We start from the raw sequence: 50,145 nt of genomic DNA, 5'->3' as shown, positions 1-50,145 counted from the left end.
CGAAGAGGCCGGGCCTGCTGACCAGTATCTTCCGGCATTCCCCGTTACAGCCACCACCGCATTCGCGGGTAAACCCGCTCCTACACTGGGCGCGCAGCCATTCAAGCCTGCGCAATAGCCCGTTCCGCCTACGGCCTCAGAAGTCCACCTTGCCCCGCCCCGCCTTGACCGTACTGCGTCTGGCCTTCCCTTCGAGCCGGCGGGTCTTCGAGCCGAGGGTGGGCTTGGTGGGGCGGCGTTTCTTTTCGGTCTTGCCGGCAGCGATGATCAACTCGGCAAGGCGTGCCAAGGCATCCGCGCGGTTCTGCTCCTGGGTACGGAACTGCTGGGCCTTGATGATCAACACGCCATCGCCGGTAATGCGGCTGTCCCGTAGCGCCAGCAGCCGCTCCTTGTAAAACGCGGGCAGCGATGAGGCGCGTATGTCGAAGCGCAGGTGCACCGCGCTGGACACTTTGTTGACGTTCTGCCCACCCGCGCCTTGGGCACGGATGTAGCTCAGCTCGATGTCCGTATCCGGCAGTTGCACACCGTTGGAGAGGGTCAGCATGTCAGGCCTTGCCAGACAGCGGCGCTCGCCCACGGCCACCCAGGCGGCTCAGCCATACCGAGGCGATGATGATCGCACCGCCAATGAACAGCCGCCCCAGCGGCTCGTGCTGGTTCCAGATCAGCAGGTTGAGCAGCAGCCCCACAGGCACATGCAGGTTGTTCATCACCGCCAGGGTACCGCCAGATACCAGGCACGCGCCCTTGTTCCACCAGTACAAGCCCAGCGCCGTCGGGCACAACCCGAGGAACAGCAACACCAGCCATTGCACATCGGTACTCGGCAGGTGCTGGGCATTGCCGAACAGCAGGAAGGCCGGCAGCACCACCAGGAGGGCGCCGAGGTAGAAGTAGCCAAAACGGGTGTAGTGCGGCAGGTCGCTGGGGTTGCGTGCGACCAGGTGGCGGTACAGCACCTGGCCGGCGGCGTAGGTGAAGTTGGCCAACTGCAGCAGCAGGAAACCGGTGAAGAACTCACCGCTGATGCTGTCGAAGCGGATCACCGCCGCGCCAGCCACGGCCACCAGCGCGGCCAGCAATGCCCACGGGTTGAAACGCCGGTTCATGGCGTCTTCGATCAGGGTTACATGCAATGGCGTGAGGATGGTGAACAGCAGCACTTCCGGCACCGTGAGCACGCGAAAGCTCAGGTACAGGCAGACGTAGGTGATGCCGTACTGCAACGCACCGATCAGCAGCATCGAGCGCATGAAGCGCGGCTCGACCTGGCGCCAGCGGGTCAGCGGCAAAAACACCAGGCCGGCCAGCAGCACCCGCGCGAGCACGGCGAAGTAGCTGTCGACGTGCCCGGCCAGATACTCGCCGATCAGGCTGAAGGAAAACGCCTGGATCAGCGCGACGATTATCAGGTAGCCCATGGTTGTCTCTCGTGAATCAAGGCGGCGACCTTAGCGGGTTGCAGGCTTTGTGATCAACCATGAGGAATGTGGGGGCTGTGCCGGCCTGTTCGCGGGCTTGCCCGCTCCAACAGGTAAATCACAGGACTCAAGTGCGGGGATATCCCTGTGGGAGCGGGCAAGCCCGCGAACAGGCCGGCACAGCCATCCACAAAACACCAGGCATAAAAAAGCCCGGCCACCGAGGCCGGGCAGGTACACCCAAAGGAGCAAAAACAGGTGTCAGGGTTGGGAATTCGATAACGTTCAGGCCACCGCCGCCAGTTTGGCCTTGGCCTGGTTGAGGCCCTTTTCGTGGAACTCGCCGCTCATGTTCAGGCCCTCGGCATGGATGAAGTCGACATCGTGAATGCCGATGAAGGCCATCACCTGCCGCAGATACGGTTCCTGGTGGTCGCTGCTGGCACCGGCATGGATGCCGCCACGGGCGGTCAGGACGATGGCGCGCTTGCCGGTCAGCAGGCCCTGCGGGCCAGTCGGGGTGTACTTGAAGGTGATGCCGGCACGCAGCACATGGTCCAGCCAGGCTTTCAGGGTGCTGGGGATGGTGAAGTTGTACATGGGAGCAGCCATTACCAGCACATCGGCCGCCAGCAATTCGTCGGTCAGTTCGTTGGAGCGGGCCAGGGCCTCCAGCTCGGCAGCGCTGCGCTGCGCTTCGGGTTTCATCCAGCCGCCCAGCAGGTTGGCATCCAGGTGCGGCACCGGGTTCAGCGCCAGGTCGCGCAGCGTGATCTGATCGGCCGGGTGGGCAGCTTGCCATTGCGCAATGAAGTCCTGGGTCAGCTGGCGGGAAACGGAATCCTGCTGGCGGGCGCTGCTTTCGATGATCAGTACGTGGGCCATTGGGCGGTGCCTCCATCGGCAAAAGGGTTGCGATTCGATGGAGGAGAGATTAAGGCTTGACCTATCGATAAAAAAGCGTAAAAAGTGGGTTCAACCTATCGATTAATCAGTTTATTCCGCACTGCATTGCAAGGTGATGCGCAGCTTGATGATCTGCCGGTTGAATTTGGCCGTGACGTCGGCGCTTTTCCCGGCTGCTACGGTCACCCGGCGAACCCGTGGTGCCTCCGGGCCATTACGGAAGGTCACCTTGCAGGCCGCCGCGACCTGCCCATAGTTGTTCAGGGTAATGGCGCCAATGTCGTAGGCGGTGTCGTACGCGGTGTAGTCGAGCTTGACCCCGTCCAGGTGCTTGTCCACATCGATGGGATAAGCCATGGCCCCGAGGGGCAGGCACATCAATATTGCCGCACAACATTTCTTCATGGCCGCTCTCCTTGCAAAGAGCGCAGCTTAGGACAACAGGAGCGAAAGATGAAAGCGCCGCGCGTAACCCTTGACCAGTGGCGGACCCTGCAAGCAGTGGTCGACCATGGCGGGTTTGCCCAGGCTGCGGAGGCCCTGCACCGCTCGCAATCTTCGGTCAGCTACACCGTGGCCCGCATGCAGGAACAACTGGGCGTGCCCTTGTTGCGCATCGACGGCCGCAAGGCGGTGCTGACCGAAGCCGGCAGTGTGCTGCTGCGCCGCTCGCGCCACCTGGTCAAGCAGGCCAGCCAGCTCGAGGACCTGGCCCACCACATGGAGCAGGGCTGGGAAGCCGAAGTACGCCTGGTGGTCGACGCCGCCTACCCCAGCGCCCGGCTGGTGCGCGCGCTGGCCGCCTTCATGCCGCAAAGCCGTGGCTGCCGCGTGCGCCTGCGTGAAGAAGTGCTGTCGGGCGTGGAAGAAGTGATGCACGAAGGCATCGCCGACCTGGCCATCAGCAGCTACAGCATCGGCGGCTACCTGGGCGCCGAGCTGAGTGCCGTGGAATTCGTTGCCGTTGCCCACCCCGAACACAGCTTGCACCGCCTGGGCCGTGAACTGACCTTCCAGGACTTGGAAAGCCAGCTGCAAGTGGTGATCCGCGACTCTGGCCGGGCCCAGCCACGCGACGTTGGCTGGCTGGGTGCCGAACAGCGCTGGACCGTCGGTAGCCTGGGCACCGCCGCCACCTTCGTCAGCAGCGGCCTGGGCTTTGCCTGGCTGCCCCGGCACATGATCGAGCGCGAGCTGCGCGAAGGCGTACTCAAGCCTTTGCCGCTGGATCAGGGTGGCAGCCGCCACCCACTGTTCTACCTTTATTCGAGCAAGGAAAAGACCCTGGGCCCGGCCACGCAGATTCTCATCGATTTGCTGCGCAACTTCGACACTGCGCCGCTGGACGTGCCCTTCGCAGCCCCCCCGCAAGCTTGAAAGGACCGCGCCCATGGCCTACTTCGAACACGAAGGATGCACGCTGCATTACCAGGAATATGGCCAAGGCCAACCCCTGGTGTTGTTGCATGGGCTGGGCTCCAGCAGCCAGGACTGGGAGCTTCAGGTGCCCGTGCTCAGCCAGCACTACCGGGTGATCCTCATGGACATCCGTGGCCACGGCCGCTCCGACAAGCCACAGGACGGCTACCACATTGCAACCTTCAGTGCCGACCTGCTGGCCCTGCTCGAACACCTGCACACCGGCCCGGTGCACTTCGTTGGCCTGTCGATGGGCGGCATGGTCGGCTTCCAGTTTGCCGTCGACCACCCTCAGTGGCTGCGCAGCCTGTGCATCGTCAACAGTGCCCCCGAGGTCAAGCGCCGCAGCCGCAGCGACTGGTTGTGGTGGCTCAAGCGCTGGGGCCTGGCACGCGTCCTGAGTGTCGAAACCGTGGGCAAAGGCCTGGCCGAACGGCTGTTCCCCAAACCCGAGCAGGCCGCGCTGCGGCAGAAAATGGCCCAGCGCTGGGCGCGCAACGACAAGCGCGCCTACCTCAAAAGCTTCGATGCCATCGTCGACTGGGGCGTGCAGGAACGCATCGGCCAGATCCAGTGTCCTACCCTGGTGATTGCCGCCGACCACGATTACACGCCGATACAACTGAAACAACGCTATGTCGCCCTGATCCCCAACGCCAGGCTGGTCGTCGTCGACGATTCCCGGCACGCTACCCCCCTCGATCAACCCGAGGTCTTCAACCAGACCCTGCTGCAGTTCCTCGCAGCCGCTTCCACCCCTCAAGGATCTTTGAGCCCATGCTGAAAAAACTCCTGCTCACCGCCTGCTCACTCGCCTTCGCCACCAGCGTCATGGCCTCCGACAAGACCCCGCACGTGCTGCTGGACACCAGCTTCGGCCAGGTCGAAATCGAGCTGAACGCCGAGAAGGCACCGGTCAGCACGAAGAACTTCCTGCAGTACGTCGACAGCGGCTTCTACAACAACACCATTTTCCACCGGGTAATCCCCGGCTTCATGGTCCAGGGTGGCGGCTTTACCGAGCAGATGGTGCAGAAAGACACCAAGGACCCGATCAAGAACGAAGCCAGCAATGGCTTGCAGAACACCCGCGGCACCCTGTCGATGGCACGCACCTCCAACCCCAACTCGGCTACCAGCCAGTTCTTCATCAATGTCGCCGACAACGATTTCCTCAACCCGGGCCGCGATGCCGGTTACGCCGTGTTCGGCAAGGTGACCAAAGGCATGGAGGTGGTCGACCAGATCGTCAACTCGCCCACTACCGTGAAGAAAGGCATGCGCGATGTGCCGGCTGACCCGGTGTTCATCAAGTCGGCCAAACGTATCGACTGACCGCAGGCTGCACAGGGACGTGCAACCGCCTGAAGGCAGGCTGGAACAGGAGTGTCGCTACCCATGCTGTACCGTCGTTTCGAGCAACTGATCGACATCTTCCGCGAAGCACCCAGCGAATCGCCGCCGAGCACCGTGTGGGCGTTCTACCTGTATTACCTGCGCCAGGTCTGGCCCAGCTTCCTGGCGCTGTTGGTAGTCGGCCTGTTCGCCTCGCTGATCGAGGTAGCGATGTTCAGCTACCTCAGCCGCATCATCGACCTGGCCCAGGGCACACCCAACGTCAACTTCTTCAGTGAGCACAAAGGCGAGCTGGCCTGGATGCTGGTTGTGATCCTGCTGTTGCGGCCGCTGTTCTTCGGCCTGCACGACCTGCTGGTGCACCAGACCATCAACCCCGGCATGACCAGCCTGATCCGCTGGCAAAACCACAGCTACGTGCTCAAGCAGAGCCTGAACTTCTTCCAGAGCGACTTTGCCGGGCGCATTGCCCAACGCATCATGCAAACCGGCAACTCGCTGCGTGACTCCGCCGTGCAGGCGGTGGACGCGCTGTGGCATGTGCTGATCTACGCCGTTACCTCGCTGGTGCTGTTCGCCGAGGCCGACTGGCGCCTGATGCTGCCACTGCTGCTGTGGATCGTCGGCTACATCGGCGCGCTGTGCTACTTCGTACCCCGGGTGAAAGAGCGGTCGGTGATCTCATCCGACGCCCGCTCCAAACTGATGGGGCGTATCGTGGACGGCTATACCAACATCGCTACGTTGAAGCTGTTCGCCCACACCGATCACGAGCAGCAGTACGCGCGCGAAGCGATCCGCGAACAGACCGAGAAAACCCAACTGGCCTCGCGCGTGGTTACCAGCATGGACGTGGTCATCACCACCCTCAACGGCCTGCTGGTGGTCAGCACCACCGGCCTGGCGCTGTGGCTGTGGAGCCAATCGCTGATCACCGTCGGCGCCATTGCCCTGGCCACGGGCCTGGTGATCCGCATCGTCAACATGTCCGGCTGGATCATGTGGGTGGTCAACGGCATCTTCGAAAACATCGGCATGGTGCAGGATGGCCTGCAGACCATCGCCCAGCCTGTCACCGTCACCGACCGGCCCAACGCCCCGGCCCTGAAAGTCAGCCGTGGCGCGGTACGTTTCGACAATGTCGACTTTCATTACGGCAAGGCCGGCAACGTGATCGAAGGCCTGAACCTGGACATCCGCCCAGGCGAGAAAATCGGCTTGATCGGCCCATCCGGGGCCGGCAAGTCGACCCTGGTCAACCTGCTGCTACGGCTGTACGACGTGCAGGGCGGGCGCATCCTGATCGACGGCCAGGACATTGCCGAAGTCAGCCAGGCCAGCCTGCGCGCGCAGATCGGCATGATCACCCAGGACACCTCGTTGCTGCACCGTTCCATCCGCGACAACCTGCTTTACGGCCGCCCCGGCGCCAGCGACGCCGAACTTCAGGAAGCCGTGCACCGGGCCAGGGCCGACGAGTTCATCCCACAGCTCTCGGATGCCCAGGGCCGCAGCGGTTTCGATGCCCATGTGGGCGAACGCGGGGTCAAGTTGTCGGGCGGCCAGCGCCAGCGTATTGCGATTGCCCGGGTACTGCTGAAGAATGCGCCGATCCTGATCATGGACGAAGCTACGTCGGCGCTGGACTCAGAGGTAGAGGCAGCAATCCAGGAAAGCCTGGAGACGCTGATGCAGGGCAAGACGGTGATCGCCATTGCCCACCGGCTTTCCACCATTGCCCGGATGGACCGGCTGGTGGTGCTGGACAAAGGGCGCATTGTCGAGAGTGGCAGTCATAGCGAACTGCTGGAACAGCAAGGGCTTTATGCCAGGTTGTGGCATCACCAGACAGGGGGGTTTGTCGGGGTTGACTGACGCCTGTAATGGCCCTATCGCTGGCAAGCCAGCTCCCACAGGTACCCACAGATATCAAGGTGTGGGGTGATCCTGTGGGAGATTCTATGGTTTCTGGCAAGGGCACCAGGGTTGCCAGGTGCTCGCCACAGTATCTGTTAGCCCTGAGGCGATCTCTGTGGGAGCTGGCTTGCCAGCGATAGGGCCATTACAAGCAATACAAGTCTCTCAGTCCCGGCGGTAAGGCAACATCCCCCGCGCCTCCTCGGCATAACCCTTCACCCCTTCCCGCTCCTGCACCAGAAAATCTTCCACCGCCCGCCGCAACCCAGGGTGCAGCAGGTAATGCCACGACCGCGTCAGCACCGGCTCAAACCCGCGAATCAGCTTGTGCTCACCTTGCGCACCAGCATCGAAGCGCTGCAAACCTTCAGCAATGGCGAAGTCCATGCCCTGGTAGAAACAGGTTTCGAAATGCAGCCGGTCGAATTCGTCCAGGCAACCCCAATAGCGGCCAAACAAGCTGCCCCCCCCCACCAGGCTCAAGGCCATGGCCACATCCCGCCCGCCCTGGCGGGCCATCACCACCCGTAGCGCCTCGGGCATGCGCTCGGCAAGCAGGCTGAAGAACGCACGGGTCAGGTAGGGCGCACGGCGCCGCACGGCATAGGTGTTGGCGTAGCAGCGGAACACGAAGTCCCACTGCGCCTCGTCCAGTTCATTGCCCCGGTACCAACGAAAATCGATGCCCTGCCCCGCCACCTGCTCGCGCTCCTTGCGCATCTGCTTACGCTTGCGCGAGCTGAGGCTGTCGAGAAAGTCCTGGAAGTCGCGATAGCCGCGGTTTTGCCAGTGAAACTGGCACCCCAGGCGCTCCAGCCAGCCCGGCAGGCGGGCCAACTGCTGGTCCAGTGCCGCATCGGTGAAATTGACGTGGGCACCCGACAGCCCGCCCTTGCCCAGGTATTCAGGTAACGCCTGCAGCAACAGCAGCCCATCGGCCGGGTCGCCGGCCAGCAAACGCGGGCCGCTGACCGGGCTGAACGGGACCGCCCCCAGCAACTTGGGGTAATAGGCAATGCCGGCCCGCTCACAGGCCTCGGCCCAACCGTGGTCGAACACGTACTCGCCAAACGAATGCCACTTGCGGTAGGCCGGCAACAGCGCCCGCACCTGCCCGTCACGCTCCAGCACCAGGTGCTCGGCAGCCCAGCCCGTCTGGGGAGCAACGCTGGCGCTGTCCTCCATGGCGCTGAGAAAGCCATGGCGCAGGAAGGGTTGGCCGGCAGGCACCAAGGCATCCCAGGTGGTCGCCGGAAGATCACGCAAATGGGCAAGGCTGTACAGGCTGGTCACGGTTTTGGCTCGCAGTCGGGAGGCGTTCAGTATCACCAACCCAGGCGCGTCACTCAAATGATGAACGCCAGGCTGACCCGCTTATTCTCAATTACTTAACAACAGTGCCACTAATCAGACATTAATCTGTCACCGCCCCTCGCAATACTTGCGCCTGTTTTCCGGAACACCAGAACCTGTCTATTCAGGCCCTTTCCGAAGACATGCCAACACAGGGGCAGGCGCTTGAGCCTCCCCCATTTTTTTCAGTAGGGAGAACCTTATGCGTCTTGTTTCTACACTTACCGGAATGAGCCTCACCGGCATGATGCTGGCCCTGAGCGCCCCGGCCAGTGCTGCTGTCGACGCCAAGCTGCTCGAAATGCTGCGCGCCAACGGCTCGATCAACCAGGCGCAGTACAATGAACTGCAAGGCGATCTGGCAAAAGAAACCAAGGAAAAGGCCGATCAGAAAGCTCAGTCCGAACGTATGAGCTCCTTCGAACAGAAAGTGGCATGGGCCGCCAAGACCCAGATCAAGGGCGATGTGCGCCTGCGTTACGAAGACGTCAACGTCGACAACCCGATCTCCCGCAGTGGCAACCAGGACCGTGAGCGAGTACGTGCCCGTGTCGGCTTCTACAGCGAGATCAACCCGCAAGTCGACGCCGGCGTGCGTGTAGCCACCGGCAGCAGCGCCGATGCCCGCTCGACCAACCAGAGCCTGGACAACTACTTCGAGAAGAAATCGCTGTGGGTCGACCTGGCCTACCTCGACTGGCACCCGACTGCCGTGCCCAACCTGCACCTGATCGGCGGCAAGATGAACCAGCCGTGGGTCAGCATGGGCGACATCATCTGGGACAGCGACATCAACCCGGAAGGTGTGGCAGCTACCTACAAGATGAACGTTGGCGCGGCTGAAGTCTTCGGCAGCCTTGGTCACTACAACCTGAAAGACAACGTCGATGGCGACGGCGTGCAGTTCAAGCATGACGCGCAGCTGTACGCTGGCCAGCTGGGCACCAAGTTCAACGCAGCCGACACCGTCAAGGTGACCGTGGGCGGCAGCATCTACGGCTACGACAACGACAAGGCTTCGGCCGCCCTGGCCTCGCTGGGCAACACTACCAACGAGTTCAACCTGGTGGAAGGCTTCGGACAGGTCGACTTCACCGGCTTTGCCATACCGCTGTCTGCCTACGGCCAGTTCGTCAAGAATACCGAAAGCACCGACGGCAAGGACAAAGCCTGGCTGGCCGGCCTGAAGAGCAAGATCGGCGCCTGGAGCCTGGACTACAACTACCGCGACGTGCAGCGTAATGGTGTGGTCAGCCTGTTCACCGACTCTGACTTCGGCGCCGGCTTCACAGGTTCGCGTGGCCACAAATTCAAGGTCGGTTATGAAATCGACAAGAACTTCGGCGTAGGTGCAACCTACCTGATGGCCAAGACCGACTACTCCAACCTGCCCAACAGCAATGCGGACGTGGATACCCTGCAGCTAGACCTGGAAGCCAAGTTCTAAACACGCAACAGCGGGAAATGCCGACCCCATCCGGCGTTTCCCGCTCTTTTTTGCCTGTGAAAGAAATAGCTGGGGCTGCTTTGCAGCCCATCGCGACACAAGGCCGCTCCTACAGGGGAATGCGCCCTTTGCAGGTACGCGATTTGCTGTAGGAGCGGCCTTGTGTCGCGATGGGCCGCAAAGCGGCCCCGGCTATCTCGGATCAGACCAGGTAATCAGCGCTTGCGCAGGATCACACTGCCAATCGAATACCCCGCACCGAACGAGCTCAACACCCCCAGCGCGCCCTTGGCCAGGTCATCCTGGTACAGGTGGAAGGCAATGACCGAGCCTGCCGAGCTGGTATTGGCGTAACGGTCCAGAATCACCGGGGCGTCTTCCTCGGCCACTTCTCGCCCCAGCAGCTTCTTGACGATCAGGTGGTTCATGCTGAGGTTGGCCTGGTGCAACCAGAAGCGCTTCACATCGCTTGGGTTCAGGCCGTTTTCCTGCAGGTGCTCACCGATCAGTTCGGCCACTTTCGGGCACACCTCGCGGAACACCTTGCGGCCTTCCTGGATGAACAGCTTGTCCGCAGCGCCCTGCCCCTCTTCCGCGGCACGGTTGAGGAAGCCGAAATTGTTGCGGATATTGTTGGAGAATTCGGTCCACAGCTTGCTGCTGACAATATCGAACTGGTGCGCCGAGCTGGCCTTGTCGGCGCGCTCAAGCACCACGGCGGTGGCCGCATCACCGAAGATGAAGTGGCTGTCGCGGTCACGGAAGTTCAAGTGCCCGGTGCACACCTCGGGGTTGACCATCAGTACTGCACGCGCCTGGCCCAGGGCCACGCTATTGGCTGCGGTCTGGATGCCGAACGTGGCCGAGGAACAGGCTACGTTCATGTCGAAGGCAAAGCCCTGAATGCCCAGCGCCTGCTGCACTTCGATGGCGATGGCCGGGTACGGGCGCTGCAGGTTGGAGCAGGCGACGATCACGCCGTCGATGTCAGCAGCCGTGCGGCCCGCACGCTGCAAGGCCTGGCGGGCAGCGGCCACGGCCATTTCGCAAAGCACCGAGGGTTCGTCATTGGAACGCTCCGGCAGGCGTGGCTTCATGCGCTGGGGGTCGAGGATGCCGGCCTTGTCCATCACGAAGCGGCTCTTGATGCCCGAGGCCTTTTCGATGAACGCAGCATCCGACAAGGGCGCCGCTTCGACTTCGCCACGCTCGATGGCGGCGGCGTTGTCCTGGTTGAACTGCTGGGACCAGGCGTTGAAGGAGGCCACCAGTTCTTCGTTGGAAATACTCTGGGCCGGGGTGTACAGGCCGGTGCCGCTGATCACGACGTTATGCACGGTCGTTCCTCTGTTCGAAGGCCATCGCCACGGGGGCGCTGGCGGGAATAGGACAGCCTAGTGGCACTTTAGTGCCAAGTTAGGGGCGAGGGGCTCACCCGCGAAGGGCCGCCAGGCGGCCCCAAATTGCATCAATACTGCCACAACTGTGAAAGTTTAGCCTTCCACCTGGCCCCACTGCTTGCTCAATCTTTTGTCAGAAATCGGCACTTTGGTGCCCAGTTGCTGAGCGAACAGTGACACCCGGTATTCCTCCAGCCACCAACGGTACAGGGTCAGTTGCTCATCGCGCTTGCCCTCCTGGGCATGCTTGTCGGCGCGAGCCTTGTACTGCGCCCACAGGTTGGCCAGCTCGCCGCTCCATACCCGGTCCTTCTGCACCTGCGCGCCGAGTTTCTCCAGGCGCAGTTCCACTGCCTTGAGGTAACGCGGCAGTTCCTTGAACCAGGTGGCCGGGGTTTCGCGCACGAACCCTGGGTATACCAGGTTGCCCAACTGCTGCTTGATGTCATTTAGCGCCACGGCCTGGCTGAGGTCGATCTTGCCTTTGAAGCGCTTCTGCAGGCCGTGCCACAGCTTCAACACTTCCAGCGTCTGCCGGGCCAGGCGCTCGGCGTGCTCGGCCCAACTGCCGCGCTTGCGTTCGGCCAGCCCGGCCAAGGCCGCCCCCTCGCGTGGCAAGGGCTGTTCACCCTCGAGGATGCAGCTGTCCAGGCTGGCCAGCAGAATGTCCTCGACCAGCGCGTCGACACGCCCCAGCTCGCGGTACAGCAGGCCCAGTTCGGTCAGCCCCGGCAGCTTGCCCCGCAGGAACTTGGCCGGCTCGGCCAGTTGCTGCAGCAGCAGCCGCTGCAAGGCACGGCGGTGCTGGAACTCGGCTTCGGCCTGGGTCGAGAAGCGGCCTTCGCGCACCGTACCGTTTTCGTCCACCAATGCCGGGTAGACCGTCATCGACAGGCCGGCGATCTTTTGCTGAGTGGTCTGCGCCACGGGGCTGAAGGCCTTGGCCTGCACCGGCTTTTCGGCGTCAGCCGTGCGCGGTACGGCCAACGCGGCCTGGCTGGCGGCGGCAAAGCGGGCAGTCAGCTCGGCCAGGTCGCGGCCCTCGCCCAGGAATTTGCCCTGGCCGTCGACCACCTCGATATTCATCCGCAGGTGGCCCTCGACCAGGCTCACCGACTCGGCCCAGGCTTCGTCGGGTACACGCACACCGGTCATGCGCAACAATTCCTGGCCCAGGGCCTGGGGCAAGGCCCCTTGGGCGAACGGCATGCGTGCCAGCGATGCCTTGACGAAGTCAGGCACCGGCACGAAGTTCTTGCGCAGGGCCTTGGGCAGGTTGCGTACCAGCGCCACGCATTTGGCTTCGAGCAGGCCCGGCACCAGCCACTCGAGGCGTTCACCCGGCAGGTTCGGCAACAACGGCGCAGGCACGCGCACGGTCACGCCATCGCGCGGGTGCCCCGGTTCAAAGTGATAGGCCAGCGGCAGGCGCAGTTCGCCCACCTGCAGGCTGTCGGGGTACTGGGCCGCCGTGACCTCGCTGGCCTCACGCGCCAGCACGTCCTCTTCGCGCATGATCAGCAGGTTGGCATCCTTCTGGCTGCCCATGCGGTACCAGGCATCGAAGGTCGCAGTCTGGTGAATTTCTTCGGGCAGGCGCGCTTCGTAGAACGCATACAGCGTTTCTTCATCGGCGAGAATATCGCGCCGACGCGCTTTGGCCTCCAGTTCATCAAGCTGCTCCAGCAGGCGCTTGTTGGCCGCCAGGCATTTGGCCCGCGACTGGATCTCGCCGCCTACCAGGCCCTCGCGGATGAACAGCTCACGCGAGGTGGCCGGGTCGATCGGGCCAAAATGCACCGGGCGCCGCCCGACCAGAATCAGGCCATACAAGGTGATCTGCTCATAGGCCACGACCTGCCCGCGCTTTTTCTCCCAGTGCGGCTCGAAGTGGTTCTTCTTGACCAGGTGGCCGGCCAGCGGCTCGATCCAATCCGGTTCGATCCGGGCCACCACGCGTGCATACAACTTGGTGGTTTCGACCAACTCGGCGGCCATCACCCACTGCGGACGCTTACGCCCCAGGCCCGACGACGGGTGTACCCAGAAGCGCCGCTGGCGAGCCCCCTGGTAGTCGCCCTCTTCGGTTTTGTGGCCGATCTGGCTGAGCAGGCCGCTGAGGATGGCCTTGTGAAACTTCTGGTAGTCGGACGGTTCCTTGTTCACCGTCAGTTGCAGGTCACGGCAAATCAATGCCAGCTGGCGATGGGCATCGCGCCATTCGCGCAGGCGCAGGTAATTGAGAAAGTGCTTGCGGCACCAGTTGCGCAACGGGTTGGCGGTCAGCGCCTGGCGCTGTTCTTCAAAGCCGCGCCACAAATTCACCAACGCAGCGAAGTCGGAGTCCACATCCTTCCATTGCGCGTGCGCCTGGTCCGCCGCCTGCTGGCGCTCGGGCGGGCGTTCGCGCGGGTCCTGCACCGACAACGCGCTGGTGACGATCAACACTTCCTGCAAACTACCCTGGCGTGCGCCCTCCAGCAGCATGCGGCCCAGCCGCGGGTCGATGGGCAGGCGCGCCAACTGGCGGCCGATTGGCGTCAGCTGGTTCTCGCGGTTGACCGCTGACAGTTCCTGCAACAGGTTGAAGCCGTCGCTGATGGCCTTGCCATCTGGCGGCTCGATGAACGGGAAAGCGTCAATGGCACCCAGGCGCAGGTGCAGCATTTGCAGAATCACCGCCGCCAGGTTGGTACGCAGGATTTCCGGGTCGGTGAACGCCGGCCGGCTGTTGAAATCCTCTTCGCTGTACAAGCGCACGCAAATGCCCGGCTCAACCCGGCCGCAACGGCCTTTACGCTGGTTGGCACTGGCCTGCGACACCGCCTCGATGGGCAGGCGCTGAACCTTGGCGCGGTAGCTGTAGCGGCTGATGCGCGCAGTACCGGTGTCGATCACATAGCGAATGCCCGGTACGGTCAGCGAGGTTTCGGCGACGTTGGTGGCCAGCACCACGCGGCGCCCGGTGTGCGGCTGGAAGATGCGCTGCTGCTCGGCCGGCGACAGGCGCGCGTAAAGCGGCAGAATCTCGGTATGGCGCAGTTGCGCCTTGCGCAGGATCTCGGCGGCATCGCGGATTTCCCGCTCGCCCGGCAAGAAGATCAACACGTCGCCAGGGCCTTTGCCTTGGCTGCGCTCATGCTGGGCCAGCTCCTCGAGGGTGGCGAGAATCGCCTGGTCGACCGTCAGGTCGTCCTCGATCTGGTTGCCCTCCTCGTCCTGCTCGCTGGTCAGCGGGCGGTACCAGGTTTCCACAGGGAAGGTGCGGCCAGACACCTCGATGATCGGCGCATTGTCGAAGTGTTTGGAGAAGCGCTCCAGGTCGATGGTCGCCGAGGTGATGATCAGCTTCAGTTCGGGCCGGCGGTGCAGCAAGGTCTTCAGGTAGCCGAGCAGGAAGTCGATGTTCAGGCTGCGCTCGTGGGCTTCGTCGACGATGATCGTGTCGTAGCGTTCGAGAAAGCGGTCATGCTGGGTTTCGGCCAGCAGGATGCCGTCGGTCATCAGCTTGACCAGGGTGTTGGCGTCGCTCTGGTCTTCGAAACGGACTTGGTAGCCGACCAACCCACCCAGCGGCGTACCCAGCTCTTCGGCCACCCGCGCCGCCACGCTGCGCGCGGCAATGCGCCGTGGCTGGGTGTGGGCAATCAGGCCATGGCTGCCACGGCCCAGTTCCAGGCAGATCTTCGGCAACTGCGTGGTCTTGCCCGAACCGGTTTCACCGGCGATCACCAGCACCTGGTGTTCGGCGAGGGCCTTCTTGATTTCGTCGCGTTTGGCAGCGATCGGCAGGTTGTCGTCGTAACGCACGACCGGCACGCTCTGCTGGCGCGCGGTAACCTGGGCGCAGGAGGCCTGAACCTTCTCCACCCACTGCGCCAGCTTGGCCTCGTCTGGGCGCTTGCGCAGCTCATGCAATTGCCGCCGCAAGCGGTGGCGGTCGGCAATCATGGCGTGGTCGAGGTTGTGCAGCAATTTGTCGATGGCGTGGTCAGTCATGGGGCTTTTTAATGATGCAGGTGAGCCTGCTTTTTCATGATCGGCATTCTGAGGATGCGCGATTGTCGCAGATTTGCGCCTGTTTTGCTGTCCAGGCTGGCGCGCACCGTGTAGGAGCGGCCTTGCGTCGCGATGGGCTGCGCAGCAGCCCCGTGGTTTTGTGCCGGGGCGCAGATTTGGGGGCTGCTACCGCAGCCCATCGCGACGCAAGGCCGCTCCTACAAGGGATCGCACAGTGGCTGAAAGTTTAGCAAGTCCTTATGTAAAGGTTGCCATTCACTGCTTTAATCACCCTTACGCCGCATGTGAGTATCAAAACCATGACGCCCGCCCAGCCCATCGCCCCACCGTTGCCGCGCCCTTCGCTACCGAAGGCCCGCAGCCGTGCCGGGGAAAACCCGCTGGTGCACATCATCCTCGCCTTCTGGGCCTTGTGGCACTGCCGCCACGCCCGCCCACCGGATACCGCCCTCACGCCGTTGTAACCAAACCCGGCCAGCCTCTGGCCGTTTGCCCCAGCCGGGCCGCCCGCCAGTGCGGTGGCCCTGCGCAGCCGTGAGCGAACCCAACATGCATTTTGCCCCCGTAGAGCACGCCGCCCGTTTTCTGGCCGACAACCCTGATATCGAGTTGTTCGAACTGTTCATTCTCGACGCCAACGGCGTACCCCGCGGCAAGCTGCTGCACCGCGACGAGTTGCTGGCCGTGTACCAGAGCGGCCGGCCGCTACCCAGTACCATTCTCGGCCTGACCCTGAACGGCGACGATGTGGAAAGCTCTGGGCTGGTCTGGGATGTGGGTGATATCGACTGCCGCGCCTACCCGCTCGAGGGCAGCCTGGCAAGGTTGCCCTGGCGCCGGGTGCCGACCGCCGCGGTGCAGGTGAGCATGCACCCGAGCGAGGGTTTGCCTGCCAGCATCGCCGACCCGCGCCACGTGCTGCTGCGCACCATCGAGGCGCTGCAGGCCGACGGCTACCACCCGGTGATGGCCTGCGAACTGGAGTTCTACCTGCTTGACCAGCAGCGCGACGCCCAAGGCCGCCCGCAACCGGCACTGGACAACGATGGCGGGCGCCCGCGCAGCACCCAGGTGTACGGCCTGCGCGAACTGGAACAGATCGAGCCGTTTCTCGCCGATCTGTATGCCGCCTGCAAAGCCCAGGGCATCCCGGCCCGTACGGCCATTTCCGAATACGCCCCCGGCCAAGTGGAAATCACCCTGGAGCACGGTGACGCACTGCAGGCCATGGACCAGGCGGTACGCTACAAGCGCCTGGTCAAGGGCGTGGCCCATGCCCACGGCATGCAGGCCTGCTTCATGGCCAAGCCATTCGCGCACCTGGCGGGTACTGGCATGCACATGCACCTGAGCCTGGCTGACCACGTTGGCACCAATCTGTTCGCCAGCGACGACAAGGCTGGCACGCCGCTGCTGCGCCAGGCGGTCGCCGGCATGCTGCGCCACCTGCGCGAGTCACTGCTGCTGTTCTGCCCCAACGCCAATTCGTTCCGCCGCTTCCAGGCCAACAGTTATGCACCACTGGCACCCACCTGGGGCGTGGACAACCGCACTGTGAGCCTGCGCGTACCCGGTGGCCCGGCCAACAGCCGGCATGTGGAGCACCGCATCTGCGGCGCCGATGCCAACCCCTACCTGGCGGCGGCAGCGATCCTGGCAGCCAGCCACCGTGGCATTCGCGAACAGCTGGACCCAGGGGCACCGGTGCAAGGCAACGGTTATGCCCAGGCCACCGAACACCTGCCCACCGACTGGCTGACGGCGCTCGACGCCCTGCAGCAGTCGGCTTGGGCCCGCGAAGCATTGGGCGAGGACTTCCTCGGCGTGTACCTGAAGGTCAAGCGCGCAGAGTACCGCCAGTTCATGGCCGAAGTCAGCGAACAGGACTGGCGCTGGTACCTGCACCAGGCCTGAGCCCCTCAACATTCAAGGAACACCCATGAACGCAGCATTGCACAAAGGCCCGGCGCAGCGCGCGCCGTCCTACTACAGCGCCACCCTCAACGACCCTACCGAGTACCCGCAACTCAAGGGCACGGTGCAGGTGGATGTGGCAATCATCGGCGGCGGCTTCACCGGCGTGGCTACGGCGGTCGAGCTGGCCGAGCGCGGCCTCAAGGTGGCCATCGTCGAAACCAACCGTATAGGCTGGGGTGCCAGCGGCCGTAACGGTGGCCAAGTCACTGGCAGCCTGTCAGGCGACGAAGCCATGCGCTCACAGATGCGCAACCACCTGGGCGCCGAGGTCGATGACTTCATCTGGCACCTGCGCTGGCGTGGCCACCAGGTAATCGAGCAGCGCGTAGCGCGCTACGGCATCGATTGTGACCTCAAGCGCGGTCACCTGCATGCCGCCATGAAACCCTCGCACATGAACGAGCTACGCGCGTTCGAGGCCGAAGCGCAACGCCGGGGCATGGGCGAGCAGGTTCAAATGCTCGACCGCGCGGCAGTGGCTGAGCACCTGCAGAGCCCACTGTACATGGGCGCCTTGAAGAACCTGCGTAACCTGCACCTGCACCCGCTCAACCTGTGCCTGGGTGAGGCCCGCGCCGCACACGGCCTGGGCGCGCTGGTGTTCGAAAACTCCGAAGTGCTGGACATCGTGCATGGCCCGCGCCCGGCGGTGGTTACCGCCCACGGCCGGGTCGAGGCACGCCAGGTGATGCTGGCCGGCGATGTGTACCACAAGCTGGAAAAGCGCCAACTCAAGGGCAAGATATTCCCGGCCATGGGCGGGATCGTCACCACCGCGCCACTGGGCGAACTGGCCGAGCAGATCAACCCCCACGACCTGGCGGTGTACGACTGCCGCTTCGTGCTCGACTATTACCGCCTGACAGCCGACAAGCGCCTGCTGTTCGGTGGCGGCGCCAACTACTCCGGCCGTGACTCGCGGGACATCGAAGGCGAACTGCGGCCATGCATCGAGCGCACGTTCCCGGCATTGAAGGGCGTGCCGATCGAGTTCCAGTGGAGCTGCGCCATGGGCATCGTGGTCAACCGCATTCCACAGCTGGGCAAGCTGTCGGACAACGTGTGGTATTGCCAGGGGTATTCCGGGCACGGCATTGCCACCAGCCACATCATGGGCGAGATCATGGCCGAGGCGTTGACCGGTACGCTCGAGCAGTTCGACACCTTCGCCCAGTGCAAGCATGTGCGGGTGCCGATGGGTGACTTGCTGGGCAACCCGCTGCTGGCGGCCGGCATGTGGTATTACCAGATGCTGGAAAAACTGCGCTGAGCCCAGAACCCATGCCCTCGCTGTAGGAGCGGCCTTGTGTCGCGATGGGCCGCAAAGCGGCCCCTGGATCCTGGCATGGGTGCTGAAATGGACGGGGCCGCTTCGCGGCCCATCGCGACACAAGGCCGCTCCTACAGGGGCCGCGCAGGGTCAGGCGATCTTCTTCAGGCCCTGCTTCTTCAGCTCTTCATCACGCAGCTCGCGGCGCAGGATCTTGCCCACGTTGGTGGTCGGCAGCGCATCGCGGAACTCGATATAGCGCGGCACCTTGTAGCCGGTCACGTTGGCACGCATGTGCTCCATCACCTGCTCCTTGGTCACGGTCATGCCCGGCTTGACCACGATGAACACCTTGATCACTTCGCCCGACTTCTCGTCCGGCACCCCGATGGCCGCGCACTGCAACACGCCAGGCAAGCCGGCAAGCACATCTTCCAGCTCGTTGGGGTACACATTGAAGCCGGAGACCAGGATCATGTCCTTCTTGCGGTCGACGATACGCATGTAGCCGTCTGGCTGGATCAAGGCGATGTCGCCGGTCTTCAGCCAACCCTGGTTGTCGAGGATCTCGGCAGTGGCCTCTTCACGCTGCCAATAGCCCTTCATGACCTGCGGGCCCTTGATGCACAGTTCGCCGACTTCGCCCAACGGCAACTCGTTGCCAGCCTCGTCGATCACCTTGCACAGGGTCGACGGCACCGGAATACCAATGGTGCCGACCTGGTTCGCTTCGCAAGGGTTGACCGTGGCCACCGGGCTGGTTTCCGTCATGCCGTAGCCTTCGCAGATGGCGCAACCGGTCACCGCCTTCCAGCGCTCGGCCACGCTCAACTGCAGGGCCATGCCGCCCGACAAGGTGATTTTCAACGCCGAGAAGTCCAGGGCACGGAACCCATCGTTGTTGCACAGGGCAACGAACAGGGTGTTCAGGCCGACAAAGCCGGTGAACTTCCACTTGCCCAGTTCCTTCACCATCGCCGGCAGGTCACGCGGGTTGCTGATCAACACGTTGTGGTTGCCGATCAGCATCATCGCCATGCAATGGAAGGTGAACGCGTAGATGTGGTACAGCGGCAGCGGGGTGATGAGAATTTCACAGCCTTCGTGCAGGTTCGAGCCCATCAGCGCCCGGCACTGCAGCATGTTGGCCACCAGGTTGCGGTGGGTCAGCATGGCACCCTTGGCCACGCCAGTGGTGCCGCCGGTGTACTGCAGCACCGCCACATCGTTGGCCTGCGGGTTGGCCTCGGTTACCGGCTGGCCCTTGCCCAGTGCCAGCGCAGCGTTGAAACGCACGGCCTGCGGCAGGTGGTAGGCCGGCACCATCTTTTTCACGTACTTGATCACGCTGTTGATCAGCAAGCGCTTGACCGGCGGCAACAGGTCGGCCACCTCGGTGACGATGACGTGCCGGACCTGGGTCTTGGGCACCACTTTCTCAGCCAGGTGGGCCATGTTGGCCAGGCACACCAAGGCTTTGGCGCCAGAGTCGTTGAACTGATGTTCCATTTCCCGCGCGGTGTACAGCGGGTTGGTGTTGACCACGATCAGCCCGGCGCGTATGGCACCGAACACCGCGACCGGGTACTGCAGGACATTGGGCAGTTGCACGGCAATGCGATCACCCGGCTTGAGGTCGGTATGCTGCTGCAACCAGGCGGCAAATGCCCCCGACAGCGCATACAACTCGCCATAAGTGATAGTCTTGCCCAGGTTGCTAAAGGCCGGTTTGTCGGCAAAGCGTTGGCAGGATTGCTTGAGTACTGCCTGGATATTGGGGAATTCGTCAGGATTGATTTCCGCCGTAATCCCGGCTGGGTACTTATCCTTCCAAAAATGTTCGATCATGGAAGCCCACTCCTTCAGCAACAGCGAAGTTCGATTCACGCGTCGATGCGCTTATTATTGATATGAGATGACGGTTCGTTGCAAACCGGATCATCTGAAAGCGGGCCGAGAGTAACAGCTTTGCCTGGGGTCGCCTAGAGGCCAAAACTGGCCTTAAGGTCACAAAAATGACTCAATGAACAATTTGGGTCATTTTTAGAGTATTTAGCTTAAAGTGGCAAGTTACAAGCTTCAAGCGGCAAGATAGAGCGCGCCAAAGGCTCAGATTCACCGCTTGCAGCTTGTAGCTTGTAGCTTGTAGCTTGTAGCTTGTAGCTTGTAGCTTGTAGCTTGTAGCTTGTAGCTTGTAGCTTGTAGCTTGCAGCTTGCAGCTTGCCGCTGACTCAAGCGATATCCCGCAGCTCCCGGCGCAGAATCTTGCCCACCGGCGTCATCGGCAGGGACTCGCGCAGCACGATGTGCTTGGGCACCTTGTAGCCGGTGAAGTTGGCCTTGCAGTAGGCCTTGAGCTCATCCACGCTCAGCCCCCCCTCGCGCGGCACCACGAACAGCTTCACCGCCTCGCCGGAACGCTCGTCGGGCACGCCGATGGCCGCACAGTTGGCGACCTGCGGGTGGCCCATCACCACGTCTTCGATCTCGTTGGGGTACACGTTGAAACCCGAGACGATGATCATGTCCTTCTTGCGGTCGACGATCCGCGTGAAACCGTCCGGGTCGATCACGGCGATGTCACCGGTTTTGAACCAACCGTCCGCATCCAGGGCCTGGGCGGTGGCCTCAGGCTGCTGCCAGTAGCCCTTCATCACCTGCGGCCCCTTGATGCACAACTCGCCACGCTCGCCCAACGCCAGCTCGTTGCCGTCATCATCGATGACCTTGAAGGCGGTACCGGCCACCGGGATGCCCACCGTACCCAGCCGGGCCAACTGACCGTAGGGGTTGGTGCTGGCCACCGGCGAGGTTTCGGTCAGGCCATAGCCTTCGACAATGCGGCAGCCGGTAAGCGCCTCCCAGCGTTCGGCAGTGGCCTTGACCAGCGCCGTGCCACCGGAGTTGGTAACTTTCAGTGCCGAGAAATCCAGCCGGCGAAAGCCCGGGTGATCCATCAGCGCCACGAACAGGGTGTTGAGCCCGAGCAATGCAGAGAAACGCCACTTGCCCAGCTCCTTGATGAAGCCAGGAATATCCCGCGGGTTGGTGATCAGCACGTTGTGGTTGCCGGTGACCATCATGCACATGCAGTTCGCGGTGAACGCGTAGATGTGGTACAGCGGCAGCGGCGCGATCATCACCTCCTGGCCATCCTTGAGCAGCTTCTGCCCATCCGGGCCGTGCTGCGAAAAGCACGCCAGCACCTGCAGCATGTTGGCCACCAGGTTGCCGTGGGTGAGCATGGCGCCTTTGGCCAGCCCGGTGGTGCCGCCGGTGTACTGCAGCACGGCGATGTCGTCCAGGCTCTGCGGCACCGGTTGCGGCGCCAGGCCGCGCCCCTGGCGCAGCACCTGCTTGAACGAGAGTGCCTGGGGCAAGTGGTAGGCCGGCACCATCTTTTTCAGCTTGTCGACCACCGTGTTGATCAACCAGCCCTTGGCAGTGGGCAGCAGGTCGCCCATTTTCGCTTCGATCAGGTACTCGATGCCGGTGTCGGGCAACACGGCCTGCACCCGCTTGCCGAACATGTTCAGGTAGACCAACGCCCGCGCGCCGCTGTCATTGAACTGGTGGCGCATCTCGCGCTCGGTGTACAGCGGGTTGGTATTGACCACGATCAGCCCGGCACGCATGGCACCGAACACGGCGATCGGGTACTGCAGCACGTTGGGCATCTGCACCGCGATGCGGTCGCCAGGCTGCAGGTCGGTGTGCTGCTGCAACCAAGCGGCAAAGGCGGCTGAATGTTGCTCCAGTTGCGCGTAGGTCAGGGTCACGCCCAGGTTGCTGAATGCCGGGCGGTCGGCAAAGCGCTTGCAAGAGCGCTCGAACACCTCGACCACCGAGGCGTAGGCATTGATGTCGATGGTGGAAGGCACGCCCGCCGGGCGCTTGTCATTCCAGAAGTCGGCTTGCATTTATTATTGTTCCTCTGCCTGGACCTGCACTGCGTCCTTGGATCCTTGACCTGGTCGCCAACCGGCAAACAGGCGTTGCTTCGACGTTAGCAGGTAAGCCCGGGGTGGCCTATACGCCAAGTGCCGCCATTAACATTGTGAATCTTATTTGTGCCCTTCCTGCAATCGGGCCGGTTGTGCATACACTGTTCCGGTACCCCGTGCGCACAAGGAGCCGCCATGCCCCACGACGCCTTCTGGCTGCCCGTCAGCGAGCACTGCCGCCTGTACGTGCAGCAATGGCTGCCAGCCACGCCGGTGAAAGCCGTAGTCTTGCTGGCCCATGGCATGGCCGAGCATGCCGGGCGCTACCAGCGCCTGGGCCTGGCCCTGGCCGCGGCTGGCTTTGCCGTGTTCGCCGCTGACCAGCGTGGCCACGGGCGTAGCGCCGAGCACGGCAGCCTGGGCCTGTTCAACCGCCATCATGGCTGGAATGCCGTGGTCGACGACGTCGGCCGGCTGGCCCAGTACATTGGCCAACACTACCCGGGCACACCGCTGTTCCTGTTCGGCCACAGCATGGGCAGCTACATCGCCCAGGCTTACCTGCTGCACCACAGCGCCAGCCTGCACGGGGCGATCCTGAGCGGTTCCAACTACCAGCCTGCCGCGCTGTACCGCATGGCCCGGCTGGTGGCGCGGCTGGAGGCCTGGCGCCAGGGGCCGCTGGGTAAAAGCGCGGTGATCGAATGGCTGTCCTTCGGCGCGTTCAACAAGGCGTTCAAGCCCAACCGCACGGCGTTCGACTGGCTCAGCCGCGACACGGCCGAGGTCGACCGCTACGTCAACGACCCACTGTGCGGCTTTCGGTGCAGCAACCAGCTGTGGCTGGACCTGCTGCAAGGCTTGGCGCAGATCAGCCAGCCGGGTAACCTCGCACAGATCGATCCGAACCTGCCGATACTGATATTGGGTGGGGAATGTGATCCGGTCAGTGCCGGCAAGCGTCTCACCCATCTGGCCGACGCCCTGCGCGCCACCGGCAATCGACATGTACAGCTACGCGTCTATCCTGAAGCGCGGCATGAAGTACTCAACGAAACCAACCGTAACGAGGTCACTGCCGACATTGTCGGCTGGCTCGAACAGGCACTGGCCATTGATCGGCCTGTGCGCAGTGAATGACAGCCACCCTCGCCTACCGCTCAAGGAAACCCCGATGTCCCAGGTCACCAACACGCCTTACGAAGCCCTCGAAGTAGGCCAGAAGGCGCAATATCAGAAGTCCGTCGAAGAGCGCGACATCCAGCTGTTCGCGGCGATGTCCGGTGACCACAACCCGGTGCACCTGGACGCCGAGTTCGCGGCCAAGAGCATGTTCCGCGAGCGCATCGCCCACGGCATGTTCAGCGGCGCGTTGATCAGTGCGGCAGTGGCCTGCACCCTGCCAGGCCCTGGCACCATCTACCTGGGCCAGCAGATGAGCTTCCAGAAGCCGGTGAAGATTGGCGATACCCTCACCGTACGCCTGGAAATTCTGGAAAAACTGCCCAAGTTCAAAGTGCGCATCGCGACCAATGTGTACAACCAGAACGATGAGCTGGTGGTGCAGGGCGAGGCGGAAATCCTGGCGCCACGCAAGCAGCAGACCGTGGAACTGGTATCGCCACCGAATTTCGTGGCCAGCTGAGCACAGCGCTGGCACTACCGGCCCTGCGGCGGGTGAATGCCTGCCCCAGGGCAACCTCAGTCTGGCATCCGCTGGGGGACCAACTCCACCAGGCGGTCCAGGCTTTCACCCCACCCCTGGTAGAACCCCATGTCCTCGTGGGCCTGGCAATCGGCAGCATTCCAGTGCCAGGCCCGGGCGGTATACGAGCGCCGCGCGGGGGCGCTCGAACCTGTAGCCGATCAACCCTGCTGGCAGCCCTCGCCCATGGCACGGTACTGGATGGTATGCACCTGGCCTTGGTGGTCTTCATAGGTCATGGTGGCAGGCACCACTTCGCAGACATTGGGAATGGTCGACAGCTCGATTACCCGCTTGATATCCAGGTTCATGGAGTAGTCGTACTGCTGGGCCACTGGCTGGGTGGAGACGGGCTTGGCCTCATCGGCGAGGGCGAACGAGGACATACCGACCAATGCAAGAATCAGTAATGGTTTCATGGTGTTTTGCCTTTTGAGCGTTCAAGCTGATCGATTGACTTCTAATGCCGTTTCCGGCGCGGAGAAGTTGCCATCTACGGTGAAGATGGCACGAAGTACCGATCCCGCTTCGTACTGCAGGGGGGATGCCTGAAATTCTACGCCTGGCCGTTAATAGTTGAACCCCGAACTCGGATATTCACTCTTGCCGAATTTGCAACAATCTGCGACAAGATAGCCGCAAAGCATTACGCCAGAGCCTCTGCTCTGGACTCTGGGGAATTCGCCATTACTGAACACTTAACCTGCACAGCACTTGCGGATACAGAACGCCGGCTGCTGGACCACTTTTACCGGCACCAGGGCTCGCGTATGCGCGCGGCAAGCGATGCGCAGTTGTGGGTAGCCAGGGGGCCGGGGATCATTGCCGGGCTGAGCCTGGCCAAGGTACCCGACGGTTTCTGGCTGACCGGCCTATTCGTCGACCCGCAACGGCGCCAGCAAGGGGTAGCCGGCAAACTGGTCAAAGCGGCGCTGGCCCAGGCTGACGGGCCAACCTGGCTGTTTTGCCACCCCGACCTACTGGCGTTCTATCAACGCCTGGGTTTCGAACTGGCGCAGTGCCTGCCCGACACCTTGCGTGGCCGCTTGCAACGTTACCAGCGCAGCAAGCGCCTGGTGGCCCTGCAGCATGGTCAGTCGTCGCCTGCTTCCAGCCCCGGGAACAGCACCTCGGTGTAGCCGAACTTGGTGAAGTCCTGGATCCGCGATGGGTACAAACGGCCGATCAGGTGGTCGCACTCATGCTGCACCACCCGCGCGTGGAAGCCGTCGGCAAAGCGGTGGATCGCGTTGCCCTGTGGGTCGATGCCCTCATAGCAAATGTGCTTGAAGCGTGGCACCACGCCGCGCAAGCCGGGCACCGACAGGCAGCCTTCCCAACCGTCTTCCAATTCAGTGGAGGTCGGGGTGATGACCGGGTTCAGCAGGATGGTCTGCGGCACCGCCTCGGCGTCCGGGTAACGCTCGCTGCGTTCGAAGCCGAAAATCACCAGTTGCAGGTCGATGCCTACCTGCGGCGCAGCCAGGCCCACGCCGCCGACATGGCGCATGGTTTCAAACATGTCGTCGATCAGTTGCTGCAGCTCGCCGCTGCCCAGCAGCTGCGCGGGCACCGGCGCGGCGACGCGCAGCAGGCGCTCGTCGCCCATCTTGAGAATGTCACGGATCATCGGGGGTTGGGCTCGGAAGTCTGCGCCTGGCCCGAAGTGGGGTGCTCATGGCCCAGAACACTGATGGTCTGCGCGGGCGCGTGCTCGTCGAAATCCTTTTCACCGGGGTTTTTGCCCTCGGCCGACATGTGCTCGATCACCGCATTCATTTCGGCGCCAAGCAACAGCACGGCAGCCGAGATGTAGAAATACAGCAACAGCACGATGATTGCACCAATGCTGCCGTACATGGCGTTGTAGTCAGCGAAGGTTTTCACGTAGTAGGCAAAGCCCAGCGACGCGATGATCCACACCACCACCGCCAGCACCGAGCCCGGCGTGATGAAGCGGAACTTCTGTTTCACATCAGGCATTACGTAGTAGATCAACGCGACCGCCACCATCAGCAGAAAAACGATCACCGGCCAGCGCAACACCGTCCACAAGGTGACGATGAACTCCTGCATGCCGATCTGGGCGGCGATCCACTCCATGACCTGCGGGCCAAGCACCATCAGCGCGGCGGCTGCCAACAGCATGCCGGCCAGGCCCACGGTATAGAAAATGGATAACGGGATGCGTTTCCAAACCGGCCGCCCCTCGGGCACATCATAGGCGGCGTTCATGGCGCTCATCATCAGGCGCACACCGGCCGATGCGGTCCACAAGGCAATCACGATACCGACCGACAACAGCCCGCCCTTGGATTGCTGTAGCTGGTCGATTACCGGGTTCACCTGCTCCAGGGCCTGGGGTGGCAATACCAGCTCCGATTGCAGGCGCAACCAGGAGAAAAAGTCGGGCAGGTGCAAAAAGCCGATCAAGGCAATCAGGAACAGCAAGAATGGGAATAGCGAGAACAGCGCCTGGTAGGCCAGCGCCGAGGCATAGGTGGACATCTCGTCATCGAGAAATTCCTTGACGGTGCGCGCCAGCACGCGGTGCAAAGGCAGGCCCTGCAGGGCGGAAAAAATCATAGCGTCTCCTTTCGCCGCTTGATCGAATCAACACACAAGTCTAATAGACCGTGCCGGTGCTGTGCTGCTCCCAGTCGCGATTGAAGAAATTGGCGGCAAAAGTAACGGCCCCTTCGCGCGCATGCGAAGAGGCCGGCACAGGCTTGCTCAGATCACGGTTTCTTTACCGCGTCCTTCACATCGCCCTTCACTTGCTGCGCCTCGCCTTTGAGCTCTTGCGCCTTGCCCTCGGCACGTAGCTTGTCGTTGTCGGTCACCTTGCCGACACCTTGTTTCACGTTGCCCACCGCCTCATTGGCCAGGCCTTTAGCTTTGTCTTTAGTACCGCTCATGGCAAAACTCCTGCAAATGGAGGCACGCGTGCCGTGCCGACAAAAGGTGGACCCAGCGCCCAGCGCAAGAGTTTCAACGAATTTTCACCCCGCAAGCCAAGCGGTCAATCAACGGGCGAATACCGCACCAATTCACACAGGCAGCCCTGCGTTGACGCCACGGCTCCCCTAGAATGCCGTGCAAATGTGCGCCTCAAGCAGGCGAGCACACCACAAGAACAATGTTTTCGGATACCCGCCCCATGCGTCTGATGCCTGCACTGCTGGCCTTGCTGCCACTGCTGCCCCTGCCTACCCTGGCCACCGCTGCCGCCAGCCCTGAAACCCTGCGTGTCGAGCGCTACACCGACGACGGCAACCCCGGCACCCTGCGCTGGGCCATTGAAACCAGTAACCGGAACCCCGGCCATTACCGTATCGACATCGCCGCCGTGGGCAAGCCACCTTATGTGATCCGCCCCAGCCACGCGCTGCCGGAAATCAAAGGCCCGGTCAGCATCACCGGGCTGGCCTGGGCACGCGAGGGTCAGTACATTGCCATCGACGGCTCCGCCTACATCAAGGACCAGGGTGTTCGCACCTGCCCCGGTGCCCTGCCCGGCCAGTTCGGCACCAACGTGCGCACCACCACCAACCCTGGGCTGGTGCTGCGTGACACTCAGGGCGTGCAACTGCGCGGCCTGGAAGTGCGCAATTTCTGCATCGGCATCCTGGTCAACCGCGCCAGCCACAACGTCATCGAAGACAACCGCATCGTCGCCAACAAAGGCGGCGCCGGGATCATGCTGACTGGCGACGACGGCGCGGGCAACCCCACTGCCACCACGACCAACAACAACAAGGTGCTGCGCAATCAGCTGATCGACAACGGGGATGGCCTGGAGCTGACCCGTGGCGCCGCATTCAACCTGGTAGCCGACAACCTGTTCCGCTCCACAGCAGCCAACCCCGAGCCCTCACAGGGTATCGAGATTCTGCTGGGCAACGACAACAGCGTGGTGCGCAACCGCTTCGAGAACTACTCCGACGGCCTGCAGATCAACTGGGGCAAACGCAACTACCTGGCGGCCAACACCTTCAGCGGCAACTCGATCGGGGTCAGCGTCACCGGCGAGGGCAACATCCTGGACGGCAACCTGATCCACGGCAACCGCATCGGCGTGGCCCTGCGCCCGGAGCCTGAGGTGACTACCACGCGCCTCAGCGGTAACCGCATCTGGGGCAACAGCCAGGATATCCGCCGCTGCCAGGCGGGCGGCTCATGCGTACCCGGGCAGCGCACCGGGGCCATTGTGTTTGGCGTGCCAGCCCAGGCACACGCCTTGTATGTGGGCTCACGCGGGGTTGGCGCCGACCTGCCGAACCAGGACCAGGCACTCATCTGCAACGCCAAGGGCGAGCCCAAGCCATGCCAGCCGCTGCCCAATCACAATCAGCCGGCACCACGGCTGCTGGCGCTGGAAGGCAATGTGCTGCGCGGTGAAGTACAGGGGCCGGCATCGAGCCTGCTGCGCGTTGAGTTCTTCGGCAATGCCCAGGCCGACGCCACCGAGGCCGAGCACTACCTTGGCGAAGTGCAGGTGAACAGCGACGCACAAGGGCAGGCACGGTTTGCCCAGGCGCTGGACGACATCGCTGGGTTGCGCAGCTTCACCGCGACCGTGACTACCGCTGATGGGGCAACCTCCGAGCTGAGCCTGCCGCTTCGTCGCTGACGCACCGCCAGGGCCGGCTGATGGCGAGGGTGGGGCGCAACACAAGGCAGCACCCGCGCCCCCCACCTGGCGCGCCCGCAGCAGGCACAACCATCAAACCTTGCCCCGCCCCGTGGCACCCCTCACAATGCAGGCCTTCATAGCGTCAACCCGCAGGAACCTGCATGAAACTCGACAAACCCGCCGCCATCGCCCGGCGCAACCAAGCACTGGCCCGCCCGGTGCTGAACAGCAGCAACACCCTGTTCGCCATTCTGGACAACAAACGCAACCTGTGGTGGTTCGAAGTGCCGGTGGCGCTGCTGGGCAAGGGCCAGGCCGACTGGGTCAACCTGCTGCTGCACACCCCGCAAACCGACGAGCTGCAGCACCTGAAAGTCCCGACCAACTTCCTCAAGGCCCATCTGGAACAGATGGAAGTGCGCAAGCCTGGCAAGCGCCGCTCGACCATCAGCCTGGCGCTGAGCGCCGACCGCGACTCGCTGCTGCGCGACACCCGCCCAGGTGGCGAGCAGCTGGACTTCCGCAACTTCGTTCAGGCCTGATCAGGCCTTTTCGATCCGGTCGTCATGGATGATGATCAAGCCCTGCTTGAACAAGCCGCCAATGGCTTTCTTGAAGTTGCCCTTGCTGACATTGAACAGCTTGCTGATCAACGCCGGGTCGCTCTTGTCACACACCCCCAGCACCCCGCCTTCGGCCTCCAGGCGCGCCATGATCTGCTCCTGCAGGCTGTCGGCAAGGGCCGCGCCCACCGGCTGCAGGCTGAGGGCGATCTTGCCGTCGTGGCGCAGTTCCTTGATGAAACCCTTCTCGTGCATGCCCGAGCGCAGGAACTTGAACACTTCGTTCTTGTGGATCAGGCCCCAGTGGCGGTTGTTGATGATGGCTTTGAAGCCCATCGGCGTTTCGCCAGCCACCAACAGCTCGACCGGCTGCCCTACCTTGTAATCGGCCGGGGCCACGTCAAGGTAGCGGTCCAGGCGGGAAGTGGCGGTGATGCGGCGGGTGCGCTTGTCGAGGTACACGTGCACCACGCAGTAGTCGCCGATCTTCAACGGCCGCGCCTCTTCCGAGTACGGCATCAACAGGTCCTTGGACAAGCCCCAGTCGAGGAAGATGCCGGCACCGTTGATGTCCTTGACCTTCAGGCTGGCAAACTCACCGACCTGCACCTTGGGCTTCTCGGTGGTCGCAATCAGCTGGTCTTCGCTGTCCAGGTAGATGAACACGTTCAACCAGTCATCGACTTCGGTTTCGGCGTTTTTCGGGATGTAGCGCCCGGGCAGCAGGATCTCGCCATCGGCGCCGCCGTCCAGGTACAGACCGAAGTCCACGTGTTTCACGATTTGCAAACTGTTGTAACGCCCAAGCAGAGCCATTTCCGATGATCCTCATAACAAGGCGGCTATTCTACACCTGAAGCCAGCGCGCCGCCCGACCGCTGATGCAGTGGAACCGCCGTGCCCCCCCTCGCGTCTACCGTCTGGCCAGCCACTGCAAGGAACAGCACATGCCTTCACGCCTGTCCAAAGCCCTGCTCATCGCCCTTGGATTCGCCCTGGCCCTTGGCGCCTGCAGCCGCATGGACCTGGCCTACCGCAACCTCGATCGCCTGGTGCCGTGGTCGCTGGGCGACTACCTGGACATGAACGGCACGCAAAAGGCCTTGCTCGACGACCGCCTCAAGCAACACCTGGCCTGGCACTGCAAGACCCAGTTACCGGGCTACCTTGACTGGCTGGAGCGGGTCCGCGCCATGGTCGCCAACAACCAGGTGACCGACCAGGCGCTGCAGCAACGCACCCGCGAAGCGCGCCTGGCGATTGGCCGTGTGGCCGAGGAAATCACCCCTTCGGCGACCGAGTTGTTGCGCGGCATGAGCGACAGCCAGGTGGCCGAAATGCGTGAAGCGTTCCGCGACGACATCGCCGAGCGGCAAAAAGAGTACGTCGATACCCCGCTGGCCGAGCAGGTCAGCGAGCGCAGCGCGCGTATGGAAAAACGCCTGACCGCCTGGTTTGGCCCACTGTCCGCGGTGCAGAAGCAACGCGTACAAGCCTGGTCAGCAGCGCTGGGCGACCAGAACCGCGAATGGATCGCCAACCGCGCCCACTGGCAGCAACAGCTGCTGCTGGCGATGAACCAACGCAACGACGCCAGCTTCGAGCCGCGCCTGGCAACCTTGTTGCAACACAAGGAAAGCCTGTGGACGCCGGAATACCGCACGGCCTTCCAGAACACCGAGCAACAGGCGCGCAGCCTGTTGGTAGACCTGGTGCAGCAAAGTAGCGTGCAGCAGCGGCAGTTGCTGCAAGCGCGGTTGGCCAAGGTGCACGGCCACTTCAGCGAGCTGAAGTGCCTGAAGGAGTGAGGGGCCTGGCCTGCAACACCGCCATCAGCGCCCCTTGCGTCGATACGGGAACACGTCGATCACCTTCCCTTCGCCAATGGCCGCCTGCAAGCCCTTCCAGTAATCGGCGTCATACAGCTCGCCGTGCAAACGGCTGAACAAGCGCCGCTGGCCCATGTCGGCAAACAGAAACGGCGGGAACTCTTCGGGGAACACATCGTGCGGTCCGATCGAATACCACGGCTCGCCCGACAGCTCGTCTTCTGGGTACCGCGGTGGCGGTATGTGACGGAAATTCACCTCGGTCAGAAAGCAGATTTCGTCATAGTCATAGAACACCACGCGCCCATGCCGGGTAACGCCAAAGTTCTTCAACAGCATGTCACCGGGAAAAATGTTCGCTGCTGCCAGTTGCTTGATGGCCAGGCCGTAGTCTTCCAGCGCCGCCAGCACCTGGCCTTCGCCCGCGCGCTCCAGGTACAGGTTCAACGGGGTCATGCGCCGCTCGGTCCAGCAGTGGCGCACCAGCACCGTGTCGCCCTCCAGGACAACGGTCGAGGGCGCCACTTCGAGCAACTCGGCCAGGCAATCGGGCTCGAACTTGCTGCGTGGGAAACGAAAATCGGCGAACTCCTGGGTATCGGCCATGCGCCCAACCCGGTCCACGCTTTTGACCAACCGGTACTTGTCGATCACCGTGGCGCGGTTAACGGTTTTCGACGGTGAAAAGCGGTCTTTGATGACCTTGAACACGGTGTTGAAGCCCGGCAGGGTGAACACACTCATGACCATGCCGCGCACCCCCGGCGCCATGACGAAGCGGTCGTCGCTGTTGGCCAGGTGGTTGATCAAGGCCCGGTAGAACTCCGACTTGCCTTGCTTGTAGAAACCGATCGACGTGTACAGCTCGGCAATGTGCTTGCCCGGCAGAATGCGCTTGAGAAAATGCACGAACTCGGCCGGCACCGGCACATCGGCCATGAAGTAGGAGCGGGTGAACGAGAAAATGATCGACACCTCGGCTTCGTCGGTGATCAACCCGTCCACCTCGATGCCATGGCCCTCGCGGTGCAGCAAGGGAATCACCAAGGGCCATTGCTCATCGCGGTTGTACAGGCGGCCGACCAGGTAGGCCCCTTTGTTGCGGTACAGCACGGGCACGAACAGTTCCACCGCCAGCTCCGGGTCCTTGCAGACCCCGTCGGGCAGGCATTCGCGCACCTGCGCTTGCAGCCGTGCCAGGTCACCCTCCAGGTCACCGTAGGCGACATCGAACGGGTAGTCGGCGAAGATCGCCTGCAACATTCCCTTGAGGCTACCGCCCAGCGCATAGGTACGGGTTTGCGCGGCGCGCTCACGCCCGCGCAGCGACGGCCGGGTGGTGTGGATGAACATGCAACCATCACTGATCTGGTCGTGGCTGAACAGGCTGCAGAACAGCGAGTTGTACCAGGTCTCGGCCAACTCATCGTCCAGCCGGGGGTCGATCTGCTGGATGTAGGCGTGTTTGGCCAGCGGCCACTGCGCCACGTCCAGCAACACCGGCGCGGGGAAGGCCTGGCGCAGCCAGCCGTTGACCTCGGCGACTTTCTCTTCATACAGGCTGATGCGCGCAGCCGCGGCCTGTTGGATTTCCTGCCAGCGCGCCTGTTCGAAGCGCTGGCGGGCGCCGAGGGTGATGCGCTGGAAGTGGTCACGGTAATCGTCGAAGCCCGCCAGGATGGTGCGGGCGATTTCGACAGCGGGCCAGGGTTGGGGCATGCCAGGCACCTCATGGGTGAATGAGTTACACAGCTTAGTCGGCCTGATGCAAATGCGGGCCAGGTTCACTGCGCAAGAAAGCACAAGTATCGCCCCGCCCCCTCGCGTACACTCGCGCCCCTGCCCTGCCCTGCCCTCCGGAGACCGTTGTGAGCCCGATTGCTTTAACCCGCCTGCTGACCCTTGCTGCCGTCTGGGGGGCGAGTTTCCTGTTCATGCGCATTATCGCCCCCGAGCTGGGCACGGTGCCGACCGCGTTCTTTCGCGTCTCGATCGCCTGCCTGGGCCTGGTCGCCATCGTCGCCGCCAGCCGCGTGCGCTGGGACTTCCAGGGCAAGCTCGGGGCCTGCCTGGTACTGGGCATGATCAACTCCGGCATCCCGGCAACCTTCTATTCCGTAGCTGCCCAGGTGCTGCCAGCCGGTTACTCGGCGATCTTCAACGCCACCACGCCACTGATGGGCGTGCTGATCGGCGTGCTGTGCTTCCGTGAACCCATGACGTTGGCCAAGCTCTGCGGCATTTTCCTTGGCCTGCTCGGTGTCGGCATCCTCAGCGGGGCCGGGCCGGTGGCCCTGGACATGGCCCTGCTGCAAGGCGCCCTGGCGTGCCTGGCAGCTACCACCTGCTACGGCTTTGCCGGGTTCCTCGCGCGGCGTTGGATCAGTGGCCTGGACAGCCGCCTGTCGGCGCTGGGCAGCATGCTCGGCGCTACGCTGATGCTGAGCCCGCTGTTCGCCTGGAGCGCCCTCAGCCAGCCGCCCGCCAGCTGGGGCGGCTGGCAGGTCTGGCTGTCGCTGCTCGGCCTGGGCCTGCTGTGCACGGCATTCGCCTATATCCTGTACTTCCGTCTGCTGGCAGAAATAGGCCCGGTAAAGGCCAGCACCGTGACCTTCCTGATCCCGGTGTTCGGCGTGCTGTGGGGCGCATGGCTGCTGGACGAGCCGCTGTCGCTGGCGCACCTGTATGGCGGCCTGCTGATTGCTGTGGCCTTGTGGCTGGTACTGCGCCCGGCGCGCAATTGACCGGGAGAACGGCATGAGCCCAACCTGCAAGAAGGTGCTGTTCCGCCTGGAACAGGACGCCAACGGCTACCCACCGGCCTCGGTCGAAGGCCTTTGGGCCAAGGCTGTGGAAGGCGGCCATGCCGTGGACAACATCCCCTTTCATGTGTACGGCATCGCGCCGGGTGACCTTATCGGCACCTATGAAGAAAACGGCCAGACGTGGTTCGCCGAACTGCGCCAAAGCAGCGGCACCTCGGTATTCCGGGTGCTGGTCAAGCCCCCGGAAACCCTCGATCAGGTTCGCGCTGCGTTGCAGGATTTCGGCTGCGCCTGTGAAACCGAGCAGTCGGTAAGGCTGCTGGCCGTGGCAGTACCGCAACAGCGCTCAATCGACACCCTGCTCTACTACCTGCTCACCCAGCGCGAAGCCGGGCTGCTGGACTTCGAGGAAGGCGTACTCCGGCACGCCATCCCCGCCGAGTTCCGCTAGGGCTCAAGCCTCGGCCAGGCGCTTGGCAGGCTTGCGGAACACAAACAGCAGGCCGACCACGATCAAGCCCATGCCCAGCAGGCTGAGCGGCGCCAGGCGGTTGCCGAAGATCAGCAAGTCCATCACCGCGGTCACTGCCGGCACCAGGTAGAACAGGCTGGTGACGTTGACCAGGTTACCCTTGGCGATCAGCCGATACAGCAGCAAGGTGGCCAGCAGCGAAACCACCAGGCCCATCCACAGCAAGGCAGCCACGAAACCCCCGGTCCACTGCACCTGTAAGGGTTGCAAGGGTGCGAACAGCGCGCACAGGGCAAAGCCGGCCAGGTACTGCAGCGGCAGCGTGCCCATGGGGTTGTCGGTGATGCGTTTTTGCAGAATCGAACCGCAAGTCATGCTGGCCAGCGCCAGCAGGGCGAACAGCATGCCCGCCAGCGACACCCCACCCAGGTTGAGCCCCTGGTAGACCACCATGATCAAGCCGCTCAAGCCCAGCCCCAGGCCGAACAGGCGGCTGATCGAACGCTGGCGCTCCATCAGCACGACGGTGAGGATCGGTTGCACGCCCATGACCGTGGCCATGATGCCTGGCGTGACGTGGGTGTCGAGGGCCAGCAGATAGAAGATCTGGTAAGCCCCGAGCAACACGCAGCCAGTGCCCAGGGCACGCAGCATGGCGCCCTTACGGCGTGGCCAGCGCAGCCCCAGCAACGGCCCGATCAGCAACAGGCCTGCCAGGGCCAAGGCAGAACGCAGCAGCAGGAAGGCGAACGGGCTGGCATGCGCCAGGCCAAGTTTGGAAACGATCGCCCCGCTGCTCCACAGCAGAACGAACAGGCTGGTAGTGGCCGCCGAGGCCACGGATGCTTTGTTGAAAAAGGACATGTATTGCCACCTGATGATAGGCAGATAAGCCAAGCGGACGGCCTGTGCTAAAGCGCGCTAAGTAGCCGGCCGGGTTCAGTGGGTTGCGTGTGCGAAGGGACTCGGCCGAAGCCGATCAGCCCAGCACGACCACGCAGCATGGCGGAGCTACGCCGCCTACGGCGCCACTGACAGGTGGTGGGTAATGACTGACCATGGCCGGCTGCTGGCTGCCACGCACGACCATGCCCGCGACTGGCGCGATGGCAAAGCTGGTGGTGGAGGGCTTGGCGGGCATGATTCAGGCTTCAGGGAAGGAAGTGTTGTGGAGAATAGCGGTGAACCCACGATTGGGCAATAGCGGGCGCCAGTGTGAGGTGAGCTGGCCTGTGCGCGGGTGAACCCGCGCCAAGGCCTGGCCTGCGTTCAGAACAACCAGCGGTAAAGCAGATAAGCCACGACCACCGCCAGCACCGGGCGCAAGACCCGATAGGCCTTGGGGTTGGCCCGCTTGAACTGCTTCACGTGGGTGCTGAGCTTGTTGGAGAAGCGCTTGCTCCAGGCATACGCCTGGTTGATGCCGCCCACCCGCTCGTCGTCGGTGTTCTGTGGCGCGGTGGCGCGGCCCAGGAAGGCACTGACCTGGCGGTTGATGCGGGTCATCAGCGGGCTGCTCAACGGCCGCTCGATGTCGCAGAACAGGATCACCCGGGTCACATCGGTCTCGTTCTTCACCCAGTGCACGTAGGTTTCATCGAACATCACGTCTTCGCCGTCCCGCCAGGCGTACACCTGCCCATCGACGTAGATGCGGCAGGCGTCGGAGTTCGGCGTGGACAGGCCCAGGTGGTAACGCAACGAACCGGCGAATGGGTCGCGGTGCGGGTTGAGGTGGCTACCGCCAGGCAGCAGGGCGAACATCGCGCCCTTGACGTTGGGAATGCTGCTGACCAGTTCTACGGTTTTCGGGCACAGCGCCTCGGCCGATGGCAGCGGCTTGTCGTACCACTTCAGGTAAAACCGCTTCCAACCCTTCTTGAAGAACGAACCGAAGCCGGCGTCGTTGTCCTTTTCGGCGGCGCGGATATAGCCCTCGTCAAACAGGCGCATGGCCTCTTCGCGGATTTCCTGCCAGTTGTCTTTGAGCACATCCAGTTCCGGGAAGCGCTGGCGGTCCAGGTAGGGTTTGGACGGCACCCCGGAAAACAGGTACATCAAGGCGTTGTAGGGGGCGAACAGCGCCGAATGGTTGACGAACTGGCGCAACACCGGCAGGCGGGCCTTGCCGCGCAGGTGCACGAACAGCACGCTGGCGAAGAACACCAGCAAGACACCCGCCTTGGCTGCAAAGGATAAGGTCATGCATCACTCCTAGGGGAAGAAACAGGGCTGCGCGGCCTGCTCTCCTGAAAATCATCCTGCCATCATAAACCGATCCCGCCGCGGTACAAACCACCCGGGCGGGATCGTGTCGATGAAGATTGTGCAGTCAACCAGGCCGCCGAACATTGAGCCCGGTCAGCGGCATGGCCGGTTACTGCTGGTTTTCCTGGTCGCTGAACATGTCGCTGAACAGCATGCTCGACAAATAACGCTCGCCGGAATCGGGCAGCACCACGACGATGGTCTTGCCTTGCATTTCCGGTTTTTCCGCCAGGCGCACGGCCGCCGCCATGGCTGCGCCGCAAGAAATGCCGCAGAGAATGCCTTCTTCCTGCATCAGGCGAATGGCCATGGCCTTGGCCTCTTCGTCGGCCACCGTCAGCACCTGGTCGACGATCGACAGGTCGAGGTTTTTCGGTACGAAGCCAGCCCCGATGCCCTGGATCTTGTGTGGGCTGGGCTTGAGCTCTTCGCCGGCCAGGGTCTGGGTGATCAGTGGCGAAGCCTCGGGCTCCACGGCCACCGACAGGATCGCCTTGCCCTGGGTATGCTTGATGTAGCGCGACACACCGGTGATGGTGCCGCCAGTGCCCACCCCCGCCACCAGCACGTCCACCGCGCCGTCGGTGTCGTTCCAGATTTCCGGCCCCGTGGTTTTTTCGTGAATGGCGGGGTTGGCCGGGTTCTCGAACTGGCCTGGCAGGAAGTACTGCGCCGGGTCTGAGGCCACGATTTCGTTGGCCTTGTCGATGGCGCCCTTCATGCCTTTGGCCGGCTCGGTCAGCACCAGTTCGGCGCCTAGCGCCTTCAGCACCTTGCGCCGTTCGAGGCTCATCGACGCGGGCATGGTCAGCATCAGCTTGTAGCCACGCGCGGCGGCAACGAAGGCCAGGCCGATACCGGTGTTGCCCGAGGTGGGCTCGACAATGGTCATGCCCGGCTTGAGCCGGCCGCTGCTTTCGGCATCCCAGACCATGTTCGCGCCAATGCGGCACTTGACCGAGTAGCCGGGGTTGCGCCCCTCGATCTTGGCCAGGATGGTCACGCCACGCGGGGCGATCCGGTTGATCTGCACCAGCGGCGTGTTGCCGATGGAATGGGCGTTGTCTGCAAAGATACGGCTCATGGCAGGGGTCCTTGGCATGAAAGCGAGCAGGAAAAGACCTCAAGGGTAAGCCCCGGCCGTAGGCCCGTAAAGCCTGTTCGAACTCAGCCGGGCGCATTGCGGTCCACCGCTCATCCCTCCTAGGAGACACCCCGATGAAAGCCCGTTATCGCTGGCCGTTGATCGGCCTGGCCAGCCTGGTGGCGCTGCTGGTGGCGTTGCACCTGGCCCTGCCCTACCTGGTGCGCGACTACCTCAACGACAAGCTGGCCGACATGGGCGACTACCGTGGCCACGTGGCCGACGTGGACCTGGCCTGGTGGCGCGGAGCCTACCGGATCAACGGCCTGCGGATCGTCAAGACCAGCGGCAAGGTGCCAGTGCCGCTGCTGGATGCACCGGTTATCGACCTGTCGGTCAGCTGGCACTCGCTGATCTACGACAAGGCCGTGGTGGCGAAAGTGATCTTCGAGCAGCCCGAACTGAACTTCGTCGACGGCGGCAACAAGCAGGCCTCGCAGACCGGCCAGGGCACCGATTGGCGGCAACAACTGGAAAAGCTGCTGCCGATTACCCTCGATGAAGTGCATATCGACAATGGCACCCTCACCTTTCGCAATTTCAATTCCAACCCCCCGGTCAACCTCAAGGCAACCCGGCTGGACGCCACCATCAGCAACCTGACCAACGTGCGCGACAAACAAGGCCGGCGCGACGCCAGCTTCGAGGGCACGGCGCTGATCGCCGGCAATGCCAAGGTCGAAAGCCGCGCCACCTTCGACCCGTTCAGTGACTTCGATGACTTCGAGTTCCGCCTGCGTGCCACCGGCATAGAACTGCGCAACCTGAATGACTTCGCCAGTGCCTACGGCAAGTTCGACTTCAGCGCAGGGCATGGTGACGTGGTCATTGAGGCGCAGGCGGAAAACGGTCGCCTCAATGGCTACATCAAACCCCTGCTGCGTGACGTGGACGTGTTCGACTGGCAGCAGGATGTCGAGAACAAGGACAAAGGCTTCTTCCGCTCGGTGTGGGAGGCCCTGGTGGGCGCCTCCGAGACGGTGCTGAAGAACCAGCCGAAAAACCAGTTCGCCACCCGGGTGGAGCTCAGCGGCAGCGTGCACAAGCAGAACATCAGCGCCTTCGAGGCCTTCCTGCAGATCCTGCGCAACGGTTTCATCCAGGCGTTCAATGCACGCTATGAGCAACCGGCGCCGAAGTCCGACTGAAACAGCGTGACGGGGCATTCAGGGACTGAATACCCGGTCCGCGTTTGCAGGTGCCCGGGCCCGCGTTATAGTCGGTAACAAATCGAAAACAGGTGTTGGCCCATTCGCGGGCGCGCCCGCTCCCACAGGTACCCCGCAGATTCAGCAGTTTGTGCAATTCCTGTGGGAGCGGGCGTGCCCGCGAAGAGGCCGGCACAGGCTTACAACAGAGGACAGCCCCATGAAGTTCGAAGGCACCCGCGACTACGTCGCCACAGACGACCTGAAACTGGCAGTAAACGCGGCCATCACCCTCGAACGCCCGCTGTTGGTCAAGGGCGAACCCGGCACCGGCAAGACCATGCTCGCCGAGCAGTTGGCAGCTTCGTTCGGCGCGCGCCTGATCACCTGGCACATCAAGTCCACCACCAAGGCCCACCAGGGCCTCTACGAGTACGACGCGGTCAGCCGCCTGCGCGACTCGCAGTTGGGCGTGGACAAGGTCCATGACGTGCGCAACTACCTGAAGAAGGGCAAGCTTTGGGAGGCCTTCGAGGCCGAGGAGCGGGTCATCCTGCTGATCGACGAAATCGACAAGGCCGACATCGAGTTCCCCAACGACCTGTTGCAGGAACTGGACAAGATGGAGTTCTACGTTTACGAAATCGACGAGACCATCAAGGCCCGGCAGCGCCCGATCATCATCATTACCTCGAACAACGAAAAGGAGCTGCCCGACGCCTTCCTGCGCCGCTGCTTCTTCCACTACATCGCCTTCCCCGACCGCAGCACCCTGCAGCAGATCGTCGACGTGCACTACCCGAACATCAGCCAGGCGCTGGTCAGCGAGGCGCTGGACGTGTTCTTCGACGTACGCAAGGTGCCTGGCCTGAAGAAAAAGCCTTCCACCTCCGAGCTGGTCGACTGGCTCAAGCTGCTGATGGCCGACAACATTGGTGAAGCGGTGTTGCGCGAACGCGACCCGACCAAGGCGATCCCGCCGCTGGCCGGTGCGCTGGTGAAGAACGAGCAGGACGTGCAACTGCTCGAGCGCCTGGCGTTCATGAGCCGGCGCGGCAACCGCTGACAGGAGCCGGGCCATGCTGCTCAACCTGTTCAATGAAATGCGTGCGGCCAAGGTGCCGGTGTCGGTGCGTGAACTGCTCGACCTGCACCAGGCCTTGCAAAAGCACGTGGTGTTCGCCGACATGGACGAATTCTATTACCTCGCCCGTGCCATTCTGGTGAAAGACGAACGCCATTTCGACAAGTTCGACCGCGCCTTCGCCGCTTACTTCAAAGGCCTGGAAAACCTCGACCAGCACATCGAGGCGCTGATCCCGGAAGACTGGCTGCGCAAGGAGTTCGAGCGCTCGCTCAGCGACGAAGAACGGGCGCAAATCCAGTCGCTGGGCGGCCTGGACAAGCTCATCGAGGCCTTCAAGCAGCGCCTGGAAGAGCAGAAGGCGCGCCACGCCGGCGGCAACAAGTGGATCGGCACCGGCGGCACCAGCCCGTTCGGCTCGGGCGGCTACAACCCCGAGGGCATCCGCGTGGGCGAGGCAGGCAAACGCCAGGGCAAGGCGGTGAAGGTCTGGGACCAGCGCGAGTACAAGAACCTCGACGACCAGGTGGAACTGGGCACGCGCAACATCAAGCTGGCCCTGCGCCGGCTGCGCAAGTTCGCCCGTGAAGGCGCCGCCGAAGAGCTCGACATCGACGGCACCATCGACCACACCGCGCGCGATGCCGGGTTGTTGAACATCCAGATGCGCCCGGAGCGGCGCAACACCGTGAAGCTGCTGTTGCTGTTCGACATCGGTGGTTCCATGGACGCCCACGTCAAGGTGTGCGAAGAACTGTTCTCGGCCTGCAAGACCGAGTTCAAGCACCTGGAGTACTACTACTTCCACAACTGCGTGTACGAGTCGGTTTGGAAGAACAACCTGCGCCGCACCTCGGAGCGGTTTTCCACGTTCGATCTGCTGCACAAGTATGGTGACGACTACAAAGTGATCTTCGTTGGCGATGCGGCCATGGCGCCTTACGAAATCACCCAGCCCGGTGGCAGCGTGGAGCACTGGAACGAAGAAGCCGGGTATGTGTGGCTGCAGCGTTTCATGGAGAAATTCCGCAAGATCATCTGGATCAACCCCTATCCCCGGCAGGCTTGGGACTACACCGCCTCGACCCACCTGGTGCGGGAGTTGATCGAGGACAAGATGTATCCGCTGACCTTGCAGGGGTTGGAGGAAGGGATGCGGTATCTCTCAAAGTGAGATAGAACGGGCTGCCACTTGCCAGCGGTCTGGCCTCTTCGCGGGCGCGCCCGCTCCTACAGGTATGGCGCAGGCCTGTGTGGGAGCGGGCGTGCCCGCGAAAGGGCCCGCAGCCTTACAGCCACCGGCCCAAGTATTGCTGCTGCTCCCGCCACGCCTCATCCTGCACCACCGCCCTGAACTTCACCTGCGCCCCCGGCATGCACTGCGCCAGTTGCGCCAGCGCCAGCGGTGTCAACGCCCCCAGCCGCGGGTAACCGCCAATGGTCTGCCGGTCATTGAGCAACACGATCGGTTGCCCGTCCGGCGGCACCTGCACCGCCCCCAGGGGAATGCCCTCGGAAATCATCGGCGCGCCCTGGTAGACCAATTTCGGCCCCAGTAGACGGATGCCCATGCGGTCAGCCCGGCTGTCCAGCGTCCAGTCACTGTTGAACGCCTCAAACAGGCTGGTACCACTGAAATCACCGATCTGCGCGCCCATCACTAGGTCGAGCACAGGCTTGTGGTGATAGCGCGGGCGCAAGGCATCCGGCACTTCACGAAGGGTTGCCGGCGTACCCGCAAAAGCCAGCAGCTGGCCTTTACCAAGCGCAGCGCCCTGGCCGCCTGTACCGCCCAGCGCTTCGCGCACCACGGTGGCACAGCTGCCCAGCACCGCCTCGCCGCGAAACCCGCCAGGCGCCGCCAGGTACGCCCGAACGCCCTGCTTGGGCTGCTTCAGGGCCAAGCGCTGCCCTTTGCCCAAAGCAAAGCTGCGCCAGGGCGCTACCGGCTGATCATCAACTCGCGCATCCAGGTCGGCACCGGCCAGCGCCAGCACACAATCCTGCTGCGCCACCACACAGAAGCCACCCAGCGCGACCTCCACCACAGGTGCGGCCAGCGAATTGCCCAACAGCCAGTTGGCCCAGTACATCGCCACCCAGTCCAGCGCCCCGCCCTGGGTCACGCCCAGGTGCCGTACGCCGAAGCGCCCCGCGTCCTGCAACTGGCACAAGGCGTTGCTGGCCTCGATCGTCAACTGCTTCATCCTTGCGCCTCCACATCGCCGCCCAGGGCCAGAAACTCATCACGCGTAACCGCCACGAAACGCACCCGGTCACCGGGTTGCAACAGGCTATAACCCTCACGTTCATGGTCGAACAAACGCACCGGTGTTCGCCCGATCAGGTTCCAGCCCCCCGGCGACACCGCCGGGTACGCTGCTGTCTGGCGCTCGGCAATACCCACGCTGCCCGCCGCCACGCGCTTGCGCGGGGTGCTCAGGCGGGGGCTGGCCAGGCGTTCATCGACCAGGCCCATGAAGCCGAACCCAGGGGCGAAGCCCAAGGCAAAAACCGGGTACTCGCGCTCGCTGTGCAAGCGGACCACTTCACCCTCGGTCAAGCCGCTGCGGGCAGCCAGTACAGGCAGCTCCGGGCCGACGCTGGCGTGGTACCACACCGGGATCTCGTGGCGCCGGCCAGCACTGCCGGCGTCCGGCTGCAAACCGTCCAGGGCCTGGGCGATCAGCGCCCTCGCCTCGGCCGGCGGCAGGTCGAAGTGCACCATGAGCGTGGTGTACGACGGCACCACGTCCAGCAGGTGCTGGCCGAACGCTGCGCGCAAGCACTGGCTGGCAGCGAGCATCCACGGCATGTTGGCCTCGTCGATACGCTCGAACAGGCGCACCATCAGGCTGTCGAACGCGACCACTTCGATACGCAGCTTCATCATCGCTCCATGGCATCGAGGGCTTGGCGGATCTGCCGCACCGCTGCTACCGAACTGTCGTTGTCGCCATGCACACACAGTGTGCTGGCCGCCAGCTTCAAGGCACTGCCATCGTTCGCCACCAACGTATGGCCACGGGCCAGGCGCTCGGCCTGCTCCACCACACGCGCCGGGTCGTGATGCACGGCGCCAGGCAGGCGCCGCGAGACCAGGTGGCCGCTGGCGGTATAGGCCCGGTCGGCGAATGCCTCGAACCACAGCGGCACGCCGATTTCATCGCCCAGCGCCTGGGCCGCACGGTTGTCGGCGGTGGCCATCAGCATCAGCGGCAGGTCGCTGCCGTAAGCCGCCACAGCTTCCAGCACGGTGCGCAGCTTGAGCGGGTCGGCCATCATGTCGTTGTACAGCGCGCCATGCGGCTTGATATAGGCCACCCGGCCGCCGAGCACCTTGCAGATGCCCTCCAGTGCGCCGATCTGGTAGTGCAGCAAATCGCGAATTTCCTCGGGGCTGCAGGCCATGGACCGGCGCCCGAAGCCGACCAGGTCCGGGTAGGCCGGGTGGGCACCGATCGCCACCCCGTGCTCCAGTGCCAGGGCCACGGTGCGGCGCATGATGCCCGGGTCACCGGCGTGGTAACCGCAGGCGATGTTGGCGCAGTCGATATAGGGCATGACCTCGGCATCCAGGCCCATGCGCCAGCTGCCGAAACTTTCACCCATGTCGCAATTGAGTAGCAGGCGTTCCACCACGCGGCCTCCGTTGTTGTCGTGCATGTGCCTACCTTACCGCGCTTGCAACTGTTTGCCGCGTGTTTCCGGCAGGCTCAGCGCTGCAACGATCACCACGCCATAGGACACGGCAGAAAACACACCGATACCCAGGCCCAGCGGCACCTGCTGGCCGAGCAAGCCAATCAGCAACGGGAACAGCGCCGCAACGACTTTGCCGATGTTGTAGCAGAAGCCCTGCCCCGAACCGCGGATACGTGTTGGGAACAGCTCTGTCAGGAACGCGCCCATGCCGCTGAAGATCCCCGAGGCGAAGAAGCCCAGCGGGAAGCCCAGCCACAGCATCACGCCATCGCTGACGGGCATCTGCGTGTACAGCAGCACGATGACGAACGAGCCCACGGCGAACAGGATGAAGTTCTTCTTACGCCCCAGTAGGTCGGACAGGTACGCACTGACGACGTAGCCCACATACGAACCAACGATCACCATCGCCAGATAGCCACCGGTTCCCAGCACGCTCAGGCCGCGTTCATTCTTGAGGAAGGTCGGCAACCAGGACGTGATGGCGTAGTAACCGCCCAGCGCGCCTGTGGTCAACAACGAGGCGCGCACGGTGGTCCAGAGCATGCCTGGGGCGAAAATCTCGTAGAAGTGCGACGGTGCCTCGGCCGCTGGCGTCGCCTTGGCCTGGCGGTAGACCTCCGGGTCCTTGACCAGGCGGCGCACGAAGATCACGAAGATGGCCGGCACCAGGCCCAACAGGAACAGTGCCCGCCAGGCCTGCTCAGGCGGCAGCCAGGAGAACAGCAGCGCATAGAGGATGGCGGTCAGGCCCCAGCCAATGGCCCACCCGGACTGCACCATGCCGACCGCCTTGCCACGGTCCTGGGCGCGGATCACTTCGCCGATCAGCACTGCGCCGGCGGTCCACTCGCCGCCGAAGCCGAAGCCCATCAAGGTTCGGGCGATCAGCAACTGCTGGTAGTTCTGGGCGAACCCGCAGAGAAAAGTGAAAAACGCAAACCACAGTACCGTCAGTTGCAGGGTACGTACGCGGCCAATGCGGTCGGAGAGGATACCGGCTATCCAGCCGCCCACCGCCGAGGCGATCAGCGTGCTGGTGTGGATCAGCCCGGCTTCGGTGGTGGTGATCCCCCACAGCATGATCAGCGTGGGGATGACGAAGCTGAGCATCTGGGTGTCCATGCCATCCAGGCCGTAGCCAATCTTGCAGCTCCAGAAGGTGCGCCGTTGCTGTGAGTCGATGTCGCGGTACCAGGCGAACGGCCCGGACGAAGGGGAAGAACTGACCTGCTGCTGCACGCCGGTGGGGTTCATGCTTGCCTCGGCTTGTTGGTATTGTTGTATGGGCGACCTGTACTGTCGCGGCCTGGGCCAATGTTCGGAGCCCGCGCGCGCTGCGTCCAACGAGAAAAACCGCCGGTCTGGAACAAGAAAAACTGATCATGAACCTTCGCTTTCTCGAAACCTTTGTCTGGGTCGCCCGCCTCAAGAGCTTCCGCCTGACCGCAGACAAGCTGTTCACCACCCAGGCCTCGGTCTCCAGCCGTATTGCCGCGCTGGAGGCCGACCTAGGCGTGAAGCTGCTGCTGCGCGACTCGCGCGGCGTCAGCCTGACCCCGGAAGGCGGCAAGGTGCTGGAATACGCCGAACGCATGCTGGACACCGCCAAGGCCATGAAGCAATCGCTGGACAGCGACCGGGCCAAGGTCGGGCGAATTCGCATCGGGGTGATGGACACGGTCATCCACACCTGGATGAGTGCGCTGGTGGCGGAACTGACCGAGCGCTACCCACAGGTAGAAATCGAGCTGGTGGCGGACACTGCACTGAACCTGCGCGAGCAACTGCATAAGGGGTTTCTCGACGTGATCCTGCAGACCGACCTGCTGCGCGAGCAGTCGATCCGCAGCCTGGATCTGGCGCGCTACCCGATGGGCTGGGTGGTTGCCGCCGGCTCGCCCCAGCACCGCGCTTTCGGCTCGCTGGCCGAGCTCGGTCGGGAGCGGATCATCACCTTCTCGAAGAATTCACGGCCGCACCAGGAGGTGCTGAGCCTGCTGCAGGGTGCCGGGGCTGACGCACCGCGGCTGAACTGCGTGAACTCGGTGGCGGCCATTACCCGGCTGCTACGCGACGGCTTCGGCATCGGCGCGTTGCCACCGGCATTGGTGGATGCCGAGCTGGGCCGCGGCGAGCTGGTGTTGCTGGCCGGGCTGCAACCGCCGCCGAGCCTGGAGCTGGTGGTGGCCTGGCAGACCGGCGTGGCGCTGGTGGATGAGGTAGTCGGGCTGTGCCGACAGGTGCTGGAGGGGTATGCACGGGATATGGGTGGGCAGCGGATCGTGCTGGTTTCCTAGGGGGTTGGCGTTGAGAACGCAGTGCCTGTGCTGGCGATCACCCTCAGCGCCAGCTCTCTTTCACCACCCGGCGCCGCCCCCCGAGGATCACCCAACCAAGCCCCAGCAATAGGCTTTCGACCAAGAACGCCAGCACAAACCCTGTGCCAACACCCCAGCCGATGGCCTCGGGCACCAGCAGAATCTGGTAGCTGTAGCCGTTGAGGGTTTCTTCACGCAACTGCGGGTCGGCCTGCACCAGCACATGCCAGGTGCGTGCGACCCAAGGCCCTTGCAGGGCCTGCCACTCGTTCTCCAGCAACTGGTTGCGGATCATCAGGCTTTCGATGCTGTTGGCGTCACTGTTGAACACCGGGTCATCACTGCTGCGGTAGTGCCTTAACAAGGCCTGCAGGTCGCCATTGAAAAAGCGCTCGGCCGTCTGCTTGAAACCGTCCAGCGCTTCGCGCGACTCGTACAGGTGCGCCTCCACCCGCTGGCTGTAGTCTTTCACCAGCCCCGGCACCTGAATACCGGCCAACAGGCCGAAGGTGAACAGCAGCAACCTCAGGTAACTTCTGAACATGCAGCGTCCTTAGCTCTGGCCGTGCGCCACACATTCACCGTGCCGCCACAGGGCCCATTGACCCGGCTCGTAGCGCTGCCAGGTCTCGTTCTCGGTCAGGGCCTCGGTGGCAATCACCGTGACCACGTCGTTGGGGGTGGTTTGCGTATGGAAGTCGACGATGAGGTCGACATCCTTCAAGCGTGCTGCGCCAAACGGCGCACGCCGGGTAATGTGCACCAGCTTGGTCGAACAGAAACAGAACAGCCAGTCACCGTCGCTGAGCATGCAGTTGAACACGCCCTGCCCGCGGTAACCGGCACAGGCTTCGACCAGCACCGGCAACAGCTGTTCCACCGGCACCGGCTCGGGGAAGGCGCTGCGAATGCGGTTGAGCAGGTCGCAAAAGGCCGCCTCGCTGTCGGTATCGCCTACCGGCCGATAGAAACTGCCCAGGCCCTTGAAGGCGCCCAACTGGCCGTTGTGCGCAAAGCACCAGTTACGGCCCCACATTTCGCGCATGAACGGGTGGGTGTTGGCCAGGCAGACCTTGCCGACGTTGGCCTGGCGGATATGGCCAATGACCACTTCGCTCTTGATCGGGTAGCGCTGCACCAGGCTGGCTACCTCCGACTCGCTGCTGGCAGCCGGGTCCTGGAACAGGCGCAGGCCGCGCCCTTCATAGAAGCCGATGCCCCAGCCATCGCGGTGCGGGCCGGTGCGGCCACCGCGCTGCATCAGGCCGGTAAAGCTGAAGACAATGTCGGTAGGGACGTTGGCACTCATGCCCAACAGTTCGCACATGGCTGTGTCTCCGCTTACAGACGGGGCTCGACCCGGCCATTTCCCCCGGGTGCCGCAGGTGGCGGGAGGTCACGGTAACGGTCGCTGCGCTCGGCGGCCAAAGGGGCCTGGGCGCCGAGCCGGTCATCTTCGGCCTGCTCGCGCTGGGCCGCGGCCTCAGCCTGGGCCCGCCGCTCGCGGGCGCGCTTTTCCAGCGGCCAGCGCAGCAATACGAAGAGGGCATACAAGGCAAAGGCGATCATGCCGTACATGGCAAAATCGGAAATTGCGCGCCAGGCATTGTTGCCAACCTTGAACGCCACATCCAGGGTGGTGATGGCGATGGCCGGGGCGAAGCTGTCCTTGACCGGGTCAACCACGGTCGGCGTCAGCAACAGCACCGCCAGCACCACGCGCAGGGGCTCGCGCAACCAGCGCCACATCCAGCCGGTCAGTTTGAAGCCCACCAGCAGGCAGCCCAAAGCGGCAACCGCGTACAGGCCCCAGGCCAAGGTGTAGTCGTTCTCGATCATGGTGTTCGTGCAAGCCAGGCAAAGAGGTGCCTATGATAAACACTTTTCCGGGCGCACACAGTGTTTGCCTGCGCCGGCCGCTTCGCAGCCGGGCCCAGGCCACCCCAACCAAGAGATTCTCGATGCCGACCAAGCCCCAACCGCCGATTGCCCATGCCGACCAGGCCGCCGACCCGTATGCCTGGCTGCAACAGCGCGACACCCCCGAGGTGCTCGCCTACCTGCAGGCCGAAAACGCCTACCAGCAAGCCTGCCTGGCCGACCAGGCGCCCCTGCGCGAGCAATTGTTCGAAGAGATCAAGGGCCGCATCCAGGAGACCGACCTGTCGCTGCCTTCACCCTGGGGGCCGTACCTGTACTACACCCGCACCACCGCTGGCGACGAGTACCCGCGCCACTACCGCTGCCCACGCCCGGCCGACGACAGCAACACCGTCGATGAAAGCCAGGAACAGCTGTTGCTCGACCCCAACGCACTGGCCAACGGCGGCTTCCTCTCGCTGGGCGCGTTCAGTATCAGCCCCGACCACCGCCTGCTGGCCTACAGCCTGGATACCAGTGGCGACGAGGTCTACAGCCTGTACGTGAAAGACCTCGCCAGCGGCGCGATCACCGCCCTGCCCTTTGAAGACTGCGACGGCAGCATGACCTGGGCCAACGACAGCCAGACACTGTTCTTCGCCGAGCTGGACGACACCCACCGGCCATGGCGCCTGTGCCGCCATACGCTGGGCAGCCCCGGTGCCGAGCGCGTGTTCGAGGAGCCCGACGGGCGCTTCTTCCTGCATTGCTACCGCACCAGTTCCGAGCGCCAGCTGGTGCTGCTGCTGAACAGCAAGACCACCAGCGAAGCCTGGGTGCTGAACGCTGAAACCCCACAGGCGCCATTCATTTGCCTGGCGCCACGTGCCGAGGGCCATGAATACTTCCCCGACCACGGCCAGCTCGACGGCGCGTGGTGCTGGTTTATCCGCACCAACCAGGACGGCATCAACTTCGCCCTGTATTACGCCCCGGCTACCGAGGTACCGGGCCGCGAGCAATGGCAGACACTGGTGCCGCACCGCGAGGCAGTCATGCTTGAAGGGCTGAGCCTGAATGCCGGCGCCCTGACCCTGAGCCTGCGCGAAGGCGGCCTGCCGATCATCGAAGTGCGCCCGCAAGGTCTGGCGGCCTACCGTGTCGAGCTGCCGGATGCCGCCTACAGCCTGTACGTGCAAGACAGCCTGGAGTTCGCCAGCCCCTGCCTGCGCCTGCGCTACGAAGCACTCAACCGCCCGGCCCAGGTGCGCCAGCTGGAGCTGGCCAGCGGCGCCCAGGTGGTGCTCAAGCAAACACCGGTACTGGGCGCCTTCGATGCCGACGACTATGTCAGCGAACGCTTGTGGGCGACTGCCGCCGACGGCACCCAGGTGCCGATCAGCCTGGTGCGGCGCCGCCAGGACCTGGGCCAGACCGTGCCGCTGTACCTGTACGGCTACGGCGCCTATGGCGAAAGCCTCGACCCATGGTTCTCGCATGCACGCCTGAGCCTGCTGCAGCGCGGCGTGGCCTTCGCCATCGCCCATGTACGCGGTGGTGGCGAGCTGGGCGAAGCCTGGTACCGTGCCGGCAAGCAGGCGCACAAGCACAACACCTTCAGCGACTTCATCGCCTGTGCCGAACACCTGGTCGCCCAGGGCGTGACGGCGCCCGACCGGCTGGCCATCAGTGGTGGCAGTGCCGGTGGCCTGTTGATCGGCGCGGTGCTCAACCTGCGCCCCGAACTGTTCCGCTGTGCGGTCGCCGAGGTGCCGTTCGTCGACGTGCTCAACACCATGCTCGACCCCGACCTGCCGTTGACCGTGACCGAGTACGACGAGTGGGGCAACCCTGAGGAGCCGGAAGTGTATGCGCGGATCAAGGCTTATGCGCCCTACGAGAACGTGAAGGCCCAGGCCTACCCGGCGATGCTGGTGGTGGCGGGCTACAACGACAGCCGCGTGCAGTACTGGGAGGCGGCCAAGTGGGTGGCGCGGCTGCGCACGCGCAAGACCGATGACAACCTGCTGTTGCTCAAGACCGAGATGGGCGCCGGGCACGGCGGGATGAGCGGGCGGTATCAGGGGCTCAAGGATGTGGCGCTGGAGTATGCGTTCGTGTTTGGCGAATTGGGTATTGCTTGAGATGGCCGGGGCGCTTTGCGCCCCTTTCACGACACAAGGCCGCTCTCATAGAACAGTACATAACT

General features: G+C 63.4%; 47 protein-coding genes and 1 pseudogene. 21 read left to right on the top strand and 27 right to left on the bottom strand.

The genetic code is table 11. From position 1 onward, the window contains the following. Positions 1-136: 136 nt before the first annotated feature. From arfB to ACF8SD_RS02915, 4 genes are all read right to left on the bottom strand, one after another. Entirely contained in the window at positions 137-550 is a 414-nt protein-coding gene (gene arfB / locus ACF8SD_RS02930) for an alternative ribosome rescue aminoacyl-tRNA hydrolase ArfB (RefSeq protein ID WP_009683095.1), read from the bottom strand. A gap of 1 nt (position 551) precedes the next feature. Continuing rightward, positions 552-1,427, bottom strand: coding sequence for a carboxylate/amino acid/amine transporter (locus ACF8SD_RS02925; RefSeq protein ID WP_274411849.1), 876 nt, complete (start codon positions 1,425-1,427; stop codon positions 552-554). A gap of 285 nt (positions 1,428-1,712) precedes the next feature. Further along, a complete protein-coding gene (locus ACF8SD_RS02920) occupies positions 1,713-2,312 on the bottom strand; it encodes an FMN-dependent NADH-azoreductase (RefSeq protein WP_054882185.1) in 600 nt (199 codons plus the stop codon). 111 nt (positions 2,313-2,423) lie between these two features. After that, positions 2,424-2,738, bottom strand: a complete 315-nt coding sequence (locus ACF8SD_RS02915) for a 3-phosphoglycerate kinase (protein ID WP_173887980.1) — start codon at positions 2,736-2,738, stop codon at positions 2,424-2,426. Between the two features lie 48 nt (positions 2,739-2,786). Here ACF8SD_RS02915 and ACF8SD_RS02910 point away from each other — a divergent pair, with 48 nt between their 5' ends. From ACF8SD_RS02910 to ACF8SD_RS02895, 4 genes are all read left to right on the top strand, one after another. After that, positions 2,787-3,710, top strand: a complete 924-nt coding sequence (locus ACF8SD_RS02910) for a LysR family transcriptional regulator (protein ID WP_009683100.1) — start codon at positions 2,787-2,789, stop codon at positions 3,708-3,710. Positions 3,711-3,723: 13 nt separating this feature from the next. Further along, the gene (locus ACF8SD_RS02905) at positions 3,724-4,536 is read left to right on the top strand and encodes an alpha/beta fold hydrolase (protein WP_009683101.1); all 813 of its coding nucleotides are present in this window, start codon (positions 3,724-3,726) and stop codon (positions 4,534-4,536) included. Then, positions 4,530-5,087 (top strand): peptidylprolyl isomerase A, encoded by a 558-nt coding sequence (locus tag ACF8SD_RS02900; RefSeq protein WP_009683102.1) that lies wholly within the window; start codon positions 4,530-4,532, stop codon positions 5,085-5,087. The genes ACF8SD_RS02905 and ACF8SD_RS02900 overlap by 7 nt, the downstream gene beginning before the upstream one ends. Positions 5,088-5,150: 63 nt before the next feature. After that, entirely contained in the window at positions 5,151-6,983 is a 1,833-nt protein-coding gene (locus ACF8SD_RS02895; RefSeq protein WP_280091508.1) for an ABC transporter ATP-binding protein, read from the top strand. Between the two features lie 207 nt (positions 6,984-7,190). Here the strand turns inward: ACF8SD_RS02895 and ACF8SD_RS02890 are convergent, their stop codons facing one another. After that, positions 7,191-8,318 carry a GNAT family N-acetyltransferase gene (locus ACF8SD_RS02890; RefSeq protein ID WP_392485115.1) on the bottom strand — a complete coding sequence of 376 codons (1,128 nt, stop codon included), beginning with the start codon at positions 8,316-8,318 and terminating at the stop codon, positions 7,191-7,193. 262 nt (positions 8,319-8,580) lie between these two features. Between ACF8SD_RS02890 and ACF8SD_RS02885 the strand changes: the two genes are divergently transcribed. Next, on the top strand, positions 8,581-9,825 hold the full coding sequence (locus ACF8SD_RS02885) for a putative porin (protein ID WP_392485113.1): 1,245 nt from the start codon (positions 8,581-8,583) through the stop codon (positions 9,823-9,825). Positions 9,826-10,040: 215 nt separating this feature from the next. On the opposite strand, the gene ACF8SD_RS02880 is transcribed toward ACF8SD_RS02885, so the two are convergent. Both ACF8SD_RS02880 and hrpA read right to left on the bottom strand, forming a co-directional pair. After that, positions 10,041-11,162: a beta-ketoacyl-ACP synthase III gene (locus tag ACF8SD_RS02880; RefSeq protein WP_173887975.1), complete on the bottom strand. Its 1,122-nt coding sequence runs from the start codon at positions 11,160-11,162 to the stop codon at positions 10,041-10,043. Positions 11,163-11,318: 156 nt separating this feature from the next. Beyond that, positions 11,319-15,224, bottom strand: coding sequence for an ATP-dependent RNA helicase HrpA (hrpA, locus tag ACF8SD_RS02875; protein ID WP_392485111.1), 3,906 nt, complete (start codon positions 15,222-15,224; stop codon positions 11,319-11,321). Between the two features lie 320 nt (positions 15,225-15,544). Here hrpA and ACF8SD_RS02870 point away from each other — a divergent pair, with 320 nt between their 5' ends. The 3 genes from ACF8SD_RS02870 to ACF8SD_RS02860 all read left to right on the top strand — a co-directional run bounded on the left by ACF8SD_RS02870 (position 15,545) and on the right by ACF8SD_RS02860 (position 18,492). After that, complete coding sequence (locus ACF8SD_RS02870) at positions 15,545-15,709, top strand: hypothetical protein (RefSeq protein WP_009686760.1); 165 nt, start codon at positions 15,545-15,547, stop codon at positions 15,707-15,709. Between the two features lie 85 nt (positions 15,710-15,794). Then, positions 15,795-17,159 (top strand): glutamine synthetase family protein, encoded by a 1,365-nt coding sequence (locus ACF8SD_RS02865; protein WP_173887973.1) that lies wholly within the window; start codon positions 15,795-15,797, stop codon positions 17,157-17,159. 25 nt (positions 17,160-17,184) lie between these two features. Next, positions 17,185-18,492 (top strand): FAD-binding oxidoreductase, encoded by a 1,308-nt coding sequence (locus ACF8SD_RS02860; protein WP_029885384.1) that lies wholly within the window; start codon positions 17,185-17,187, stop codon positions 18,490-18,492. A 150-nt stretch (positions 18,493-18,642) separates the two neighbouring features. Here ACF8SD_RS02860 and fadD1 read toward each other — a convergent pair whose 3' ends face one another. Together fadD1 and fadD2 are read right to left on the bottom strand one after the other, a co-directional pair. Continuing rightward, complete coding sequence (gene fadD1 / locus ACF8SD_RS02855) at positions 18,643-20,340, bottom strand: long-chain-fatty-acid--CoA ligase FadD1 (RefSeq protein ID WP_392485108.1); 1,698 nt, start codon at positions 20,338-20,340, stop codon at positions 18,643-18,645. Between the two features lie 383 nt (positions 20,341-20,723). Then, the gene (fadD2, locus tag ACF8SD_RS02850; protein ID WP_392485107.1) at positions 20,724-22,412 is read right to left on the bottom strand and encodes a long-chain-fatty-acid--CoA ligase FadD2; all 1,689 of its coding nucleotides are present in this window, start codon (positions 22,410-22,412) and stop codon (positions 20,724-20,726) included. A gap of 219 nt (positions 22,413-22,631) precedes the next feature. On the opposite strand from fadD2, the gene ACF8SD_RS02845 reads away from it, so the two are divergent. Together ACF8SD_RS02845 and ACF8SD_RS02840 are read left to right on the top strand one after the other, a co-directional pair. Continuing rightward, positions 22,632-23,576 (top strand): alpha/beta hydrolase, encoded by a 945-nt coding sequence (locus ACF8SD_RS02845; protein WP_173887970.1) that lies wholly within the window; start codon positions 22,632-22,634, stop codon positions 23,574-23,576. A gap of 34 nt (positions 23,577-23,610) precedes the next feature. Next, positions 23,611-24,081, top strand: coding sequence for a MaoC family dehydratase (locus ACF8SD_RS02840; protein WP_009686767.1), 471 nt, complete (start codon positions 23,611-23,613; stop codon positions 24,079-24,081). Positions 24,082-24,137: 56 nt separating this feature from the next. On the opposite strand, the pseudogene ACF8SD_RS02835 reads toward ACF8SD_RS02840, so the two are convergent. Together ACF8SD_RS02835 and ACF8SD_RS02830 are read right to left on the bottom strand one after the other, a co-directional pair. Further along, a pseudogene (locus tag ACF8SD_RS02835) lies at positions 24,138-24,266 on the bottom strand (polyketide cyclase); the annotation flags it as partial. Positions 24,267-24,302: 36 nt separating this feature from the next. Next, on the bottom strand, positions 24,303-24,560 hold the full coding sequence (locus ACF8SD_RS02830) for a DUF2790 domain-containing protein (RefSeq protein WP_173887969.1): 258 nt from the start codon (positions 24,558-24,560) through the stop codon (positions 24,303-24,305). 351 nt (positions 24,561-24,911) lie between these two features. Between ACF8SD_RS02830 and ACF8SD_RS02825 the strand changes: the two genes are divergently transcribed. Further along, positions 24,912-25,280, top strand: a complete 369-nt coding sequence (locus tag ACF8SD_RS02825; RefSeq protein ID WP_173887968.1) for a GNAT family N-acetyltransferase — start codon at positions 24,912-24,914, stop codon at positions 25,278-25,280. Here ACF8SD_RS02825 and def read toward each other — a convergent pair. The 3 genes from def to ACF8SD_RS02810 all read right to left on the bottom strand — a co-directional run bounded on the left by def (position 25,235) and on the right by ACF8SD_RS02810 (position 27,059). After that, entirely contained in the window at positions 25,235-25,771 is a 537-nt protein-coding gene (gene def / locus ACF8SD_RS02820; RefSeq protein ID WP_173887967.1) for a peptide deformylase, read from the bottom strand. The two genes, ACF8SD_RS02825 and def, sit on opposite strands and share 46 nt — an antisense overlap. Next, positions 25,768-26,727 (bottom strand): YihY/virulence factor BrkB family protein, encoded by a 960-nt coding sequence (locus ACF8SD_RS02815; protein WP_009686772.1) that lies wholly within the window; start codon positions 26,725-26,727, stop codon positions 25,768-25,770. The genes def and ACF8SD_RS02815 overlap by 4 nt, the downstream gene beginning before the upstream one ends. A 152-nt stretch (positions 26,728-26,879) precedes the next feature. Then, positions 26,880-27,059 carry a CsbD family protein gene (locus ACF8SD_RS02810; RefSeq protein WP_392485103.1) on the bottom strand — a complete coding sequence of 60 codons (180 nt, stop codon included), beginning with the start codon at positions 27,057-27,059 and terminating at the stop codon, positions 26,880-26,882. Between the two features lie 242 nt (positions 27,060-27,301). Between ACF8SD_RS02810 and ACF8SD_RS02805 the strand changes: the two genes are divergently transcribed. Further along, entirely contained in the window at positions 27,302-28,774 is a 1,473-nt protein-coding gene (locus ACF8SD_RS02805; protein ID WP_392485101.1) for a nitrous oxide reductase family maturation protein NosD, read from the top strand. Between the two features lie 164 nt (positions 28,775-28,938). Beyond that, the gene (locus tag ACF8SD_RS02800; RefSeq protein WP_009686775.1) at positions 28,939-29,319 is read left to right on the top strand and encodes a hypothetical protein; all 381 of its coding nucleotides are present in this window, start codon (positions 28,939-28,941) and stop codon (positions 29,317-29,319) included. Here ACF8SD_RS02800 and ACF8SD_RS02795 read toward each other — a convergent pair whose 3' ends face one another. Then, positions 29,320-30,156: a S1 RNA-binding domain-containing protein gene (locus tag ACF8SD_RS02795; protein ID WP_392485098.1), complete on the bottom strand. Its 837-nt coding sequence runs from the start codon at positions 30,154-30,156 to the stop codon at positions 29,320-29,322. Positions 30,157-30,287: 131 nt separating this feature from the next. Here ACF8SD_RS02795 and ACF8SD_RS02790 point away from each other — a divergent pair, with 131 nt between their 5' ends. Next, entirely contained in the window at positions 30,288-31,148 is an 861-nt protein-coding gene (locus ACF8SD_RS02790; RefSeq protein WP_173887963.1) for a DUF6279 family lipoprotein, read from the top strand. A gap of 24 nt (positions 31,149-31,172) precedes the next feature. Here ACF8SD_RS02790 and aceK read toward each other — a convergent pair whose 3' ends face one another. Beyond that, a complete protein-coding gene (aceK, locus tag ACF8SD_RS02785) occupies positions 31,173-32,888 on the bottom strand; it encodes a bifunctional isocitrate dehydrogenase kinase/phosphatase (protein ID WP_392485096.1) in 1,716 nt (571 codons plus the stop codon). Positions 32,889-33,037: 149 nt separating this feature from the next. On the opposite strand from aceK, the gene ACF8SD_RS02780 reads away from it, so the two are divergent. Next, positions 33,038-33,913, top strand: coding sequence for a DMT family transporter (locus ACF8SD_RS02780; protein ID WP_029885395.1), 876 nt, complete (start codon positions 33,038-33,040; stop codon positions 33,911-33,913). 13 nt (positions 33,914-33,926) lie between these two features. Continuing rightward, positions 33,927-34,385: a DUF4265 domain-containing protein gene (locus tag ACF8SD_RS02775; RefSeq protein WP_392485094.1), complete on the top strand. Its 459-nt coding sequence runs from the start codon at positions 33,927-33,929 to the stop codon at positions 34,383-34,385. Positions 34,386-34,388: 3 nt separating this feature from the next. On the opposite strand, the gene ACF8SD_RS02770 is transcribed toward ACF8SD_RS02775, so the two are convergent. The 4 genes from ACF8SD_RS02770 to cysK all read right to left on the bottom strand — a co-directional run bounded on the left by ACF8SD_RS02770 (position 34,389) and on the right by cysK (position 37,758). Beyond that, complete coding sequence (locus ACF8SD_RS02770) at positions 34,389-35,270, bottom strand: DMT family transporter (protein WP_054913884.1); 882 nt, start codon at positions 35,268-35,270, stop codon at positions 34,389-34,391. Between the two features lie 115 nt (positions 35,271-35,385). Next, positions 35,386-35,547 (bottom strand): hypothetical protein, encoded by a 162-nt coding sequence (locus ACF8SD_RS02765; protein WP_009686782.1) that lies wholly within the window; start codon positions 35,545-35,547, stop codon positions 35,386-35,388. A 128-nt stretch (positions 35,548-35,675) separates the two neighbouring features. Next, positions 35,676-36,611, bottom strand: a complete 936-nt coding sequence (locus ACF8SD_RS02760; RefSeq protein ID WP_392485093.1) for an aspartyl/asparaginyl beta-hydroxylase domain-containing protein — start codon at positions 36,609-36,611, stop codon at positions 35,676-35,678. 172 nt (positions 36,612-36,783) lie between these two features. Then, positions 36,784-37,758 (bottom strand): cysteine synthase A, encoded by a 975-nt coding sequence (gene cysK, locus ACF8SD_RS02755; RefSeq protein ID WP_009686784.1) that lies wholly within the window; start codon positions 37,756-37,758, stop codon positions 36,784-36,786. 134 nt (positions 37,759-37,892) lie between these two features. Between cysK and ACF8SD_RS02750 the strand changes: the two genes are divergently transcribed. From ACF8SD_RS02750 to ACF8SD_RS02740, 3 genes are all read left to right on the top strand, one after another. Then, positions 37,893-38,966: a DUF748 domain-containing protein gene (locus tag ACF8SD_RS02750; protein WP_009686785.1), complete on the top strand. Its 1,074-nt coding sequence runs from the start codon at positions 37,893-37,895 to the stop codon at positions 38,964-38,966. A gap of 220 nt (positions 38,967-39,186) precedes the next feature. Further along, a complete protein-coding gene (locus tag ACF8SD_RS02745; protein ID WP_009686786.1) occupies positions 39,187-40,032 on the top strand; it encodes a MoxR family ATPase in 846 nt (281 codons plus the stop codon). Positions 40,033-40,045: 13 nt separating this feature from the next. Further along, positions 40,046-41,224: a VWA domain-containing protein gene (locus tag ACF8SD_RS02740; RefSeq protein WP_392485090.1), complete on the top strand. Its 1,179-nt coding sequence runs from the start codon at positions 40,046-40,048 to the stop codon at positions 41,222-41,224. A gap of 115 nt (positions 41,225-41,339) precedes the next feature. On the opposite strand, the gene ACF8SD_RS02735 is transcribed toward ACF8SD_RS02740, so the two are convergent. From ACF8SD_RS02735 to ACF8SD_RS02720, 4 genes are read right to left on the bottom strand one after another with little or no spacing between them, the layout of a single operon-like run. Continuing rightward, the gene (locus ACF8SD_RS02735) at positions 41,340-42,257 is read right to left on the bottom strand and encodes a biotin-dependent carboxyltransferase family protein (protein ID WP_392485088.1); all 918 of its coding nucleotides are present in this window, start codon (positions 42,255-42,257) and stop codon (positions 41,340-41,342) included. Further along, positions 42,254-42,940 (bottom strand): 5-oxoprolinase subunit PxpB, encoded by a 687-nt coding sequence (gene pxpB / locus ACF8SD_RS02730; RefSeq protein ID WP_173887957.1) that lies wholly within the window; start codon positions 42,938-42,940, stop codon positions 42,254-42,256. Before pxpB ends, ACF8SD_RS02735 begins: the two co-directional genes overlap by 4 nt. After that, positions 42,940-43,716, bottom strand: a complete 777-nt coding sequence (locus tag ACF8SD_RS02725) for a 5-oxoprolinase subunit PxpA (protein ID WP_392485086.1) — start codon at positions 43,714-43,716, stop codon at positions 42,940-42,942. The genes pxpB and ACF8SD_RS02725 overlap by 1 nt, the downstream gene beginning before the upstream one ends. Before the next feature lie 9 nt (positions 43,717-43,725). Further along, positions 43,726-45,012, bottom strand: coding sequence for an MFS transporter (locus ACF8SD_RS02720; RefSeq protein WP_054905135.1), 1,287 nt, complete (start codon positions 45,010-45,012; stop codon positions 43,726-43,728). Between the two features lie 128 nt (positions 45,013-45,140). Here ACF8SD_RS02720 and ACF8SD_RS02715 point away from each other — a divergent pair, with 128 nt between their 5' ends. Beyond that, positions 45,141-46,055, top strand: coding sequence for a LysR family transcriptional regulator (locus ACF8SD_RS02715; RefSeq protein WP_392485084.1), 915 nt, complete (start codon positions 45,141-45,143; stop codon positions 46,053-46,055). A 43-nt stretch (positions 46,056-46,098) separates the two neighbouring features. Here ACF8SD_RS02715 and ACF8SD_RS02710 read toward each other — a convergent pair whose 3' ends face one another. Genes ACF8SD_RS02710 through ACF8SD_RS02700 form a run of 3 tightly spaced genes read right to left on the bottom strand, consistent with a single transcriptional unit; the run spans position 46,099 to position 47,915 of the window. After that, the gene (locus ACF8SD_RS02710) at positions 46,099-46,620 is read right to left on the bottom strand and encodes a DUF2937 family protein (protein ID WP_392485082.1); all 522 of its coding nucleotides are present in this window, start codon (positions 46,618-46,620) and stop codon (positions 46,099-46,101) included. Positions 46,621-46,629: 9 nt separating this feature from the next. Beyond that, positions 46,630-47,403 carry a class II glutamine amidotransferase gene (locus tag ACF8SD_RS02705; RefSeq protein WP_009686794.1) on the bottom strand — a complete coding sequence of 258 codons (774 nt, stop codon included), beginning with the start codon at positions 47,401-47,403 and terminating at the stop codon, positions 46,630-46,632. Between the two features lie 14 nt (positions 47,404-47,417). Next, positions 47,418-47,915, bottom strand: coding sequence for an MFS transporter (locus tag ACF8SD_RS02700; protein ID WP_182366219.1), 498 nt, complete (start codon positions 47,913-47,915; stop codon positions 47,418-47,420). A gap of 122 nt (positions 47,916-48,037) precedes the next feature. Between ACF8SD_RS02700 and ACF8SD_RS02695 the strand changes: the two genes are divergently transcribed. Next, positions 48,038-50,080 carry a S9 family peptidase gene (locus ACF8SD_RS02695; protein WP_392485080.1) on the top strand — a complete coding sequence of 681 codons (2,043 nt, stop codon included), beginning with the start codon at positions 48,038-48,040 and terminating at the stop codon, positions 50,078-50,080. Positions 50,081-50,145: the final 65 nt, after the last annotated feature.

This window comes from Pseudomonas sp. CJQ_9 (assembly GCF_043106615.1).
Taxonomy (GTDB): domain Bacteria; phylum Pseudomonadota; class Gammaproteobacteria; order Pseudomonadales; family Pseudomonadaceae; genus Aquipseudomonas; species Aquipseudomonas juntendi.
Note: the sequence above shows the minus strand (reverse complement) of the source record. Positions and strands in the feature narration are given on the sequence as shown.

Coding starts and splice junctions, on each gene's coding strand:
- arfB (WP_009683095.1), bottom strand. CDS start 550: ATGCTGACCCTCTCCAACGGTGTGCAACTGCCGGATACGGACATCGAG.
- ACF8SD_RS02925 (WP_274411849.1), bottom strand. CDS start 1,427: ATGGGCTACCTGATAATCGTCGCGCTGATCCAGGCGTTTTCCTTCAGC.
- ACF8SD_RS02920 (WP_054882185.1), bottom strand. CDS start 2,312: ATGGCCCACGTACTGATCATCGAAAGCAGCGCCCGCCAGCAGGATTCC.
- ACF8SD_RS02915 (WP_173887980.1), bottom strand. CDS start 2,738: ATGAAGAAATGTTGTGCGGCAATATTGATGTGCCTGCCCCTCGGGGCC.
- ACF8SD_RS02910 (WP_009683100.1), top strand. CDS start 2,787: ATGAAAGCGCCGCGCGTAACCCTTGACCAGTGGCGGACCCTGCAAGCA.
- ACF8SD_RS02905 (WP_009683101.1), top strand. CDS start 3,724: ATGGCCTACTTCGAACACGAAGGATGCACGCTGCATTACCAGGAATAT.
- ACF8SD_RS02900 (WP_009683102.1), top strand. CDS start 4,530: ATGCTGAAAAAACTCCTGCTCACCGCCTGCTCACTCGCCTTCGCCACC.
- ACF8SD_RS02895 (WP_280091508.1), top strand. CDS start 5,151: ATGCTGTACCGTCGTTTCGAGCAACTGATCGACATCTTCCGCGAAGCA.
- ACF8SD_RS02885 (WP_392485113.1), top strand. CDS start 8,581: ATGCGTCTTGTTTCTACACTTACCGGAATGAGCCTCACCGGCATGATG.
- hrpA (WP_392485111.1), bottom strand. CDS start 15,224: ATGACTGACCACGCCATCGACAAATTGCTGCACAACCTCGACCACGCC.
- ACF8SD_RS02870 (WP_009686760.1), top strand. CDS start 15,545: ATGACGCCCGCCCAGCCCATCGCCCCACCGTTGCCGCGCCCTTCGCTA.
- ACF8SD_RS02865 (WP_173887973.1), top strand. CDS start 15,795: ATGCATTTTGCCCCCGTAGAGCACGCCGCCCGTTTTCTGGCCGACAAC.
- ACF8SD_RS02860 (WP_029885384.1), top strand. CDS start 17,185: ATGAACGCAGCATTGCACAAAGGCCCGGCGCAGCGCGCGCCGTCCTAC.
- fadD1 (WP_392485108.1), bottom strand. CDS start 20,340: ATGATCGAACATTTTTGGAAGGATAAGTACCCAGCCGGGATTACGGCG.
- fadD2 (WP_392485107.1), bottom strand. CDS start 22,412: ATGCAAGCCGACTTCTGGAATGACAAGCGCCCGGCGGGCGTGCCTTCC.
- ACF8SD_RS02845 (WP_173887970.1), top strand. CDS start 22,632: ATGCCCCACGACGCCTTCTGGCTGCCCGTCAGCGAGCACTGCCGCCTG.
- ACF8SD_RS02840 (WP_009686767.1), top strand. CDS start 23,611: ATGTCCCAGGTCACCAACACGCCTTACGAAGCCCTCGAAGTAGGCCAG.
- ACF8SD_RS02830 (WP_173887969.1), bottom strand. CDS start 24,560: ATGAAACCATTACTGATTCTTGCATTGGTCGGTATGTCCTCGTTCGCC.
- ACF8SD_RS02825 (WP_173887968.1), top strand. CDS start 24,912: ATGCGCGCGGCAAGCGATGCGCAGTTGTGGGTAGCCAGGGGGCCGGGG.
- def (WP_173887967.1), bottom strand. CDS start 25,771: ATGATCCGTGACATTCTCAAGATGGGCGACGAGCGCCTGCTGCGCGTC.
- ACF8SD_RS02815 (WP_009686772.1), bottom strand. CDS start 26,727: ATGATTTTTTCCGCCCTGCAGGGCCTGCCTTTGCACCGCGTGCTGGCG.
- ACF8SD_RS02810 (WP_392485103.1), bottom strand. CDS start 27,059: ATGAGCGGTACTAAAGACAAAGCTAAAGGCCTGGCCAATGAGGCGGTG.
- ACF8SD_RS02805 (WP_392485101.1), top strand. CDS start 27,302: ATGCGTCTGATGCCTGCACTGCTGGCCTTGCTGCCACTGCTGCCCCTG.
- ACF8SD_RS02800 (WP_009686775.1), top strand. CDS start 28,939: ATGAAACTCGACAAACCCGCCGCCATCGCCCGGCGCAACCAAGCACTG.
- ACF8SD_RS02795 (WP_392485098.1), bottom strand. CDS start 30,156: ATGGCTCTGCTTGGGCGTTACAACAGTTTGCAAATCGTGAAACACGTG.
- ACF8SD_RS02790 (WP_173887963.1), top strand. CDS start 30,288: ATGCCTTCACGCCTGTCCAAAGCCCTGCTCATCGCCCTTGGATTCGCC.
- aceK (WP_392485096.1), bottom strand. CDS start 32,888: ATGCCCCAACCCTGGCCCGCTGTCGAAATCGCCCGCACCATCCTGGCG.
- ACF8SD_RS02775 (WP_392485094.1), top strand. CDS start 33,927: ATGAGCCCAACCTGCAAGAAGGTGCTGTTCCGCCTGGAACAGGACGCC.
- ACF8SD_RS02770 (WP_054913884.1), bottom strand. CDS start 35,270: ATGTCCTTTTTCAACAAAGCATCCGTGGCCTCGGCGGCCACTACCAGC.
- ACF8SD_RS02765 (WP_009686782.1), bottom strand. CDS start 35,547: ATGCCCGCCAAGCCCTCCACCACCAGCTTTGCCATCGCGCCAGTCGCG.
- ACF8SD_RS02760 (WP_392485093.1), bottom strand. CDS start 36,611: ATGACCTTATCCTTTGCAGCCAAGGCGGGTGTCTTGCTGGTGTTCTTC.
- cysK (WP_009686784.1), bottom strand. CDS start 37,758: ATGAGCCGTATCTTTGCAGACAACGCCCATTCCATCGGCAACACGCCG.
- ACF8SD_RS02750 (WP_009686785.1), top strand. CDS start 37,893: ATGAAAGCCCGTTATCGCTGGCCGTTGATCGGCCTGGCCAGCCTGGTG.
- ACF8SD_RS02745 (WP_009686786.1), top strand. CDS start 39,187: ATGAAGTTCGAAGGCACCCGCGACTACGTCGCCACAGACGACCTGAAA.
- ACF8SD_RS02740 (WP_392485090.1), top strand. CDS start 40,046: ATGCTGCTCAACCTGTTCAATGAAATGCGTGCGGCCAAGGTGCCGGTG.
- ACF8SD_RS02735 (WP_392485088.1), bottom strand. CDS start 42,257: ATGAAGCAGTTGACGATCGAGGCCAGCAACGCCTTGTGCCAGTTGCAG.
- pxpB (WP_173887957.1), bottom strand. CDS start 42,940: ATGAAGCTGCGTATCGAAGTGGTCGCGTTCGACAGCCTGATGGTGCGC.
- ACF8SD_RS02725 (WP_392485086.1), bottom strand. CDS start 43,716: ATGCACGACAACAACGGAGGCCGCGTGGTGGAACGCCTGCTACTCAAT.
- ACF8SD_RS02720 (WP_054905135.1), bottom strand. CDS start 45,012: ATGAACCCCACCGGCGTGCAGCAGCAGGTCAGTTCTTCCCCTTCGTCC.
- ACF8SD_RS02715 (WP_392485084.1), top strand. CDS start 45,141: ATGAACCTTCGCTTTCTCGAAACCTTTGTCTGGGTCGCCCGCCTCAAG.
- ACF8SD_RS02710 (WP_392485082.1), bottom strand. CDS start 46,620: ATGTTCAGAAGTTACCTGAGGTTGCTGCTGTTCACCTTCGGCCTGTTG.
- ACF8SD_RS02705 (WP_009686794.1), bottom strand. CDS start 47,403: ATGTGCGAACTGTTGGGCATGAGTGCCAACGTCCCTACCGACATTGTC.
- ACF8SD_RS02700 (WP_182366219.1), bottom strand. CDS start 47,915: ATGATCGAGAACGACTACACCTTGGCCTGGGGCCTGTACGCGGTTGCC.
- ACF8SD_RS02695 (WP_392485080.1), top strand. CDS start 48,038: ATGCCGACCAAGCCCCAACCGCCGATTGCCCATGCCGACCAGGCCGCC.